This is a genomic window from Pseudomonas sp. 10S5 (genome assembly GCF_035019745.1).
Classification (GTDB): Bacteria; Pseudomonadota; Gammaproteobacteria; order Pseudomonadales; family Pseudomonadaceae; genus Aquipseudomonas.
The window spans coordinates 1-57,671 of the sequence record NZ_JASJVL010000019.1 but is presented as its reverse complement, the minus strand read 5'-3'; the positions used below and the strand labels follow the sequence as shown (position 1 = coordinate 57,671).

The following is a 57,671-nucleotide window of genomic DNA, read 5'->3' as shown; positions in this document are numbered from 1 at the left end:
CCGTACTGCTGGAAACAGCCCCCACCAAGATTGCACGCGCCCTGGTATACGTCCGTCACTTTGGAACGCTCAACCGTTTCGAGGCACCGAAGTGGGTTGGCGACACCTGCCTGAACTCGACCATTCCCGTACTCGAAAATAGCTACGGTTTGATCTTTGAACACATCCCCGAGAAGTCGCCTAACAACTGGGGCGAGCCTTGCGACTGTACCCGTTACCGCCTACTGGAAAGCTCGTACGACCAAGCTGACAAGGTGCTAACGCTGATGTTTGAGCGTGCGGCGAAACGCCAGAAGGTGGCGGCATGACGGCGAAGATCATCAAGCCAATGGACGAAAGTAATGCCGGGAAATCCGACATTACCCTGATCCAATACAAGGGTGAGCCCCGCATAGATAGCCGCTTGCTGGCCGAGCAGTTAGGCAATCAACACAAGAACACTATGGAGCTGATCGAGCGTTACCTTTGCAAGTTCAAAGAGTTTGGACTTGTTCCGTTTCAAACGGAGGCAGTGAAAACGCTGGAGTCTCGCGGCGTTAAGCACATGAAGTTTGCCCTGCTGAACGAGGATCAAGCGTTCTTCCTACTGGCGCTGTCTCGCAACACTGATCGCGTCGTGGAGCTGAAGTCGAGTCTGATAATGGCATTCCGTGAAGCCCGTTACGGGCACGCCTGCCAGACGCTGGAGGCTCGCAAGAAGGAGGCGAGCCAGAGCGGTAGTCGGCTGGCTCATTGGCGCTATGACAAGCCAGGCATGCATCAGCACGTCGCCCACTTGAGGGAGCAACTGAAGCTGCCCCTCGCACTGGAAGAGGGGCGCCCATGAACACCACTCAATCATTCCCGAGTGTTGCCAAGTTCGCACATCGGCGGTATGGTGCGCCTGTCGTCACATTGCTGGCGACCGGGTTTAGTAGCCTGACAAGCAAAAGGCGCAACAGCGCCCCCATTACGATTGCAGGCGCTTTTTTTGTGCCTGCCGTTCAGTGTTATGGCGGCTGTGCGTGGGACGCCTTCGAGCGTGCCGGGTTCCTTTTGCCCCGGTCTACTAACCTGCGTACAGCTGCCACCCATTCGTTTAGTAGCGGACGTGGCAGCTCCTCAGCAAAAGGAGCGTTACCCATGCAGTACTCCCGCACCAGAAATCCGTCTGTCACATCCGGCAAAGCCGCCGCGCATCGCGCTATGGCAATCGCCGCACTTCATGCCGACTCATCCCTGTCTGTTCGCTTGCGTCGCTGGAATCACCACATGACCATCGCTCGCACCCTGGAAACAGTCGGCGGTGCTGTATGACTCGCGCAACCACTACTAGCGCCTGCCTAGGAAATGCTGCCTCGACTATGGAAGCGACCGGCCAGTTTATTTGGGCTGTAGGTAGCCTGTTTCAGCGCTTGCTCGACTCTGGCGATGAGGAGGGAGTTCTCAGTCCGTCTGTGATCGCTGGCGTCGGACATGGCCTGCGATTAGTTGGCGTTCGACTTCAGCAAGATGCAGAGCATTACCTTGAGCGCGTTCAAAGCGATGCCAAACCCGCGACACAAAATGCGGAATCCGAAATCGTGTCGGCAAATGTGGCGGTGTCGGTATGAGTCTGATCACTATTACCCAAACTCCTAAAAACGCTCCGATCCACACCTTTTTCGTCATCCAAGTCTATGACGGTCGGGGCTTCTACGGTTTTGGGGTTGGCCTCACTGACCAAGTTTTAGCCAATGACATGCTCCATGCGTTCGGAAGCGACTTGCTTGGGCGGAAAATTGAACTCATTTCGCTGGCCGCGATGCCTCCTGAAGCCGGAAACGATATCGAACGACACCGCGCCCAAACCCAGGTTATGCAAGCGCTGTGGTCTCGCAGTGCCGGTGAATTGTCACCGAGTCGCGCCTTCCTCGTTGCGTTTGTCCATCAATACAAAAATTCCATGCCGCTGAGCGTTCTCAGTTCTATTTTGGAACACGCGAAGTACGAGCCTGATCACGAACAGTACGCCTACGTCCCAATACATGAGTCGGCCATCGGGAGGGCGTACCCATGAGCCTATCTATCGCAACACCTACCGATAGCTCCCTCGACGACCTGCGCGGCGCGCAAGAGATTCTTGTTCTGCTGGCCATGGCTCTTGCAGTCATTGCGGCGCCAACCACGCAGCCGTTTGTAACGAAGGTTTTGGCGATTGTTGCTCAGCACACCGCAATGGCTTGGGCAGAGCTGCTCGAAGGCGTGATTGAGTCGAATGGGGGGGTGCAATGAGCCGCACAACTATGGATGTGGCGGTATCAGGCATGGATGACCTGTTTGCCGTACAGGATGTATTTACCAACGTACACGCAATCTTCACCGTAATGCTCGAGCACTTCCCGGAAAATCACACGGCGCACGCATTTGCACAGTTAGGTATTGCGGAAGTGAACGACTGGTCAACTAAGACCCTCCAGTGGGCTGAATGCATGAGGCATGAACTAGATGTTCTTTGGCAGGAGGGCGCGCGATGAAAGCTTTGATCTCAAAGTCAAAACGTCCGCTTCCGAGTTCACCTTGGCGCCTGTATCCATGATCAAGCCATCGTTTAAAACCGAAAAAGGCAGCGCTGTCGCGCATCGCCACGACGTACTGACCTTAAGAGGCTAACCATGAAAATTCAAAATGGCGCATCAGCGCCAGCGGGATCGGCTTGCCCTAAGAAAGCCACCGAGTTGTTTTACCTGACTCATCCGAAAGCGCCCAAAGCACTGATGGGGCCTTTTCTAAACGCAGCGGATGCAGAGTGTGGCCGTATCGTAATGCGCAGCGCTGATGCTCTGGTGACGTCTTCGCTGGTCGACTCCATAGACGAAATGACCCACTGGCACGGCGTGAATAACGGCGCCATCGTTCGGGCGTTCGCTGGCGGTTCTGGTGGACATCATGAATGACACCGTGATTCTTTTTCGTGAAGCCATGCAATCGGTATACGGCCCGCTCGACTGGCTGCCCGAACCAGACGGCGATATTCACCGATTTTATGTGCCCGGTGACAAGTCCGGCAGCGTAAACGGTTGGTACGTCCTGTACCTGGACGGCATCGCTTCAGGCGCATTCGGTAGTTGGAAAACCGGTGGCGCTATGAGCTGGTGTAGTCGTGAGCCGGTCGACGCCCGTGAGGCCGAGCAGGTTCGTGAGCGCATTGAGCAGGCGCGGCGCCAACGCGAAGTCGAACGCCAACGGCGCCAGAAGATCGCAGCCGAATGGGCCGGCCGTTGGTGGAGTCATGCCCGTCGCGCCGATCCTGATCATGCGTATTTAGTTGCCAAGCAGGTGCGTGGCCACGGCCTGCGCCAGCGCGGTGACGAACTGCTAATCCCGCTCTATGCCAACGGCCAACTGGTCAACCTGCAACGGATCGGCCCGGACGGCGGTAAGCGCTTCCTCGCTGGGGGCAAGGTCAGCGCGAGCTATTCGACGCTTGGAACCATCACGCCAGACCTTCCACTTTGCATCTGCGAAGGCTGGGCAACCGGCGCCACGCTTCATCAAGACGGCGGCTACACCGTCGCCGCAGCGATGAATGCGGGCAACCTCAAACCGGTGGCGCTGGCGCTCCGGGCCAAGTACCCCAATCAGGAAATTATCATCGCCGGCGATGACGACCGCTTGACGCCAGGCAATCCCGGACGCACCTCCGCCAACGCCGCAGCCGCAATCGCTGGCTGTCTGGTGACCTTCCCTGAATGGCCAGCCGATGCGCCAGACACGCTGACCGACTTCAATGATTTGGCCGTATGGAGCAAAGCCCATGGCATCGCCTGAGACCAACGTCATCAACTTGCGCCCTGAAGCGCCCACGGTCGTGCCTGAGCGCCCATGCTGGGCTGTGTATGAACATTGGGTTATCAACGAGAAAGGTCGCAGGCTGCGACCCGGCGTGTACTGGCACGGTTTCAAACGTAGCGGCGCGGACGATGAAACAGACGACGACAAGACAGACCGCCCTATCACGGATGAGTGGATCGCCAGCCCGGTCACCGTCGTGGCTCGCACCACCAATAGCGATGACGGCAGCGAAGGCCGCTTGCTTCGACTGGTGACCGAGGGCGGTGTTAAGGAATGGATTATTGCCATGGAAGTGTTCGGCGGCAGTGGCGAGGATGCCAGGCGTGCGCTCTTTGGTATGGGCGTGATCATTGCTCTCAAAAAACGCGGCACGTTCATGGAGTTCCTATTAGATCAGCGCCCCGCCGAGGTGTTCGCCACAACCTGCCGCCCGGGCTGGCATGAATCGGGTGCGTTTGTACTGCCCGGCCATACGATCGGTAGCGCCAAAGTGCGCTATCAGGCGAGCAACAAGGCCCAGGTACTGTTCAGCCGGCGCGGCGAGCTGGAGCAATGGCAGACTCAGATAGCCGCCAAATGCGCAGGTAATCCCGTACTGACGTTAGCGATTGGCTGCGCGCTGGCTGGCCCGCTTCTGAGTCTCGTTGGCGTACTGGGCGGCGGTGTTCACCTGGTGGGCGACAGTTCCAGCGGCAAGTCACTGGCGCAACTGATCGGCTCGTCAGTGTGGGGCGACCCTGGCATTTTCGCCGCGTCGTGGGACATGACCAAAGGCGGCTTGGAGATCGAAGCATCCAGCCGCAACGACACTATTCTGCCGCTGGATGAGATCAAGCGCGCCGACCCCAAGCGCGTACAGGAAATGGCCTACTCCCTCGCCAACGGCCAAGGCAAGGGCACCATGACCCGTGAGCGCGAAGGTCGGGCCAAACTGAATTGGCGCCTACTTACCCTTTCCAGTGGCGAGCGGTCGCTTTCAGAGCATGCCGCCATATCCGGTAATGCCGCCCATGCTGGCGCTGAACTACGGATGGTCGACGTGAACGCCGGTACTCGCACCCACCGGGCCTTCGATGACTTGCACGGCCATGAGGGCGCCGACTTCCACCGCCTGCTCACCGTAGCCGTTGGCGCCCATCACGGGCACCTTGGGCCAGCGTTCGTCGAAAAGCTGGTTACCGCCGCCGACAAGCCGGGGCTACTCAAAGACTTTGATGGCATCCGGGCGCAGTTCGTTGAAGACAACGCCCAGGCAGGACGAGTCGCCGACCGTTTCGCCGTGATCGCATTGGCGGGAGAAATGGCTATCGCCTATGGACTGCTCCCTTGGCCAGCCGGTAGCGCGCTCGCCGACTGCCAATTGCTCTATGGGGAATGGCTCTCCCGCGTTGGTGGAGGCAATGCCGAAGACCGGCAGATCCTCGCTGGCATTCTGGATTTCATCGACAAGCACGGCAGTAGCCGGTTCTCCAACGTGGATGATCAGACCGTCGACGCCAAGGTGTTCAACCGCGCCGGGTACTGGGAGACCGTGGGCCAGAAACGCCTCTACCTGTTCAACAAGTCGGCGCTGGTCGAAGCATCTCACGGGTTCGGCCTTACCCGCGTCATCAAAGCGCTTGAGGTGGGTGGCGCCCTCGCCAAGCACGACACCGACCGCGATAGCCGCAAAACAAAGAAGTACCGCATTCCGGCCGGTGGCTCCGCTCGCCTGTACGTGATCGATCCCGAAGTCATGGACGGCGAAGGTGGAAGCGTATGACCCGTATTAGCACCAAACACGAATGCCCGAGTTCACAGGAACCTATAAACGTGGGGAACAGGGGGAACGGGGGAACGGCCTTTAAAACCGTGGCCTGTAGCCGTTCCCCCTTATTAGATGTATGGGGAACAGGGGGAACACAAACATGTTTTTCAATATAAGAGCGCCGGCCTTTCTGAGCATTCGGTTATCACTGTTCCCCACAAAAAAACATGGGGAACAGAAAACCCCGCTGGAAGCCCCGGAAACACTGGGTGTTCCCCCCGTTCCCCCGTTCCCCCATTTATTTTTCACAGTGACATTTGGGCAATGGCGAAATTCAAGGGCGGTGACGCCATGAGTCTGCTTTCTGGACTGCTCGATCACATGCCGCCGACCATCGCTGGTGCCGACAAACCGACGATGGCGAATCGCGCTACGGACCGTCCGCGCCTGATCTCTGTCGAGCGACCCGCTCGCTTACCAGCACGCACTTACACGACCGCCGCCCATGCCACACCTGAATGGCGTCAAGCTCGTGACCGATACCTGGCTCACATACTGGCGTGCCGGTCCTGTTACGCGCCTACAGGCCGCCACTGTCAGGCTGGTGCCGACCTGCGCGCTCTGTATGACGTAACGCCTATGGAGGCACATCGATGACCCGGGCCAAGGCGGAAGACCCTGAAACAAAATGGGCTGTAACAGTCGGCGTAACAGCAAACCTCGCTGTTTCAGATTCCGGCACTCAGGCGAATTCGGTTCTTCGCACCAACTACGAAACAATCCCTACGGAGTGGCATCGATGACGGTGCCAAGCAACGAAACAGGGGGTTTCAATGCGCAAGGTAAGAAACAGGGGGTTTCAGATAGTCAGCGGCAACACGTCATTGATCTGCGCCGTCAGCATTCTTTTCGGGAAGTGGCAAAAATCACCGGCATTCCTCTTGGAACGGTCAAGACAATCGTTAGTCGTTCGGGAGTATTCCGGGACAACGAGGCCCACCGCACGCTGTTCTGCCTGCCACCGATAACAGTCAGTGCCGAGACGCTGCCCAGCGTGCCGGAGCTGCCACCACAGCAACGCGTGACGGGTGACAAGGAAGTCGACGCCGTGTTGTGGCTGCGCTCCGTCATCAAGACCGGCAACGCCGCGCATATCGAGACCGCCCTTGCTGCGGCCAAGCGCATCAAAACCCCGCTCGATGAACTTGAGAAGCGGTATAGCCACCTGCTGTCTGATGCTGACCCCGGTAACTGGACGGTCGCATTCAAGACCATCGGCTTTGCCAATCTTGAAGGGCTAGCGCGTTCTGCCATGGCCGACCACCACGCTCGGGCAGAAGGCCGAGCGCGCTTCGGTGATCGTGCCATGTTCGACACTGACGCCGAGGTGTTTTGTGCTGAAGTCTTGGACGGAGCCAAGATTGGTCAATACGGATCAATCGACGAGGCTGACATAGCTGTCTGTTTCAGAGGGCGCCCGAATCTGATGCCGCGCACATTGGCGGACTGCCTGTACGAGCTTGATTACTGGCACAAGCTGTACCGACTGAGGTGCGCGTTCTGCGACAGCTCCACAGACGCCGAGGGACCGCAGGAAGCCAGCTCCCGTGAACATTTCGTATTTGGATTGCTTGCCGAGATCAGGCCGCGACATAAGGACGAGGCCAAAGCCGTGCTGCGCTATCTGATCGCGGGTGATCGACGCGATATGGCGGACGCTGAGGGCATTCTGGAAAACCTGATCGGGTGAACACCTTGTGCTAAGGGGGGCATCCAGATTGGCAGCCCCCCCCTCAATGGGTCCCTCCCCACCCTTTTGGCATCGAGGGTATTGCGCAGTTTGCTGTCTCTCTAGATTTAAAATTTTGAAATTTGGGTAACGGGTAACACGCGAGCCAATCATCTTCGGCCAAGTCGCACGGAGCGCGGGAAAAGATAGAAAAGCTCTGGAAGCACCGTGATTGGCTGGTTTCAGCTTATTGAGCGAGCGGTGTATAAGCGTCGAATACGCCAATCTGGCGCTATCGAAAAACTGTTACCCAAGCGAAAAAAGCGGCTAGGGTAACAGTTTAGGTAACGAGGGTAACTCGTTACCCTGTGTGTTACCCAACGCGCTTGAAGATAAAATACCTGAGCAAACTGCAACGAGAATCGTCGGTGCCCCAAGGCAAGCATGTCGCTCGACGAGACTCGTCGAGTGAAGAAAAACCACCTCGAGTTGCTTCACTAACTAGACCACGACAAGAAGTCCGGCGAGCTGGTGGAACTGGCTGGCCCAGATCGGGCCATTGATGGCGGCAGACCTTGCGAGGCGGCTTAGCTCAGTCTGTTCTTCGGAATCAGGACAATATCCTGTGCGCTCATCTGTTCGCCTCCGACGGGGTGATGACCGAGAAAGCATAACCAATTGTGCGGAGATTTATTTTAGAGACAGGACACTATCTTACAACTAGACTCCCAGCGGCCTTACGATTAATGCCCTCACATACATTAAACACAAGGATTCGATATATGTATTTCTGGGACTGGGAACAATTGGAATCTTACATTGAGAGCAACTTCCTCCAAATATCCGACCCTGGCCCTCTTGTCGGACCAATACATAGTTTCAAACTAAGCAGAGACAAAGACCTAAACCTGATTTTAGAGACCAAATCACAAAAAATTGTAGGCCCGGAAAAAGATCCATACCCTCCCGGCACCGTCCGAACCAATGAAGATACAGTCAGCCTATCTAGCCCCATGGGAGGAGCAGGGTTAGCGTTTGGCGTCCAACCCCTGGGCACAAGAAGCACAATAGGCCTAAAACAACCCATTCGCGAAACCATTCAAACTTCCTCACTTCATTATTTTGAATATCACACACTACAAACAGGCCCAGTCGCGTACACCTTCGAGTGGATCGCTAACGTTGATCATCGCTCCTATTTGTGGCCGGACGGAGTGAATGACAAGTTAGTGTCGATACCGAGCCGCACGTTTGGCACTGCATCAAACAAAATTAAATTCAGGTCTGGAGCTACTAGCGATGGCGGCAGTAAAAGCTGCATTGATTTAAATGTTTGCGGCTACCGTACGATAATAGGACGTACCAAGACTGATGAAATCGATGCCGCCCTGAAGCCTGGCTACCTGCTATTTTTCGGAGATCCCAACGAAGACACTAGAAAAAAAATACGTGACAGCTTGTCTTTTTTCTTAGGTTTTCCAATAGTCAAGCTAGGGTTTTCCAAGTTCAATACGAAACAAGAGCTAGTCACTTTCAAGGCTATTGATGCCTATAGCATGGACGGCAGAGCATTCAATACTCATGCCCTCCCCCCCGCACCATTGGCCACTCACAACACCAGAAACATTCTTGACAAGGCCGAACTAGAACGAATGGCCAATTTATTCTGCGATAGTTACGACGATTACGGAATCAGCTCTTTAAATTGGAACTATTGGCACGCAGTTACAGCCCCAACACATATGGCCCCTGCGTATTTCGGAGCCATCATCGAGTCATTACAAAAGAAGTATATTGATGCACAGGGTAGTAAATTCAATAACAGGGTGATTAGCCCAGCAGATTACAACTCGATAAAACGTTTAATCCTAGAAGCCACGAAGAATATAGAGCTACCTATTGAAGATAGAAAAACCCTTATAGAAAAACTGCACAGCGCGAATACCGTATCCCAAAAAGTTCGCTCACAACGTTTTTTTGAGTATCTCGACTTAAATATGGGCGAAGCTGAACTTATTGCTTGGCAACGCCGGAATAATGCAGCGCATGGGAATGATATACTTGAAGAAGATTATATTTCTCTTATCAGAGAAACAAAGCTATTAAAGTTAATGCTTCATAGGATAGTTTTAAAAATTACAAATACGAACAGCTCATATATAGATTACTACTCTTTGCATTTTCCAACCCGACCCATTTCCTCAGGCGTGTCCGACTAGATCGCCGAGTCGGATCCTGCTTCATCAGTTCCCAAGACAACGAGATGCACTCAAATCTGAGCGCATCTCTACTAAAAAGTTTTCGTAGTATCAGATCCCATCTCCGGCCAACGGCGAAGAGACGGCGAATCGCAAAATGTGGCGCGACACCTGCCCGACCGAAACGGAAGGGTGGGGCCAGTATTTCACCGGGGGAATGGTCATCATGATTACACCATGACGCCCAGTACCGAGCAGCCTTCTTTGCGTTTTGGGGGGGAATAAAAAGGGGAATGCCATCGTTGCAAAAACGCCACCCATGAATGACGCCTGGCAACCGCTGAATTGCAAAAACATGCCTTAAATGGCGTTCGAACGACGTTGAATGACCGCTCTGTAAAACAAACCCCATGAATGAGCCTGCCAACCGTTCCAATGTCAGGTTTTGTCAGATTCCGGCGTGTTGGAATCGATATACTGTGTAGAGATCGACACAGCGTGCCAGACCGGATTTGAAATCCGAAAGTCTGACGACTCGCAGAACCTGCCCCGTCATTTCAACGGGGTAACGAATCGCTATGCCATAGGGGTGGGTGAAATGCCCACCCTGTAACGCAGGCTGGAACAGACAATAGGACAAGCCAGAACTGGCAAGTCGATGCGCCAGCAAACTACCGGGATCGCGGTAGTTATCAGATAATCGGACACCTGCTCAACGCCTCTTGAGTATGACCGCACCCACCGAGGGCCATCCCATGTCCGTTATCGACTGCGACTACCTGCCAACCAACAAAGTGGTGTTTCCGCCCGAGCTGGCATTGCTGATCGTGAGGAAGGCCGCAGCCATGGCCGACGCTTTCGAGAGTCAGGCGCTCGACCAGCTAACCAAGGACGTCAGGCGTGCGCTTTCGCAGGGTTCGGAGCCGCGACGAATCATCAGGGAAATGCGGCTGTAGATAGCGGCAAACTTTCCGGCATCTATCCCGCGACTGAGGCAGACCATCTGATCCGGATCGGATCAGATGGTCTGATTGGCGGAGTTAACCGGGTTGGTCTCTTCTGGGTATACGTGACACGTTTCCATCTTTCGCAAAACGTGTCGCGCACCACCAGAGCAATACCGGGCATCCGCCCACCACCAGCGCCAGAGGCGCAAGGGCTCGGCGGCTAACGGCTCGGTGGCATTGCTCTATATGATGTGAACCACAGCCCAGCAAATGAAGAAAAAAAGAATGGCGTAAAAAATTACATCGATTGAACTAATAGAGGGTCTCGCCCCGCAGTGAGGGCAAGCCTTCGCACTCAAAGCCACGTTCTGCCTACATTCATAACATTTTTTCAGTGCCATGTTGCTTCCCCGCAAATGATTGACTGTCCCTAGCCGACTGCAATGCCATCTCGCCAAACTCGCTGAGGAGCAACCGAGCTAACGCTCGCATCTTGCAGCCGTGATGAGTGCCCGGACGGCGAACCGTAAACCTCAAATCGCGGCATTGGCACAGCAACTTGATCACTTTCCCCCGCCATAGCAGTTAAGGCCCCGTAACCAATTAGAATGCAGTCATCGCGTAAGCCCGGTTAACACCCTGGTTACAGAGAAATCAACCGCTCCAGGCTGGTAACCAATGAGGTAACCACTTTCGACTGGTTACTTTTGACCCAACTCATTCGTTTGCGAAACAAACCCCATGAATGAGCCGCGTCAATAGCCGATCACCACCCCGAAACAGGGTAGTGGGAATGCCTCAGAGTGGCGTTATTACCACGCCGGCTTCGAGCATTCTCCTGGTCATGGCGCTGAGCTGCTTGACCAGCCGGTCAGCACGATCCTTTTCTTTGTCAGCCTTCAGCAGAGCCATATCCAATGCCTGATCGACCTCAGCTAACTGGTCGGCTCGCTTTTCTAGCGTGATCTCCCGATCCTCGAGCGCCCGCTGAGCCCGCCTGAGTTCGACCGCCTGCCGATCTAGGGCTGTCTGCCGCGCATGTAGTGCCTCGGTCGCTGTGTGCTGAAGCTTGTTCTGAATGGCTGAGGTCTTCGCCCCCAGCAGCAGCGCCTTGTAGCTCGGCGTCTGTATGCCGACGGCAGCAGCGGCTAAGTCTGATCGCTCAATGACAGGCTCAACAGCGGCGAGCGCCTGGTAATACTGCCCGACCTTCTGATGGGTGGCTTTCGATCCCTCGATGCCGCGAGACAGCCCGAAAGGCTTGCCGCACCAATGATGGAAATCGGTCTGCATCTTGCGCAGCTTGGCGGCTCCCCCGAGGAAGTCACGCGCTGATAGTCTCCCGTCTTTTGTCACCGGCACTACGTACGCGACCAGGTGAGGCGTGGTTTCGTCTAGGTGGACTTCAGCGCAAACAATGTTCGCGCCGCCGTGCCGGGCTTTCAGCCAAGCAATGGCCCGATCAAAGTAGCCGCCGGTGTCGGGCATATCCCCGCCATGCCTAACAAAATGCCTCGGGGCTAGCAGTTATTAGGTATTCAATGCATAGCACCGCGCCTTTGCGCCTGCGCTCCGGCAGCCTGGCCAAGACCGCTCCGGCAAGATCTGCAGCATTCGACGCGCCACCGACACGCACATTGGCCGCACCATTTGAGTTCGGCGTGGGTATCTCTCGAAATGTGTGTCGTCCTGATCCCCAGATCCCGGCGACCGACTTCAGCTTTTTTGTTCTTAGTATCGCGTAAGGCATGACGACCTCCCCGTGCTGAGTGTGTACATCTTCAGCGTGCCGGGGGAGCAAAGCAGAGCGCAAGTCGCCCCAAGCCTTCGTCTTGTGTACTCACTACACAAACTGCGCTTGTTGCTCGCTTCCTTAGGAAGAAATGGCATGAAGCCCTAACTACGAAACCTCCGTAATCACGCTTGATCAATAACCAGACCTATCCGGCTCGGCCGGCATGTGACCGGAAAAGGTGATATGCGCTACTTAACAATCAGGAAATTCGCCAGCGAATCGGGCTACACCGAGGCGGCGGTGAGGTCAAAAATACAAGATGGAACTTGGCTCGAAGATCGTGTTTGGAGGCGTGTGCCCGACAGACGCATCCTAATCGACGTAGAGGAATATGAGGCTTGAGTCGAGACTGGGGTGACATCAAAGCCTTCAAGACACGTTCTTTTGAGGCCGGCGTCCCAGAGTGTCGGGCTTCGTCACGGCGGTTCGTCACGAAGCCCCGACCCGCTCATCTGATTCGGCGAAAGCTTCACGCATGGTTGATTATGAGAAGGATCACCTTTAGACGGCCGTTAACTACCTAGTATTTGGGTAGTTTAATTACGGAAAATCCGTCTGTTGGGGATGGGTGGGTATCTCAAACTTTAAAGTCACTTGCCACTTGGCTGAGCTGAGCTGAGCTGAGGAGGATGGGCGTCATCGATGACCGCGGTGCTCTATACAACTTTGACTACAATCCAACAAATTACAAAAAGCAAAAGAGCGTAAAAGATAACATCGGCTGAGCTAATAGAGGGTCGCGCCCCGCAGTGAGGACAAGCCTTCGCATTCGAGGCTACGTTCTGCTTACATTCATAACATCTCTTCAGTGCCATGCTGCTTCCACGCAAATGATTGGCCGTCCTGGCCAGGTGTAGTGCCACCTCGACAAGCTCGCGCTTGCGTCTGACAGCAATGGCCAGTGGCCGGACGGCGAACGGTATACCTGAAACCGTAAAAGAGGCACAGTAATTTCAACCCTTTGCCTTCGGCATAGATTTCTGATCTACAGATGAGATCTCCGGTTTTTACTTTATTACGAAGAATTGCCTCATTTCTTTTACTTCCTACGTAGGAAGAAGCGCTGCGGAAACAGGGCAGCATTTCAAAAAGTGAGTAGATTTGTGAGTAGATTTGTTATTCATCACTCACTAACACCCTATAAACCGAGGCACACAGCCAAAAGTTCGATTCCGTCTCTGGCACCACCTTTCGTTTTCAGGTGGTTCCGATAACACCTGAAAGCAACCAAGAAGCCCGCCTAGTGCGGGCTTTTTGTTGTTTGGAGTTCCAGCATCGGAAATAGGCTGGCAAAGATGCGGCGGTGGCCTATGAGCATAGGATTGCTGCTTGAATTTTTTTGATTGATAACAACCTCCCACCCCGCAAATTACCAGAGCCCTGCTTGAACCTTGCAAAGCTGACGGTCATTCACCTCCGCGATAAATTCCAACCCCACCGCACAGGGCAGTTTTTTTCAATACTCCACACCCCCACCCAACTACGTTCAACACTCATTCATTAAACCGAGTAGAGCAAAATGAGCGTGTTGATTTCAATGGCGGCGTTTGCCTTGGCAGCGTCGATTTCACCAGGTCCGGTAAATGTTGTGGCCCTGAGTTCCGGGGCGCAGTTCGGTCTGTGTTCCAGCCTGAGGCATGTGCTTGGAGCTACGGTGGGGTTTGTCGTGTTGCTGTTGTTTACCGGTTTCGGGCTGCTTGAGATTCTGAAGCAGTGGCCGATTCTGACCGACCTGATTCGCTGGGCGGGCGTCGCATTTTTGCTATGGCTGGGATGGAAGCTGGCAGCGGATGACGGGCAACTGGATATCGGCAGTACGACGCGTCAACCGTCCTTTATGCGCGGCGCTGCGATGCAATGGCTCAACCCCAAAGCGTGGCTTGCAGCCGTCGCGGGAATGGGGGCCTTTGTTGCCAGCGGAGATGCCAAACTGATCTGGTCATTTGCGCTGATTTACTTCGTAATCTGCTACCTGTCGGTGGCCTGCTGGGTCTACGCCGGTGCGTTTCTCGGTAGGTACCTGCACAGTGCGCCCCGGATCCGCTTATTCAACCGATGCATGGCAGCCATGCTGGCGGGGTGTGCGATGTCCCTGCTGTTGTTTTAAGGCTTGTACTGCCTTGGCGTCGCTGCGAGATGCTTCTTGAACACCCGCTGAAAATGCGCCTGATCAGCAAACCCAGCTTCATGCGCGATATCGATGATTGATGCGCCGTAACGTAGCTGCGTCTGCGCGTGCTGAATCCGCCGGTTGATCAAGTAAGCGTGGGGTGTCATGTGATATTGCTGCTCAAAAGCGCGGATCAAATAAGCCTCCGAGAGATTGGCCGCCTTGCACATCGCCTCAAGGCGAACCGCGCCCTTAAAGTGCTCATTGATATATTCGGCAGCACGTACCACCCTCGGATTTATTTTTTTTAGTTCCAACGTCGAATTGCCTAGCGCCCGCTGCATCAACATGAAAAAGGCAACAGCCGCTTCGTGTTTGGGCAAGGCGTCCACAGTCGGATCGATCAACTGCGCGTAAAAATCAATCAGGCCTGCAAACAACTCAGGTGATTGAGTGTGGGTGGCCGCGATCGGTTGAAAACCCATGCCGACGCCATCGTCGTGACTGTGCTGGATACCCGCTAGCCAATCCGCGTCGACGTACAACATCACGTATGACCACGGCTGGTCTTCAATGGGATTGCAGGCGTGGACTTCGCCCGGATTCATCAACACCACCGTTCCGGCACTGATGGTTTGACGGCTCCTTTCATGCAGGTAAGTGCTTTGCCCAGAGGTGACCGCCCCCATAGAAAAAAACTCATGAGAATGCCGGCCATAATGGACCTGACGCCCATCTTCTATTCGGCGCGCCTCTATGAAAGGCAGCTCTGCGTCTCTCCAGAATGTAGGCGTAGTATCAGTGGACATGGTGATTACCTGATCATTTCAGCAATAGTACTGCGACTGGGGTAGCCCCGTTAACCGCGCAAAACCACCCTGGCCAGCATTCCTTATGGCATGAGAATCAGCCTCCGTCTCTAACCGTGTGAAAACCAAACCGCCTCCATCCTAAGTCTCAGCGATATTTTATTGGGCGTCGTTTGGCCCAACCCGCTTGGCTATTCAAAACGTATGCGTTTCAATAGCGCCCATTCGCGGCATCCAGCCTGCACAGGACTCTAAGCCATGGCTTCGCCAGACAAACAGCAGAAACGCGCCAAGCGAGCAAAAACCAAAGCCAAGCAGAACCGTTCGGGTAAACCGGCGCAGAGTCTGTTCCATCCGGTGCTCGCCTCGCCTCTGGTCAACGAGCCGTTCGATGACGTTGATGTTGACCTGTCGACGTTCGATTTCGCGGACCTTCTCGCCAATGGTTTCGACCCTGCCGACTTCGATGACCTGTTTCAGGCGATGAAAGCTGCCGAGTCCATTAGCCAACTGGCGATGTGCGTGGTGTTTTTGCAGTACCCAGTGTTAGAACTGGTAATTTCCGAGGAAGAAGAAGAACACGCTACCAACTTCCTCACAGGCTTGCTCATCGCGTATCGAACGAATTTCTACGACGAAGACGAAGACACTGCCGTTGCATGGATTGGAAGCGACGCTTTCCAGGCGGATTACAACGAGGCCTCTCGCATTCTTGTAGGCAAAAACAACCAGCCGTCTCGCTAAAGATTTTTTACCGGCTCATGCTGTGAGTCACCGTATCCCTCCTGCTTTATTTTCCTGAGGTTCGTAACATGCGTATAACTCTTTCTGCCCTGACCCTTGCCCTCGCATTGCTCGCCACCCAAAACGCAATGGCTGGCAACGAACTTAATGCCGCACTCGGTGGCGGTCTCGGTGGCGCGCTGGGTAACGTCGTTGGCCAGAAAATGGGCGGCGGCAGCACGGGTGCAGCATTGGGCGCGGGTGTCGGCGGCGCGGCAGGCGGCGCATTGACCGCCAAGAAGGGCCACAAAACCAAAGCCGCACTCGGCGGCGGCCTCGGCTCAGCCGGTGGTTCACTGCTTGGTAACAAATTGGGCGGCAGCGGCGGCGGCACTATTGGCGCAGGCCTCGGCGGCGCGGCGGGCAGTGCATTGATGGGTAAGTAGTCCGTAATTACGTTGGCGGCGCTAGCCGTCTGAACGTGAACAAAAAACCCGCCTCGCGGGTTTTTGTTGTCTGGATTGCTAGCCTTATGTTTTTCGACCGCATGTAAAAGAAGTCCAATACGCAGACCCAACGCAGCCGCGCAGCTAACATCGAACAATTGCAATTGGATGGACTCGCCCACGCCGCTTTAGCTTTTGATCACTTTCAAGCGCTTGGGCCGTGGATTGGCGGGTTGGTATTTCTGCTGTTTTTCCTGCCTCGGTGTATGTTGCCGAGTGTCATCGGTGTCCTGGTATTTTTTTTCAGCCCAATGGTTCTTTGGGGGCGTATGAATAGTCTTAAAGGAGAAGGAAGATGACAGTCAGGGTTTTGATTTTACCGGGCTTATTTAACTCAGGTGAAACCCATTGGCAGTCAATATGGGAGCGCCAGTTTTCAGGTCTGCACAGAGTAGAGCAGGAGGATTGGGAAACGCCAAGCGCGACGGATTGGGTGGAACGTTTGAACCAGGAAATCTCTGCTGCTGACGGGGAAGTCGTATTAGTAGCCCATAGCTTGGCTTGTACGTTGGTCACGCGCTGGGCGCAGCAGTACCCTGAAGTGCGCAAGGTTCGCGGCGCATTGCTGGTAGCTCCGAGTGACACCGAAGCGGAAAGCTACCCGCCGGGCACATCGGGTTTTGTACCCATGTCGACGCAACGCCTACCTTTTTCAACGATCATGGTGGCGAGTACTAACGATCCGTACGTGACCCATGATCGGGCCAAGGCCTTTGGCAGGTTATGGGGCAGTGAGCTGGTTTGGGTGGAAAACGCGGGTCATATCAACGGTCAAGCAGGATACGGACCCTGGCCCCAAGGGGTTGAATTGCTATTCAAGCTGACAGCAGATCCGCAGTTTCAGCCTAAGTAGCTCCGGCCTAGGCATTTGGGACAGATACGTTTTCAAAGAACGCAAAAACCTGTCTCAAATAGCTGCCCTTTAACGAACCACGCCCTCCTCAATCAGCAGCTTCAAAATAGCCTCAGCACCGGCCTCGGCGCTAACGCCTTTAAGCAGTTGCCCACCGCCACCGCTGGCTTTGGCTGTTGCAGCTTTCATCCGGTCGGCGCCGCTCTTGCCTTTGATCACTTTCAAGCGTTTGGGCCGTGGCTTGGCGGGTTGCAAGGTGGAGGCTGCGAGTAACTCGTCCGTCACCACTTCAACTTGATCAGCCGCCAGCAAGCCACGCTGTGCCGGGCCGTAGGCGCTTTGCCGGGACGTGGGTGCGGCGTTATCCACAGTCGCCAGGAACGGAAGACGCACTTTCAACCGACGCCGCTGACCGCGTGGTAACGCTTGCAGTACATGAGCTAGACCGTTTGCCAACGATTCAACTTGCGCCAGCCCGACCACCAATGGCCAACCCAGCTTTTCTGCTAGCAGATACGGAAGCAGGCCTGAGCCTTCACCGGTTTCACTTTGGCTGCCGGTGAGCACCACTTGCACGTTGGATTCACGCAAATACTCAGTTAGGGCGGGCAATGCATCGGCGCCTTCGGGTTGCTCCAACACATGCAATTCATCCAGGCCCATGCCGAGATAAGCCCGCAACGCTGGCTCTTCAACGTTGCCTGCGTGCAACACATGCAAGTTATCCCCAGCCAGTTGCAAACCCAGTTCAACAGCACGTGCATCTTGCTCAGCGCGGCGCGAACGGCCAGAAGTAGGGTGAGCGCCGATAGACACCAACGTGATTACATGAATCGAACCGTTATCCATGGGGGCGCTCGAATTGAGCAACGAATTAAGCGGCATCACGTTTCCCCTCATTGCGATAAGCCTCAATGGCCGCAATCAGCGCCTTAAGGATCGCTGCGCTGTCACCGATGACCGACAAATCGGCACGTTTGATCATGTCGCAACCGGGATCAAGGTTGATTGCCACGACCTTGTCGCAAGCGCCAATGCCTTGCAAATGCTGAATCGCGCCGGAAATACCCACGGCGACATACACCCGCGCCGTGACCCACGTACCACTGGCGCCGACTTGGCGATCACGCGCCATGTAGCCGTCGTCGACCGCCACACGGGAAGCGCCTTCGGTGGCGCCCAATGCCGCAGCGGTGCGGTGAAACAATTCCCAATCTTTTACCCCGTTGCCGCCAGAGAAGATAAATTCCGCTTCGGCCATGGGAATCGCCGCCGGATCGACCGCCACTGCGCCGAGGTCTTCGATACGCGACAAGCTTCGCGCCACGGTTGTGGATAACTCTAACGGCAGCGCTTCATGCCGGGTTTCACTAACGGGTTCAGCACATTCAACGGCGGCCAGTATCAAGCGAGCCAGCGGACCAGCTATGTCTTGGCGACCGGCACCGGCGCGGCCGATGCAGTGTTTGTCCGTGACCTGCCATACCCTTGTCGCCGGGCGCTCGCCCAAGCTGGCGGCAAAACGCCGACCCAATTCACCGCCACCGGTACGGCTGTCGGGCAGCAACCAATGGCGCGGGTTTAATTGGTTATCCACAGCCCGCAGCCCTTGGACCCGCTGCTCGGGTGCATAACCGTTGAATTCGCTGCCTTCCAGCGTCAGTAATCTATCGACGCCCGCTGTGGCAAAGTTGGTTTCCTTATGTTCACCGAAAACAACCGCCACTACCGCGCCGTCGGTACCGGCCAAGCTGTGGGCCAAGCCAAGCAAGTCGCGGTCGTGAGCGCTCAAGCGGCCACCGACCATGTCCGGGGCTACACAAATGTAGAACGCCGGTAGCGCGACCTGATGCAGCGGCAGTTGTACTTCAGAAGCGAAAGAACGTTTAACCGCCCCGCCCTGTTGCGCGCCGCTGCGGTCAATACGTTTGACGCCATTGGGACCGATGAACCCGACGTGGTGCACGTCTTTGCGGACGATGCCGTTTGGCCCCATCCAGCTGGTTTGCGCCGGTTGCATGGCCGCATGCAGCGGGTGCAGGCGGTTACGAGCAATCCACTCTGCGCGAGGGTCACGGCGAATAATGTCGCTCATCAGTGTGCCTCCGCGAGTTCAGGTTTGACTGAGCCCTGCTTAATCGGCAGCGGTTTGTCGACGACGGCGCCTTCCAGCAACGCGTCAGCCACCAGTTCCGCGATGTCTTTGATTAATGGCCGAGGTTCGACCACGCCTTCGAGCATCGCTGTGCATTGCGGGCATCCAACCGCTACCAGCTCAGCGCCGGTTTCGCGGATGTCGTCCATGCGCATATCAGGAATACGTTGTTTACCGGGTATGTCGGTGATCGGCGCGCCGCCACCGCCGCCACAGCAGCGGGAACGGAAACCGGAGCGTTGCATTTCCTTGATCTCGATCCCCAGCGCACGCAGTACCGCACGTGGCGCCTCGTATTCGCCGTTATAGCGACCGAGGTAACACGGATCGTGATAGGTCACGCTGGTGCCTTTGTGTTGGCCCAAATTCAAGGTGCCGGCTTCGATCAGCTCAGCCATGTACGTGCTGTGGTGCTGCACTTGATAGTGACCGTCAAATGCACCGTATTCATTTTTTAGCACATGGAAGCTGTGCGGATCGCATGTGACGATGCGTTTGAAGTCGTATTTGCCCAAGGTTTGGATATTGCGTCTGGCGAGCATCTGGAACGTTGCTTCATCGCCCAGACGCCGGGCCACGTCACCACTGTCGCGCTCTTCCAGGCCGAGCACGGCGAAGTCGACGTTGGCCGCTTTGAGCACCTTGACGAATGCGCGCAAGGTGCGTTGATTACGCATGTCGAACGCGCCATCACCCACCCAGAACAGCACCTCGGCGGACTTCCGTTCGCTGAGCAGATTGAGGTTCAAATCCGCCGCCCAGTTCATCCGCCCGCCCGGCGCAAATCCGCCGGGGTTGTCGGTGGCGATCAAGTTATCCAGCACTTCGGCGCCTTTATTTGGCGTCGCGCCCTTTTCCAGAGTCAGAAAGCGGCGCATATCGACGATAGCGTCCACGTGCTCAATCATCATCGGGCACTCTTCAACGCAGGCGCGGCAGGTGGTGCAAGACCACAGCGTGTCGGCATCGACCAAGCCGTTGACGATGGGTTGATGAGCGTTGCCGCCATGTTCGCCGATGGCCCTTCCTGGATACGGGCTGCCGGCAAAGTTGGCATCCGTACCGCCCGCCAGGCCGACGACCATGTCTTGAATCAGTTTTTTCGGGTTCAGCGGTTGGCCAGCGGCAAATGCCGGGCACGCGGCTTCGCATTTACCGCACTGCACGCAGGCGTCAAAACCCAGCAGTTGATTCCAAGTGAAGTCTTCGGGCTTTTCCACACCCAACGGCGCACTGGTATCACTCAGGTCCAGCGGCTTTAAACCAGTAGATCGACCACCACCAAAGCGTTCGGCGCGGCGGTGCCAGGCCAAGTGAAAGGCGCCGGCGAAAGCGTGCTTCATCGGCCCGCCCCAGGTCATGCCGAAGAACATTTCCGACACGCCCCAGGCCACGCCCAAGCTCAGAAGTGCAACGAGAACCCAGCCGCCGAAGTCTTCAGGCAAGATGCCGGCAACCGGCAGGGTGACTAAAAAGAAGCTGACTGAGAATGCCATCAAGCTTTTCGGCAAGCGCATCCAGGGGCCTTTGGACAAGCGTGCAGGCGGGTTGCGCCGTCGCAGGGCCATGAAAATCGCGCCGACGAACATGATCGCCGAAGCCAGTAGCAAGGCGTAGCCGAGGATGCGGTTATGCCAGCCAAAACCGTGGACCAAGATCGCTAACAGCGCGGCCAGCACAAAACCACCCGCCGTCGCGACGTGGGTGTTGGCGATGTATTTATCCCGTGCGACGACGTGGTGCAAATCCACCATGTAGCGCTTGGGCATTGCCAGCAAGCCACCAAGCAGGTCGACCTTGGACGCCCGGCCCTGGCGCCACAGCATCATCCGCCGCACCGCGCCCAATACGGCCAGAGCCAGGGCGACGAAGAGCAGGATGGGAAGAAGGGTGTTCAACATGTGGAGCTCCCATCAAAACCGGGTGGGTCTGAATTCTTATCGCGTTTACAAAACCGGACTCGGTCATCTGTAGGAGCGCGCTTACCAGCGATGGGCGCGGAGCGGTCACAAAATCGTCTAACCGCTGACATTTTGAAGGCCGTTCCGACCTTATCGCGGGCAAGCGTGCTCCTACAGGGCTCCCTTAAAAATCCTTACACAACCGCAATGCGTCATAGATGGCCGCATGGATGTTGCGTTGGGCGACGCAGTCGCCGATGCGGAACAGCAGATAGCCGTCACCCGGTTGGCTCAGGCACGGTTGCGGCTGGATCGCGAACAACGCTTCGATGTCGATTTGGCCTTTATTGCGCGAGGCCTCTTTCAACTCGTAATACATCCATTCATCGGCACGCACGCCGTTCTCGATCACCACTTGGTCAACCACCCGCTCTTCCTTGGCACCGGTGTATTCGTTTTCCAGAACCGCGACCAGTTTGTCGCCTTCGCGGTAGACCTTTTCCAGCATCAGGTCGCCGGTCATGATCACTTCTTTGGGGTACATGCTGCGGTAGTACGTCGGGAACGATGTACCACCGATAGCTACGCCTGGTTTGATGTCGTCGGTGACGATTTCGACCTGACTGCCTTTGTCAGCAATGAAGTCGGCAACCGACATCCCGGTGAACTCACAAATGGTGTCGTAGACCAGCACGTTTTTACCCGGCGCCACGGTGCCGTCCAGCACGTCCCAACTGCTGACAACCAAGCCTTCTGCCGCGCCCCAATGTTCGTTCTGCTCAAGGAACGGATGGCCACCGTTGGCCAGCACCACCACGTCAGGACGCAGGTCGAGAATGGCCGCTGGATCAGCCGCGGTGCCCAAACGAACGTCCACTTTAAGACGCGCCAATTCCAGCTGGAACCAGCGCGTGATGCCCGCGATTTGATCGCGTTGTGGCGCTTTCGATGCCGTAGTGATCTGCCCGCCGAGGGTGTCTTTCTTCTCGAACAAGGTCACGTCATGGCCTCGTTCAGCGCATACCCGTGCAGCTTCCAAACCTGCAGGACCGGCACCAACGACCACCACTTTGCGTTTCACGCCGGTGGTTTTTTCAATGATGTGCGGCACGCCCATGTATTCACGGGAGGTCGCGGCGTTCTGGATGCACAACACATCCAGACCCTGGTACTGGCGGTCGATGCAGTAGTTGGCGCCCACGCATTGTTTGATCTGGTCGATCTGGCCCATTTTGATCTTGGCGATCAGGTGCGGGTCAGCGATGTGCGCACGGGTCATGCCGACCATGTCGACGTAGCCGCCTTCCAGAATCCGTGTGGCCTGGTTCGGGTCTTTGATGTTCTGGGCATGTAGCACCGGAACCTTGACCACTTCCTTGATGCCGGCCGCCAAATGCAGAAATGGCTCAGGCGGATAGCTCATGTTCGGAATAACGTTGGCCAAAGTGTTGTGGGTGTCGCAACCCGAACCGACGACGCCGAGGAAGTCGATCAAACCGGTGGCATCGTAATACTTGGCGATTTCTTTCATGTCCTCATGGCTCAAGCCATCAGGGTGAAATTCGTCGCCGCAAATACGCAGGCCAACGCAGAAGTCAGGACCGACTTCTTTGCGCACCGCTTTGATGACTTCCATGCCGAAGCGCATGCGGTTTTCGAAACTGCCGCCCCATTCATCGGTGCGCTTGTTGACCCGCGGGCTCCAGAACTGGTCGATCATGTGTTGGTGTACGGCAGACAGCTCGACGCCGTCGAGGCCGCCGGCTTTCGCCCGTCCAGCGGCGCTGGCGTAGTTGCCGATTACCCGCCAGATTTCTTCCGGCTCAATGGTTTTGCAAGTAGCGCGGTGGACCGGTTCACGAATGCCCGACGGCGACAGCAGCGTCGGCCAATGGTCCCCATCCCAACGTGAGCGACGGCCCATGTGAGTAATCTGAATCATGATCTTGGCGCCATGCTTGTGCATAGCATCGGCCAGGTTTTGGAAATGCGGAATGATTTTGTCGGTCGCCAAGTTGACCGATTTCCACCAGCCTTGCGGGCTGTCAATGGCCACGCTGGAAGACCCGCCACAAATGGCCAGGCCGATACCACCTTTGGCTTTTTCTTCGTAATACTTCACATACCGATCTGTGGTCATGCCGCCATCGGTGGCATACACCTCGGCGTGTGCAGTACTAAGCACGCGGTTACGGATAGTCAGTTTGCCGATTTGAATCGGCTGGAACATTGCTTCGAAAGCCATAACGAAAACCTCGAGTTACAACGGCTTGACGGTGAACAAGCCGTCATCGTGGCCTTCTTCGGAGCCACCGTAGACTTGCACAGCAACTGTACGAACCGAGCTGCCCGCAGCTTCAAGAATCTGGTCCATGGCGCCCGCGAACCAGCCGGTGAACATGTAATCGACCTTGCGGCCTACCTTGCCGTACACGTAGACAAAGCAAGAGTGCTCCAGCTTGATGCTGGCGGTACCTTTTTCCAGATCAATGTCCTGGATCTTGAACAGACCCCAGCCACGTTGCGACAAACGCTTCATGTAATGCTCAAACACAGCGATGCCAGACAAACCGTGGCATTCAGCTTCTTTTTCGCACCAGTGCCAAGCCGATTTGTAGCCCGCTTTGTACAGAATCTCAGCGTAGGCGTCAGCGCCCAGGACTTCTTCGATGCCCATGTGGTTGTTGACGAAAAAATGACGCGGTACGTACAGCATTGGCAATGCGTCGGAGGTCCAGACGCCGGTTTCGCTGTCGACTTCGATAGGCAGCTGCGGGGCAATTTTAGCCATGGGGTAAAACTCCAGAAATTCGGGTGACGCCCTCTGCGCAAAGGGGCAGAGGGGTGTTTAAGCAGATAGGTATCGGAGGAATTACTCGCCCCAAACGTCTTTCAAAACATTGACCCAGTTTTCGCCCATGATTTTGCGAACAACGCGCTCAGGATGGCCGCGTTTGAGCAAAGTCTCAGTCAGATTCGGGAATTCGCCCACGGTGCGGATACCCAGTGGGTTGATAATTTTGCCGAAGCTGGTCAGGCGACGGGCGTAGCCCTTGTCGTGGGTCAGGTATTCGAAGAAGTCCTGACCGTGACCCTGGGTGAAGTCAGTACCGATACCAATGGAGTCTTCACCGACGAGGTTCATCACGTATTCAATGGCTTCGGCGTAGTCGTCGATGGTGGACTCAATGCCTTTGGCCAGAAACGGCGCGAACATCGTCACGCCCACAAAACCACCGTGGTCAGCAATGAACTTCAGCTCTGCATCAGACTTGTTGCGTGGGTGTTCTTTCAAACCGGACGGCAGGCAATGGGAGTAGCAGACCGGTTTTTTCGATTCGAGAATGACTTCTTCGGAGGTTTTCGAACCCACATGGGACAGGTCGCACATAACGCCGACGCGGTTCATTTCGGCAACGATCTCGCGTCCGAAGCCCGACAGGCCGCCATCACGTTCGTAGCAGCCAGTGCCCACCAGGTTTTGCGTGTTGTAGCACATCTGCACGATGCCAACGCCGAGCTGCTTGAAGATTTCGACGTAGCCGATCTGATCCTCATACGCGTGGGCATTCTGAAATCCAAAGAGAATCCCGGTTTTGCCTTGTTCCTTAGCCTTGCGGATATCGGCAGTGGTGCGTACCGGAATCACCAGGTCACTGTTTTCACGCATCAGCTTCTGGCTGGTGCAAATGCTATTGATGGTCGCCTGAAAACCTTCCCACACCGACACGGTGCAGTTGGCCATGGTCAGGCCGCCTTTGCGCATGTCTTCGAACAGCTCGCGGTTCCACTTGGCAATGATCAGCCCGTCAATAACGATACTGTCGGCGTGTAATTCGGCTGGGCTCATCAGGCGGTCCCCTTTGGTGATTCATGCACCGAATCGTGTGCCGGCGCTTTGGGGCCAGCATATGCCTGAGGGTTGAGCGAGCCGGGTGCAAAAACGACAAGGGGTTTGCCGAAAGCGTCAAGAAGCGACAAAGGGTCAGTGCCACTGACCCGGATAGACCAACTGGCCTCTGTTCTTTACTCACCCAGTGGGCCAAAATCGACAGCGTATGAAGTACATAACGAACGAGGGTGTCGCAAAATGAGGTCAATGTTATTGGTTTTGGCAGTGCTGGCTACCAGCGCACAGGCTGAAGACGGCACGCCATGCGACAAGGTGGAAACCACCCAGCAAAGCTTCGAATGCTCCACGTTCAACAGAACCACCGCTGATCGTGAAATGAACACCGCCTACAAAGACCTGATTGATCGCATCAGTTCTCAATACGCCGCTCACCCGCCGCAACTCAATGAGTATTTAGCCAAAATCAAGACTGCCCAAGATATATGGGTAAAACTGCGCGACGCCGATTGCTCGGTGCAAACGTTCCTCAATGAAAAAGGCAGCCAAGCATTCCAGATCGCTCAAAACGATTGTTTTGCGCAGAACAGCGATGAGCGGTCGGAGTATTTGCAGTCGATTGGGATTGAATAATAGGGCTGGAAAATAGCGTCACCGACCTGTGTAGATAACCCACTTACTGGCGGAGCGATCTGCGCCTCACACATTCGACCGTTGCCGATCCTCTCTCGGGCACCTTACGAATCGTCCCTTATAGCTACGGGTAAAGTACGACGGGGATTCGAAGCCGCAGGCGATGCTGATTTCCAGCACGCTCATGTTGGTCTGGCGCAGCAACTGCCGTGCTTTGTCCAGGCGCAGGCCCAGATAGAAATTGCTTGGGGTATCGTTCAAATGCAGCCGGAACAGCCGCTCCAGTTGCCGGCGAGTTACTTGAATCCCTTCGGCCAATTGCAAGGTACTGAGCGGCGGTTCGGTGTGTAGCTCCATTTCGCCGATCACTTGCACCAGCTTCTTGTTATTGATGCCGAAGCGCGTCGCGATTTGCATGCGTTGATGGTCTTTGCGCGGACGAATGCGGCCAAGCACGAATTGCTCGGATACTTTGATCGCTAGTTCCGGCCCGTGAGCCTGGCCAATAAGATCAAGCATCATGTCGATGGACGCCGTGCCACCCGCCGACGTAATGCGGCGCCGGTCGATTTCAAACAACTCCTGAGTCACCACAGAGTGTGGGTACAACTCCTTGAAGGCGTCCAGCGCCTCCCAATGCAGGGTCAGGCGATAGCCATTAAGCAGCCCCGCTTGGGCCAGGACAAAACTGCCGGTATCGATGGCGCCCAAGGTCACACCCTCGTGGTCCAGTCGGCGCAGCCAGTGCTCAAGCCCTGGCGTGCAGAACTGCAACGGCTCAAAACCTGCGACCACCCACAGCGTTGTGCCCTTCTTCAGCGACTCCAGTGCCGCATCGGCGTTCACCGACATTCCGTTGCTGGCAATCACTGCTCCGCCATCCAGGCTCAACACATGCCAGCGGTACAGCTCGCCACCAAAACGATTCGCCACGCGCAGCGGTTCGACGGCTGAGACAAAGCCCATGATCGAAAATCCGGGCATCAGCAAAAAATAGTAATCCTGAGACATCGAGGCGCACTCATCGGGGGTAGCGTAAACACCACATACGCTCCTTGGATCAGCACGGCAAGAGGACAGGTCGCTGCTGTGCAAGAGCCTGTCGCCGCTGTGCGTTTTTGCCGGGCTGCGGCTGCGTAACGTGGCATCACTGCGCGCAAAGACGCCGGGCCCGATCGCCATCCCCATAAAAAGAATCTGCCGAGGAAACCACCATGAAACGACTGATTTGCACCTGCTTGCTGGCACTCACCAGCAGCACCCTCATTGCCGGCAGTGCACTCGCAGCGGATGCGGCTGAATGCCAAAACGTGCGTCTGGGCGTGGTCAATTGGACCGACGTTATGGCCACCAGCGCCATGACCCAAGTGTTGCTCGACGGTCTGGGCTACAAAACCAAGCAGACCAGCGCATCGCAACAAATCATTTTTGCCGGCATCCGCGATCAGCGCCTGGACATGTTCCTGGGCTACTGGGATCCCCTGATGACCCAAACCATCAGCCCGTTCGTAAAAGCCAACCAACTTCGCGTACTACCTGAGCCGAGCCTTAAAGACGCCCGCGCTACCTTGGCCGTTCCGACTTATCTGGCCGACAAGGGTCTGAAAACCTTCGCCGATATTGCTAAATTCAAGAAAGAACTGGGCGGCAAAATCTACGGCATCGAACCGGGTTCAGGCGCCAACACTCAGATCAAGGAAATGATCGCCAAGAACCAGTTTGGTCTTGGCGACTTCCAACTGGTTGAGTCCGGCGAAGCCGGGATGCTGTCGGCAGTAACCCGAGCAGTGAACCGCAACGAAGCTATTGTGTTCTTCGGCTGGGCGCCACACCCGATGAACGTCAATCAGAAAATGACCTACCTCACCGGCAGCGACAATGCGTTGGGGCCGAACGAAGGCGAGGCCAAAGTCTGGACCGTCACCGCGCCGGATTACGCTCAGCGATGCCCGAACGTCGAAAAGTTGCTGACCAACTTGACGTTCACCGCTGAAGAAGAGAGCCGGATGATGCAGCCGCTGCTGGACCATAAAGACGCTATAGCGTCGGCCAAACAATGGCTCAAAGATCACCCGCAAGACCTGCAACGTTGGCTTGCCGGGGTGAAAACTTTTGATGGCAAAGACGCTGCCACCAACCTGCAACTGACCAGCAATCCTTGATCTGATCGTGCATACCGATCCGCAGTCGCTTTCTCGGCTGCGGACGGGGCAACAACATCCCAAACTATTTAAAACCCGCCTGTAAGGAATTCTGAAATGAACCATGACGTCATCATCACCTGCGCACTCACCGGTGCTGGCGACACGACCGGGAGAAGCCACCTTGTCCCGATCACTCCGAAACAAATCGCTGCTGCTGCGGTTGAAGCTGCCAAAGCTGGCGCGACCGTGGTTCATTGCCATGTGCGCGATCCGGAAACCGGCAAATTCAGCCGCGACGTAGCGCTATACCGCGAAGTGATGGAGCGCATTCGCGAAGCCGACATCGACATCATCGTCAACCTCACGGCAGGCATGGGCGGTGACCTGGAGATCGGCGCGGGTGAAAACCCGATGGAGTTTGGCCCGAACACCGATTTAATTGGTCCACTGGCGCGCCTGGCCCACGTTGAAGCGTTGTTGCCGGAAATCTGCACCCTCGATTGCGGCACCCTTAACTTCGGCGATGGCGATACGATTTACGTCTCTACCCCAGCCCAATTGCGCGCTGGGGCCAAACGTATTCAAGAGCTGGGCGTGAAAGCCGAGCTGGAAATTTTCGACACCGGTCATTTGTGGTTCGCCAAGCAGATGATCAAAGAAGGTTTGCTGGATAACCCACTGTTTCAGCTGTGCCTGGGTATTCCATGGGGCGCACCGGCAGATACCACCACCATGAAAGCCATGGTCGATAACTTGCCGGAAAATGCGGTGTGGGCAGGTTTTGGAATTGGCCGCATGCAGATGCCGATGGCGGCCCAAGCGGTATTGCTTGGCGGCAACGTGCGGGTCGGCCTGGAAGACAACATCTGGCTGGATCGCGGCGTACTGGCCAGCAATGGCGCACTGGTTGAACGCGCCTCTGAAATCCTCAGCCGCCTGGGCGCTCGGGTCATGACCCCGGCTGAAGGCCGCATCAAAATGGGCCTGACCAAGCGCGGCTGATGCAATTCCCTGTACCGATGACATACAGCATTCAGGAACACACAATGACTTTTATTACCGACATCAAAACCTTCGCCGCCCTCGGCAGTGGCGTTATCGGCAGCGGCTGGGTTTCTCGCGCGCTGGCCCACGGCCTGGACGTTGTGGCTTGGGACCCGGCACCAGGCGCAGAAGCTGCTCTGCGTACACGCGTGGCCAATGCTTGGCCAGCGCTGGAGAAGAATGGCTTGGCCCAAGGCGCTTCGCAAGATCGCCTGCGCTTTGTCACGACTATCGAAGAATGTGTGTGCGATGCCGACTTCATTCAAGAAAGCGCGCCTGAGCGTCTGGACCTGAAACTTGAGCTGCACGCCAAAATCAGTGCCGCCGCCAAGCCCAACGCCCTGATCGGCTCCAGCACTTCAGGTCTGCTGCCGAGTGATTTCTACGAAGGCGCTACCCATCCTGAGCGCTGCGTGGTCGGTCACCCATTCAACCCGGTTTACTTGCTGCCACTGGTTGAAGTAGTCGGCGGCAAACATACCTCGCCTGAAGCTGTGCAAGCCGCTATCAGTATTTATAAATCATTAGGAATGCGTCCGTTGCACGTACGCAAGGAAGTCCCCGGCTTCATTGCCGACCGTTTACTGGAAGCGCTGTGGCGTGAAGCCTTGCACTTGGTCAATGACGGCGTTGCGACAACTGGCGAAATTGACGATGCGATCCGCTTCGGTGCTGGACTGCGCTGGTCCTTCATGGGTACGTTCCTGACTTACACACTCGCTGGCGGTGACGCTGGCATGCGCCACTTCATGGCCCAATTCGGTCCGGCGTTGAAACTACCGTGGACCTATTTGCCCGCACCAGAACTGACCGACAAGCTGATTGATGATGTGGTTGATGGCACCACCGAACAGCTCGGCGAACACAGCATCGCGGCTCTTGAACGCTATCGCGATGACTGCCTGATGGCCGTGCTGGAGGCAGTGAAGACGACCAAGGCCAAGCATGGAATGGCATTCAGCGACTGATGCAGACTGGATAATCTTCCGACATTGCACTAAACCTGTGGGGGTCGGCTTGCCGAGGAAGGCGGTGGACCAGGCGTCACTGAGTCAATCCATTCGCAGGCAAGCCTGCTCCTATAGGTTTTTGCTTTATTTAAGACTGATGGAATTTCCACCATGCCAGCACTTACCACCTACAAAACCCCGATCCTGGCCGACTGGGTCGATTACAACGGACATCTGCGTGATGCGTTTTATCTGTTGATTTTCAGCTACGCGACCGATGCCTTTATGGAGCACCTGGGTTTGGACAGCGATAACCGAGAAACCAGCGGCCATTCGTTGTTCACACTGGAATGTCACCTGAACTACCTGCACGAAGTGAAACTGGGCGAAGAGGTAGAAGTGCGCACGCAAATCGTCGGTCATGACCGTAAACGCGTGCACCTCTACCACAGCCTGCACAAACCCGGCAGCGACGATGCACTGGCTGCCAATGAGCAAATGTTATTGCACGTCAACCTAGCAGGGCCACGCTCGGCGCCTTTCAGCGAATCAGCGCTGAGCACCTTGCACGCCATGACCAATGAACAACAAGACTTACCGACACCTATCTGGATTGGCCGCGTAATAGCCCTGCCCGCCTGACAAACGCCATAAAAAAACCCGCATCGCTGCGGGTTTTTTCAATCAACCGGAACTCAGTTGACCTTGGCTTTCAGCTCGCCAGCTGCGTAACGCTGGTACATTTTTTCCAGCGAAATTGGCTTGATTTTCGAGGCGTTGCCGGCGGTGCCGAACGCTTCATAACGAGCGATGCAGATGTCGCGCATGGCAATGATAGTCGCGCCAAAGAATTTACGCGGGTCAAATTCGCTCGGGTTGGTTGCCATCAAACGACGGATAGCGCCAGTAGAGGCCAAACGTAAGTCGGTGTCGATGTTGACCTTACGCACGCCGTACTTGATGCCTTCGACGATTTCTTCAACTGGTACGCCGTAGGTCTCTTTGATATCGCCGCCGTATTCGTTAATGATTTTTAGCCATTCCTGCGGCACTGAAGATGAACCGTGCATGACCAGGTGAGTGTTGGGAATACGCGCGTGAATCGCTTTGATCCGATCAATCGCCAAGGTGTCGCCGGTGGGCGGCTTGGTGAACTTGTACGCGCCGTGGCTGGTGCCGATAGCAATGGCCAGAGCATCGACCTGAGTCTTCTTCACGAAGTCAGCAGCTTCTTCCGGGTCGGTCAACAGTTGGCTGTGATCAAGCACGCCTTCTGCGCCTACACCGTCTTCTTCGCCAGCCATACCGGTTTCCAGAGAACCCAGGCAACCCAACTCGCCTTCAACCGAAACACCACAGGCGTGAGCCATGGCCACGGTTTGCTGTGTCACGCGTACGTTGTACTCGTAGTCAGTCGGGGTCTTGCCATCTTCGGCCAGGGAACCGTCCATCATCACTGAGCTGAAGCCCAGTTGAATGGAGCGCTGGCAGATGTCAGGGCTGGTACCGTGATCCTGGTGCATGACCACCGGGATATGCGGGAACTCTTCGATTGCCGCGAGAATCAAGTGACGCAGGAACGGAGCACCTGCATATTTACGTGCGCCGGCCGAAGCCTGAACGATCACCGGGGAATTGGTCTTGTCAGCCGCTTCCATAATGGCGCGCATCTGTTCCAGGTTGTTGACGTTGAAGGCGGGGACTCCGTAGCCGAATTCGGCTGCGTGGTCCAACATCTGGCGCATGCTGATAAGTGCCATATTAGATCTCTCTCCCGGTAGGGTCGTTAATTCGTGCGAGCCTGCCTGATCGGTGGCTGCGATTCAATTTTTTTGCGCATGTTACACGTAAGTGCGCTTACTCGGTCCTCAAGCAACAAGCCCGTTTTAAAGCGCCTTGCAACCGCGGCCAATCAAATCATTGGTGGCAACCCAGTAAACCAGGCCTTCATCACCTTTTATGTGAAACGCTAAAACTCCATCGCTGTAAAGCTCACCGGAAGAACCCGGCTCGGGCTTTAAACGATAGACCTTGTCGCTACCCAGTAGGCGAAGATCAATCTCAGTTTTTGCGCTGTCGGCATAACGCCATAGCAGCGCGGCCTTGCTATCACACACCCAATTGGTCCAAGTGTCCGATTCCGGCACTGTCGGGCTCATGCTGGCGCAACCGCCAAGCACTGCAAGTGTTACGAGGGCGAATAGGCCTTTCATACCGTCTCCTGGTCGCCCCATGAAGCCTGACAAGTGCCAGTCACTTCGGTCGATCAGGGGCAATTCTGTTCTTTATTGCGATCATCAGTGGGCTCACCCGTGGCTTGCGCCTCAACCCGCTGATCATTTTGAGTCGTTGGCACGTCAACCTTCGCCGGGACGAGTACCTCGCAGGCCCGGGAATGCGTGCCGGAACTCATACAACCGGCCAATAACATACAACTGAACAACGTGATGAAAGCAACTTTCATGGCGAAACTCCTTCTTCTAAAAAGTAATCACTCCTACAAAGACCACTGCCAATCACCAACGTTGCCAAACCCACCGTCAAACGTCCCAAAACAGGCGTTTAACGACATCCTGAAGCTGCCCCTTTAGACGCAACGTCGTATTTTTCCAAGGCCTCCTGCCCGCCACGCTTATAGATAATCGGAACGGTCTCCGCTTGCCAGCCCGACTGATAACAACTCATGTACAACACTTGAGGCGCGACGGACACCTCATCGGCTTCCGGTGCGCCGGCACAGCCGGCCATCAGGCCGGTAATGATAAACAGCGGTAACCCTTTGACCATGTCACTGCCCTCTACCAAGCCTTTTTTTCAGCCCTTGGCACGTTGCTCCAACACTTCAACGGCGGGCAACACTTTACCTTCAACAAACTCAAGGAACGCACCGCCGCCCGTAGAAATGTAGGAGATTTGATCTGCTATGCCGTATTTATCGATGGCTGCCAGCGTGTCGCCGCCGCCCGCGATGGAGAATGCCGAACTCTCGGCAATCGCCTTGGCCAAAGTTTTGGTGCCTTCACCAAATTGATCGAATTCGAACACGCCCACTGGGCCGTTCCACAAAATGGTTTTGGAGGTTTTCAACAATTGAGCAAAGTGCGCGGCGGTTTGCGGGCCGATGTCGAGAATCATGTCGTCATCGGCCACATCTGCGACCAGCTTCACCGTCGCTACCGCGCTTTCAGCAAACTGCTTGGCGACTACTACGTCGGTCGGCAGGGGCACGCTGACCTTGGCAGCAATGGCACGCGCCGTGTCCAGCAAGTCTGGCTCATAGAGCGATTTACCCACGTTGTGCCCAGCCGCTGCGAGGAAGGTGTTGGCGATGCCACCACCGACGATCAATTGATTGCATATCGAGCTAAGGCTGTTGAGTACATCAAGCTTGGTGGAAACTTTGGAGCCAGCAACGATGGCAGCCATCGGCTGAGCTGGCGCGCTCAGGGCTTTGCCCAACGCATCCAGTTCGGCAGCCAACAACGGCCCGGCCACTGCCACTTTGGCAAACTTGGCGACGCCGTGGGTCGAACCTTCGGCGCGATGCGCGGTGCCGAAAGCGTCCATCACGAACACATCGCACAGAGCAGCGTATTTGTGCGCCAGCTCGTCGGTGTTTTTCTTCTCGCCCTTGTTGAAGCGCACGTTTTCGAACAGCACGATGTCGCCGGCCTTGATCTCGAAACCGTCCAGATAGTCGGCCACCAACGGCACTTCACGGCCCAAAGCTTTGCTCAGGTAGTCGGCAACCGGCTTGAGGCTGTTTTCCGCCGAGAACTCACCTTCGGTTGGACGGCCCAGATGCGAACAAACCATGACAGCCGCGCCTTTTTCCAGCGCCAACTTAATGGTCGGCAAAGAAGCCACGATTCGCGCGTCACTGGTTACCACGCCGTCTTTCAACGGGACATTGAGGTCTTCGCGGATCAATACACGCTTACCTTGCAGGTCGAGGTCGGTCATTTTCAACACGGTCATGAGGCAATCCCTGTTTTATTGTGGGTGATGCACGGCGTTCAGATAGTGATCGGCAACGTCGAGCATTCGATTGGCAAAACCCCACTCGTTATCGAACCAAGCCAGCAAGTTCACCAGCCGTGGGCCGGAAACGCGGGTCTGACTGGCATCGACAATGGCCGAGTGGGGGTCATGGTTGAAATCACAACTGGCATGCGGCAATTCGGTGTACGCCACCAGCCCTTTCAACGGGCCGCTGGTGGCGGCCTCACGCAGGATCCGGTTGATCTCGGCAGCATCGGTATCGCGCGCAACTTGCATCGTGATGTCGAGGCACGAGACGTTGACCGTCGGGACACGCACAGCTTTGGCCTGAATTCGCCCGGCAAGTTCCGGCAACAGCCGTTCAATGCCGCGTGCTAGACCAGTGGACACCGGAATAATCGACTGAAACGCCGAACGGGTGCGTCGCAGGTCTTCATGGTGATACGCATCAATGACCGGCTGATCATTCATCGCCGAGTGAATCGTAGTGATCGTGATGTATTCCAACCCAAGGGCCTGGTCCAGCAAGCGCAGCAATGGCACGCTGCAATTGGTGGTGCAGGACGCCGCGGATACCAGCAATTCACTGCCGGTCAGCTTTTGCTGATTGATGCCATAGACGATGGTGGCGTCGACATCCGCTTCGCTGGCCATCGGTTGCGAGAACAGCACGCGGGGCGCACCGGCATCGAGAAAACGCTGGCCATCGGTGCGCGTGTGAAACGCGCCCGAGCATTCAAGTACCAGATCAACGCCCAACCCGGCCCAGTCGATGCCTTCCGGAATCGCGCTGCGCAGGACTTTGATACGGTGATCATTAATGTGCAGGTAGTCGCCTTCGACCCGCACGTCGCCGGGGAAGCGACCGTGGGTGGAATCGAAGCGCGTGAGGTATTCCACACTGGCCATGTCCGCCAGATCGTTGATCGCAACCACTTGAAAACCGGCTTTCGCCCCTCGCTCACACAGCGCACGCAAGACACAACGACCGATGCGGCCGTAGCCGTTTAAAGCAACTTTGTAGAGGCGTGGTTGTGGCTGAGGCATGGGGTTCTCACAGGCGGGTATTGGACCTGTGGGAGCAGGCTTGCCGGCGAATCAGACGACGCGGTAGATCTGGGTGACCCGCATCAAGCTATCGCAAACAAGCCTGCTCCCACAGGAGTGTGGCAGTGTCGTAAGACCGTAATTAGTCTTCCAACAGTTCTTCAGCCGTACTCAGGATGTTTTCCAGGGTGAAGCCGAACTCTTCAAACAAGAGGTTCGCAGGCGCCGACTCGCCGAAGGTAGTCATGCCGATGACACGACCTTCCAGGCCTACATATTTGTACCAGTAGTCTGCGTGAGCAGCTTCGATGGCAATACGCGCGCTGACTTGCAGCGGCAGCACGGTTTGCTTGTACATAGCGTCCTGAGCTTCGAAGACGCTGGTGCACGGCATGGACACCACGCGCACGTTGCGACCTTGTGCCGACAATTGATCATAAGCCAGTACCGCCAGACCCACCTCAGAACCGGTAGCAATCAGGATCAGCTCCGGCTCGCCGACGCAATCACGCAGCACGTAACCACCACGGGCGATGTCGGCCAGCTGGGTAGCGTTGCGCGATTGGTGCGTCAGGTTCTGGCGCGAGAAGATCATCGCCGACGGCCCATCGTTACGTTCGATAGCGTACTTCCAGGCCACTGCTGTTTCAACGGCATCGGCTGGGCGCCAAGTATCGAGGTTCGGCGTGGTGCGCAGGCTGGTCAACTGCTCGATTGGCTGGTGTGTCGGGCCGTCTTCGCCTAGACCGATAGAGTCGTGAGTAAACACATAGATCACGCGCTTCTTCATCAACGAAGACATACGCACCGCATTACGGGCATATTCCATGAAGATCAGAAAGGTTGCGCCATACGGAACAAAACCACCGTGTAACGCGATGCCATTCATCATGGCGCCCATGCCGAACTCGCGTACACCGTAATGCAGGTAATTGCCGTTGGCGTCTTCGCCAGTGATGCTCTTGCAGCCTTTCCAGATCGTCAGGTTGGAACCGGCCAGGTCAGCCGAACCGCCGAGGAACTCAGGCAGTAACGGGCCCATCGCGTTCAGTGCATTCTGGCTGGCTTTGCGGCTGGCGATGGTCTCGCCCTTGGCGTTGACTTCAGCGATATACGCAGCCGACTTCGAGGCAAAATCAGCCGGCAACTCACCGCTCATGCGGCGAATCAGTTCGTTGGCTAATTCAGGAAACTCACCCGCGTAGGCAGCGAACCGCTGGTCCCAGTCAGCCTCCACCGCCAAACCGGATTCTTTGGCACTCCATTCGGCATAGATGTCAGCCGGGATTTCGAAAGGACCGTAGTTCCATTTCAACGCGGCACGGGTCAAGGCGATTTCGTCGGCACCCAGTGGAGCACCGTGACAATCTTCCTTACCTTGCTTGTTCGGCGAACCAAAACCGATAGTGGTCTTGCAGCAGATCAGCGTTGGTTGGGCGCTTTTACGAGCGGTTTCGATAGCAACCTTGATTTCATCAGCATCGTGACCGTCGACATTTCGGATCACTTGCCAGTTGTAAGCCTCAAAACGTTTTGGGGTGTCGTCAGTGAACCAGCCTTCAACTTCGCCATCAATCGAAATGCCGTTGTCATCGTAGAACGCGATCAGCTTGCCCAAACCCAAGGTGCCAGCTAACGAGCTGACTTCATGGGAAATGCCTTCCATCATGCAGCCATCGCCTAGAAACACGTAGGTGTGGTGATCAACAATGTCATGGCCTGGGCGGTTGAACTGCTCGGCCAGCACTTTTTCGGCGAGGGCAAAACCGACGGCGTTAGCCAGCCCCTGGCCCAGTGGACCGGTGGTGGTTTCGACGCCTGGGGTGTAGCCATATTCGGGGTGGCCCGGCGTGCGACTGTGCAGTTGACGAAAATTCTTCAGGTCGTCAATCGACAAGTCATAACCGGTCAGGTGCAACAGCGAGTAAACCAGCATCGAACCGTGGCCGTTGGACATGATGAAGCGGTCACGGTCGGCGAACGACGGATTGCTCGGGTTGTGCTTGAGGAAGTCACGCCACAGCACCTCGGCGATATCCGCCATGCCCATAGGGGCACCGGGATGGCCGCTGTTGGCTTTTTGCACGGCATCCATGCTTAGGGCACGAATGGCATTGGCACGCTCACGACGGCTGGGCATCGCTGATCTCCTGGGGCTGAAAAGAATGGGATCTGAAAAAGGGGAGCATTTTCCCTCACGCACTGCTTGGGGGCAATCACAGAACGTGTTTTTCCTGCAATTCAAGCCTGCGGACTTGCTAACGGGCGCTCTTAAAAAGGGCGTGGCGCCGACGCCAGTCGTAAAACGCCACTTATCGACCAATATCAAAACTTTTTGATATTGCACTTGCGAGTCGACCAGTCGCTCTCTAGACTGCCGCCCTATGAACTTACGCGTGCCTGCCATTCGCCATGAATACAGTGACGACTTGGCCGCCTTGTGCAAAGCCGGGGGCGATCCGCTGCGACTCAATGTGCTGCGCGCCTTGGCCAACGATTCATTTGGCGTTTTAGAGTTGGCGCAAATTTTTGCCATCGGCCAATCCGGCATGAGCCACCATTTAAAGGTGCTGTCTCAAGCGGAACTGGTGGCGACGCGCCGCGAAGGCAATGCGATTTTTTACCGTCGCGCCCTGCCCCACGTAGGACTACCGGGCGGCCGGTTACATGCGGCGCTGCTCGACGAAGCCGATGATTTGACCTTGCCGGGCGACGTCCAGGCGCGTATCAGCCTGGTGCATCGGCAGCGAGCAGCCGCCAGCCAGGATTTTTTTGCCCGAATTGCGGAAAAGTTTCGCGCCCAGCAAGACTTGATCGCCGGTTTACCGCAATACCGCGAGAGCCTATTGTCGCTGCTGGACAAACTCAGCTTCGGCCACGACGCAACGGCGGTGGAAGTGGGTCCCGGCGACGGTGGATTCTTGCCCGAGCTGGCACGGCGTTTTCGTCACGTCACTGCACTGGATAACAGTCCGGCAATGCTGGAGCTGGCCCGTCAGGTGTGCAAACGCGAAGCGCTGGGTAATGTCGAGTTGCAACTGGCCGACGCCTTGAGCGACGCCGATGTACGCGCCGATTGCGTGGTGCTGAATATGGTGCTGCACCATTTCGCCGCGCCAGCCGAAGCATTGAAACAGCTTGGTCGTTTGCTGCAACCAGGCGGTAGCTTATTAGTGACAGAGTTGTGTAGCCACAACCAGAGTTGGGCCAAGGAGGCCTGCGGCGATCTTTGGTTGGGTTTTGAACAGGATGATCTGGCCCGTTGGGCCATCGCTGCGGGACTTGTTCCCGGGGAAAGCCTCTATGTAGGCCTACGTAATGGTTTCCAGATTCAGGTTCGCCACTTTCAGCGACCCACTGGCGACACTCACAATCGGTACAATTCAGGAAACCCGTCCAGATGAGCGAATACTCCCTTTTCACCTCCGAATCCGTGTCTGAAGGGCATCCGGACAAAATTGCCGACCAGATTTCCGATGCGGTTCTGGACGCCATTATTGCCGAAGACAAGTTTGCCCGCGTGGCCTGCGAGACACTGGTGAAAACCGGCGTAGCAATCATCGCCGGTGAAGTGACCACATCTGCCTGGGTCGACCTCGAAGACATCGTGCGTAACGTAATCATCGATATTGGCTACAACAGTTCCGACGTCGGCTTTGACGGCGCGACCTGCGCGGTGATGAACATCATTGGCAAGCAATCGGTAGACATCGCCCAAGGCGTTGACCGCAGCAAGCCGGAAGATCAAGGCGCTGGAGATCAGGGCTTAATGTTTGGCTATGCCAGCAACGAGACCGACGTCTTGATGCCTGCGCCGATCACCTTCTCCCACGCGCTGGTCAAGCGTCAGGCCGAAGCCCGCAAATCCGGCCTGTTGCCATGGTTGCGTCCGGATGCCAAATCCCAGGTCACGTGCCGCTATGAGAACGGCAAGGTCGTGGGCATCGATGCCATCGTATTGTCGACCCAGCACAACCCTGAAGTGAGTTACAAAGACCTGCGTGAAGGCGTGATGGAACTGATCGTCAAACATGCGCTGCCCGCTCATTTGTTGCACAAAGACACCCAGTTCCACATCAACCCGACTGGCAACTTCATCATCGGTGGCCCGGTGGGCGACTGCGGCCTGACCGGTCGCAAGATCATCGTCGACACCTACGGCGGCATGGCCCGTCACGGCGGCGGCGCGTTCTCCGGCAAAGATCCATCGAAGGTTGACCGTTCCGCCGCCTACGCCGGTCGTTACGTGGCAAAAAACATCGTCGCCGCAGGCCTGGCTGAGCGCTGCGAAATTCAGGTGTCCTACGCCATCGGCGTCGCACAACCCACTTCAATCTCGTTGAACACTTTCGGAACCGGGAAGCTCTCCGATGACCTGATCATCAAGCTGGTTCGCGAGCACTTCGACCTGCGTCCTTACGCGATCACCACCATGCTTGACCTGCTGCACCCGATGTACCAAGCCACTGCTGCCTACGGTCACTTCGGCCGCACCCCGGTAGAAATGACTGTCGGTGATGACACTTTCACCGCTTTCACTTGGGAAAAAACCGACCGCGCCGACGGCCTGCGCGCTGCTGCTGGTTTGTAATACGCGTTAGCTTCAAATCGCCCAGTCGATGCAGGTCGGCTGGGGCTTTTTTGTTGCCACAGTTCGATCTCATGGTTTGACTGCTGCTACCCCCGCCGCGCCACCAGCAGAAACGACGCCGCACTGGCCAATAAACCCGCGCGCACCCGGTTGAACAATCGCTTGCCACTCGGCTTGGCCAACAGCCGCCCCAGCCCACCACTGCATGCCCGCGCAAAGCCAACGCGAGGCGTTGCTGATCGACAACAGGTTGTTAGCGCCCGGGGCCATGTCAGGGCGAAGCAGGCCGGTATAAATACCAGCAACGTGGAAAGATTCATCGCAAGCCTCCCGCAAGCATTGAAGAAGGCCGATTGTCTGGTTGGCTGCCGGACTGTTCAAGGTACAGCTGCGGAGCAAATCTGTAGTGCTTGCCCGGGTCGAAAGTGGTTGAGCGTTCTAGCCCCGGCGACAGGGTTGTTATCTGTTCGGCGTAGCATTTACGATAAAACCCTAAATAGCATTAAAATCGCCCACAGGACGCTTTATATAGCCATTCAACATTTAACTTACCCAGTTATTCGCAATCACGCCTATTACCAATCCGAATATAAATACGCAACGTATTGAAATAAATAAAAATAGCCAAACTTTAATCCAGCACCTGCACAGTTGCCGCTTATGTATCACCCTCCTACACTTACCCTGCAGCCACACGTTAACACTGTCCCTTAAGATCTATTACAGGACGTTATATCATGGACGACAATATTGCATCTGCGACCTATGGAAAACTATTCCCTGAACAAGTTGCCGACAAATGCTCAGCCGACGCATTCGAATCCAATAACGGGCCGCTGGCCTACCTTTACGCCCTCTACCAGCAGGCACTGAGTTTTGAAGCAAAGGGTGATGCCGGGACCCAGATCACGCTCGCCACCCGACGTCCGGATATCGGCGAGCTGGTTCTGGACCAGGCGAGCCTCGATAACCAGATGCCTGCGCTGACGCTGGTGATCGAGGCGATGAGCCGACAGGCCCGTTTTCAAGCGGGCGAGAAGAAAAAGCTGGCTCAGGAGATTGCCGAAGCTCAACACCCGGTCCAGTTGCCGTTTCATTATCCGCTTGAACAGATCAAAGCCACGCTGGGTTACAAGAAAAGCTCGCTGTTCAATCTGCTTCAGCAGTCTGGCTACAACTATCCAAATTTCACCAACGGTAACTTGCGCAACGCCGAAATGATAAAGGTCATGCGCACCGCCACGGGTTTTAGTTCAGCGCTGCAATCGTTGCTGCTCGATAAAAGCGACAGCACGGGCGCTGACTTTCTACAGACGCGGTACGGCGTAACGGGCAGCACTGCGCAAGCCATTGAACAGCTGACCAGCGTCGAATTTCTTTGCCTCAAGACTGCCCTGAAACCGGAGGCTATCCTGGATCTACTAGCCACTTCCGGCATTCCTGATGATGGCAAGGAAGCACTTACAACGGTCAAGCAATCCAGTGCCTACGCACCTGTCGGCGAAGGCAGCCCGGTGCCGATCGCGGGCCACGTCCATGGTGCGGTGTTCATCAACAACGCAACTGCTCCCGCCTTGTCATTGGAAGATACCCAAAGTGGACCCGGCATCAGCCTTCGCATCAAAGGCGCCACCGCCGATCATTTTGGCCGCATGCACAAGATCATCCACCTGCAACACGCCCTGCAACTGCCGTTTGCCGACGTCGATCTGCTGGTGATGTCAGCCCTACGGGCCGAAGGCCAGACCCAAGATTTTTACATCAGCGAAAAAACGCTGCGAGCACTGGGCGTTTTCTGCCATCTGCGTAGCGAATATGACGTGACTGCCGAACAGTTCGCGGCGTTGATCTACGGCATAACACCTTATGCCGTGGGTGACACAATCCCGTTCCTCAACCGGGTTCTTGATGGCCCAGGCCCGGGACAACTGGCAGTCGTTGAGGGCGCACTACTGCTCGACGGCAGGGAGTTCGACATCAGTGGGGGCGTCAACAGCAATGGCCAAAGCGCTTTGCAGTCGCCTATCGGAGATATCTGCCGTGCTTTCGCGCTGAAAGAATGGCAGGCAAGCGCATACCTGGCCCAGGTAACACAAGCTTTAGGGCTGAAGAAACCTGCGCTGTCGCTGCCGGTGTTTTCCTCGCTTTACCGGCTGACCCGACTGCCTCGCCTGTTACGAACCCCCATGACCGACGGCATGAGCCTTATTTCACTGTTGGCGACAGATAATCCCGATGTATTTCAGATGCTGGCCGGCACGCCCCGGATTGGCGGCGACCAGAAGCAGGCCGACATCCTTGATGTGCTGATCGCAGCGGCGAACCTCGCTAAGTGGCTGAAGCAGAAAAACATTTGCGCGCAAGCTCTATTACGCTGGGTCACACCACAGCCCGACCTCAGCTCAGTCAAATCCGGGTCTTTGTACAGCCTGGATGAGAGCATTACGCAAACGCTGAGAGATGCATTTCCCCGCCTCAGAAACTCGCTATTGAGCGACGCGCGGATCACGCAGCAGATCGGTACGGACATCGTGCCTGATTCGAACTCATGGCTAAGCACCCTGGCGACCTGGGTGGATGCTCAGGGGCTGGTGAAAACAATTGAACCGTCCTCAACCGAGGCCCTTGCAGACAAGCTGGCAGCAGAGCTGCAAGGCAAGCTGAAAAATGCCAACCCTATGCATCAGGCTCAAATAGACCTTGATGAGGTGGCTGCCAAGCTGAAACAGCTGATTGACAATGCGCTGGTCGCTCAAGAGGACATCCTCAAACACGTCATTAGCACGGCATTCGGTAAAGCCCATGATGGCTCTGCGCTAACAGCCGCACATGCTCTGCCGCTGCTACGCTGGATCAATGAGACCGGCTTCAACCTGCTGGCGGATATGATGGCAGCTGCCAAGGACTCCGCCGCAAATCCAAAGGCGCCATTAAAAGGGCTCAGTATTGAATTATGGAGCGAACTTTCCAGACATGCGCAGGCTGTCATCCAGCTGCACCTTAGCAGTACGGGGCTTACGGCGCTGCTCGACCATCCTGCCTGGTTCAATCTGGAGGATGAAGACGTCGACCGGAACAATCAAAACCCACCAACCGCCCCGTCACTGGACCTTGATCTGTGCTACCAGGTTAGCCGTTACCGTTACTGGATTGAGAAGTGCCAGGCCATTGGATTTGAGGAAGCCGACGCCCTCGATTTTTTTGTGAAATACCCAGCCAGCAACGAGCCGGGGGCAGTCAAAGCGGCGGCGCAACGACTGGGAGAACTGATCGGATGGAACGCCAACGAAACGATGCTGGCGATGCCCTATGTAACAGTCATCAAGGAAGCCACCGTCCTCACAGATTCCCCGAAAACATTCGACAACTTCCTCAGCACCCTGACCAGTTCCGAGTTGGGTTATTACAACTTTTGTGAGAGGTCTGTCGGACTGACCGGGCTGGGCGTTCTTCTCTATAAGCATGTGAAAAACCGGAGTGCCTACCCCAATGCAAATGCGGTGTTTGCAAAATTTGAACAGTTCCTTGCCAATAATCCAGGCCCGCTTAAAGTCACCCAGGAACACTATCTTTCCGACACCTGGAAGGACATCAACAAAAACGCAGAAAAATCAAAAATTGTGACGCTTGAAGTCTACGTTCCCGACAAGAAAATAAATGCCATTGAATATGAAGCGCGACCTTGCGTCCCGAATACCATCAGCGATATTGATTGGGTACTTCGCCTCCGGTCCCTGGGTGAAACAACCGGCCTGAGCTGCCAGTCACTGATGGAACTGTCCCGGCTCGATGAACAGCCGCCCTATGAAAACGTCCATACCGCTGCGCAGTTTTTGTTAGGTGCATGCAACGATGAGGGACTTGCCATAATAGAGCCCGCTTTGCAGGAGAATTGGCGGGACGCACTGGCAGCTTATCTACTGGGTTACTGCGCGCCGTCGAATACTGCGCTTCAGCCGCTCCTGTCGAGTATCGATGATCTTTCCAGCTACTTTCTGACGGACATCCTGGTCAGTTCAGCCGTAAAAACCCATAAAGTCATTCAGGCGACCGCCAGCTTGCAGCACTATTTACACAGGCTGTTTGCGCGCCTTGAACCAGGCTATTCAAGCACCCTCATCGCGCGGGACGAGTCGAACTTCTGGCAGCGTTATCTGAGTGAGTATGGGTCCTGGAAAATATGGCGGACGCAGCTTAACCATCCTGAAAACCTGATTTATTACGCCAACCGCCCTAACAAGAGCAGTGCGTTCCAATCACTGGAAGTGGAGCTCAACCAAGGGAAGCTGGACACTGAGCTGCTGCAAACGGCAATCACCAGTTACCTGACCAAATTCGAGCAAACCAGCAATCTGCAAGTGGTCAGTGGCTATCTGGATGGCGTCGACCCCAAGAACGACACTTATCACTTTATCGGCAAAACCAATGCCTCCCCCGCGGAGTATTACTGGCGGTCAATGGACATGGGGTTGCGTGACGACAAGGAGCGCCTGAGTCCGCTTGCGTGGACCGAGTGGGAAAAGATCGCCGTTTCAATGAGCGGCCAGACAGTCCAGAGTTGCTATACCGACCCGGCCACGCAATCGCAATACAAGTGCGATGCCATTCGCCCTGTCATCATTGAAGGCCGTCCTTATGTTTTCTGGGTCGAACGCGGTACCGTCGGCCTGCCCAGTGCGGATGAAAAAAACCAGACGCCCACCAAATTCAAGAAACTCAGCGTGCAGTACATCTACAAGCAGAGCGATGGTTTCTGGGCACCCCCCAATGAACTCATCTGCCTTGATGGCACACGTGACGGCACCCGGTTGCCTGATAAAGATAACCCCTACCTGAAAGACGACACCTATCAACCTGGCTTGATTGCTCTGGTCGATATCGAAGGGGAGCGTGCCAGGGATCCATGGCTGACGGTAATGCTGTACAACTGCGCTTACGCACCCGCTACCTCGAAAGCGAATCAAGATAAGGAGGAATCTAAAACATACGGCAATCTCGACACGGATTACTTTGTCGAAGCACGTGATTTGCTGCTGATCGATAAAAAACAGTTCCAGAACACTGATGAGACAAAGAAATTCAGCAAAATAGCCTTTAACTCGTATCAGGATGTCAGAAAAATTCAGCATCCCTATACAGGGGATGGGGTCGATATTACGTTTAAAAAATCATCATTCGGAGAGACCGGTTTTGCGCTGGAAAACTACAAGACAGATATCCTAAGCACGCCAGAGCTGCGTGACCATGGTGAAATATTTTATACAACGTATATCGAGACAAAGACCGCATCAAACGCATCAGGTTTTGTCCAAGACATCATTAAAAACCATCCATTAATAAAACAATTACCTTTCCTCTCGGAGAGAGAAGGAGACCGGGTGGGTGTTGAGCCCTTTGTAAAGGTCCTAAATAAAGCAGGTATACCAGTAAAGAGCCAAACTATCGGTCAACTTTCCCAGTTGCAATACTCATTAATTTTTTCAAGAAACGCGTCGGAAAGCTCAATAACCGCAATGCTTACACCTGAAAAGTCAGTCACCCTTACGGCGCACTACCCTAAAATAGTTATAGATCCATCCATCACCCCAACACTCAATTCCACGAGCATCAATACCACGTTCATGGCAGACGGTACTTCTTACACCATCACACATACACAAACCAATCTCTCACTGTCACCCCGAACACCTCCGACACTTTCAATTGAAATTGCGAGCGCTGGAACGTCCCCCCTTGGCATCGGCTACTCGGTCACTTGTGACAACCAGCTAATTTCCGAGAAAGCAGAGCGAGCCTACAGAACGACCGATTCAGCTCCGTGGACATACACCCTTCAGCTACAACAGCCCGAGCACTTGCTTGAAGACAGTTTCAGGGTCGAGTTTTACATCCAGGGCAAACTGGTGGCATCGGTGCCTATGGACATCATCATCAACCCGAAAGCCTGCCAACCTATAGAGCTCAGGCTCTATGCCAAGGGGCCTAAAGAGACATCTTTCCGCAAACTGACCGAAGAAAGTGTGGTGGCTAACGGGCAGGCAACTCTTACTCAGGTTTATCCATGGACAGACATGGGCTCCTACACATTCGCGCTGTGCGAAGCCGGGGATCCTCTACAAAACGTGTTCACCACATTCGACATCCGGTTATTGGGCCTGGATGAGAAATGGGACATCTCTATCAAACGAAACGACCAGCAAGCCCAGTATCTGGACCTGAGTGCAGTTGCCGATCAGGCACCGATATTTCCCTCCAACGCGATTCGCCTCAATACGTTGTTTGGCAAAAAGCTGGTGTCCCGTGCGGCGCGCAGTGTTGAACGAGCCCTGGAGTGGGAGGCTCAATTCATTGAAGAACCCACCATCGACCCGAACGCCCCCACACCCTCTGTCGACTTCCATGGCGCCAATGGCGCTTACTTCCGGGAATTGTTCCTGTATTTGCCAGACCTGGTGGCCACCCGCCTGAGCGAACAACAACAGTTCGACGAGGCCGAGCGTTGGTACACGCAGTATCTGTTTGATCCCTACCGGACACAAAAAGACGAAAAGAAACGTCCTCCACTTTGGAATACCCGACCACTGGCGGAAGCAGGGTCTGGCAACTCAGAGCCTCGAAAGGCTATAGATCCCACAGCGCGAGCTTTCATGCTTTCACGGTATTACCGGCAGGCCGTGTTCCTTTCGCTGCTGGATAACTGGCAACACCAGGGGGATCACTTTTATCGGCAACTCACTCCCGGCAGCCTCAACCATGCCTGGCTGTGCTATCAGAAAGCGCTGAAGCTCATCGGGCCGCTGCCAGAGCGCACCTCAGTCTCTCGCTGGATTCCGGTGACGCTGAATGCCGTGAGCAACTGGATCTTTCGCGCACCTATCAACGAACGCGTCACCAGCGCCCGGAAAACCCTGGAGCGTCGTCTTTTCAATCTCCGGCACGGACTGACTCTGGATGGCAAAATTTTGCCTGTCATGGACTGGAGCAAAGAAGGCACAGACGCGTTCGGCTTCGGCCAGCGAGGTGTCGGTCAGCTCGTCAGCAGCTACAACAGCGACCGGGCTCAAATACCCGGGTATCGCTTCCGTCAGTTGATACCCATGGCACGCGCGGCAGTGCAACAACTGCAGGACATGGGCCGCCATTACATGAAGCTTATGGAGGATGAGTTCAACACCACACTCTCGGTGCTGCTCAAACAGCAGGAAATCCGGATTTCCGACTTCACCTTGAAACTCAAGCAGGAGTCGATCAACTCTTTCAAAGCCAAGAAAGAAACCTTGCAGTTGAGCAGACAGGTAGCCGTGTCGAGAAAAGACTTCTACGCAAACCTGATTCAGATCGGCCGATCACCGATGGAAGAAGCCGCCACCGGACTCATCTGGACTTCAGCCGTCATGAAAAGCATGTCGATCCCTTTCCAGATTGCGGCAGGCATCACCGAAGGCGTAGTCCCCACCATTTACGGATTGGCGTTCGGTGGCAACAAGCCCTATGCACCCATGGCGAAAACTGCGCTGGCGCTGGAGATATCGGGCGAAGCCAGCAAATTCGTCTCGGAACAGTTGCTGGTCGAAGCAGGCTACGAACGCAGGGCCATTGAATGGGAGTTCGAGCTGAAACAAGCCGAACTGGACATCCAGTCCGTTGACCAGCAGCTCAAAGAAGCCAACATTGAGCTCAATGCAGCGACCCTTAGCCTGGACGAGGCTCACGCCGAACGCGCAAACCTGGAAGAAGCCCATGTCGCCATGACTACCGGCTTCACGATCATCCCTGTCTATAACTGGCTGGTCGCTCGTCAGGAGCTGCTGTACGGTCCAGCCTACGACGCCGTGCTGTCTTTGTGTCTGGGTGTGGAAGCCGCCTGGCGCTACGAGATTGGCGACTACAGCAGCCCAGCCTTCATCAAGACCAGCGCCTGGGCTGACGCCTATAAGGGGATGTTGGCGGGAGAGTCCCTGCTGGTCGACTTGCAGGAGATGGAAAACGCTTATACGCAACGCAACGAACGGCGCCTGAGCATCCGGAAAACCATTGATGTGAAGGGCATACAAACGGCCGCCGAGTGGCTTTCGACCATTAAGGCACTTACCGCTACTCCTATCAGCTTCGAATTAAAATCCGTCGATTTCGACAAAAACTACCCAGGCCATTACCTGCGGCAACTCAAACACGTATCGGTTTCGTTCGTCATGAACTCGGACGCTGGTGCAAGCCTGGGAAACGTCAGCGCAATCCTCACTCAAACAGACAGCACCACGCTGGTTGAGCCCGACCTTGAGGGCGCAGCGTATTTATATGCCCCCGTGGCCAAGGCCCCTACCTGCATAAAACGGAACTTGCGTGCTCAGCAACAGATAGCCCTGTCTTCTGCGGTAGCGGATGATGGCCTGGGCCTTGGCAAAGCTGACTGGGCCTATGAGCTGCTTTTCCACGACGGCCGATACCTTCCCTTCGAAGGCACTGGCGCCGTCTCACGCTGGCAGCTGGCTTTTCCAGATGCCGATTTTGTGAAAGGGCTTCTGGCTGCCGACGGAAAAACAACGCTGGTCAACACCATCCAGATTCACCTCGTCTACACCGCGTTGGATGGAGGCAAGGAGTTTACCGACAAGGTGAAAACACTCCTGCAAACCAGCCAATAGCCTGGTCCGTCGTATCCACCGCAGGTTGCACAGCCATGCGTAACCTGCGGCACACGATGGTCCGCAGATAACACCCGGTAACCAACCCCCAATCGCAGACTGTTTTCAAGCCGCGTAGGCTTTCTTGCCTCACCCAAGCAAGGACGCTTCCATGCCACTTTCCCTTCGTCTTCTCACCTTCACCTCCCTGTCCTTTCTCTCCATCACTGCCATCGCCCAAACCTGCCCCGACTGGTCTTCCGCAAAAGCCCGAAATGAAATCGCCCTGCAGCAGGCGCAGATCGAGCAGTGGGATGACAGCTATCATCGCCAAGGTGTCTCGCTGGTCGCCGACGAACTGTACGACCAGTCGCGTCAACGACTTGGTTATCTAAGCAGCTGCTTTGCGAGCCCGCCAGCCGCCGACAATCCGCTGAAAACGGCGGGTGGGCCAATACAGCACCCGACCCCTCACACTGGCCTGAACAAACTGCTCAGTGAGCGCGCCGTGCAAAGCTGGCTCAAGGATCGCCAGGATGTGTGGATTCAACCAAAGGTTGATGGCGTGGCCGTGACGCTGGTCTATGAAAAGGGCCGTTTCAAGCAGGCGATCAGTCGTGGTGATGGGCTCAGGGGGCAGGACTGGACGCACCACGCGCGATTGATTCCGGCGATCCCACAGCAGCTGCCGGTTGCGGAGGACGTGCTGCTCCAGGGGGAATTGTACTGGCGGTTGCAAAATCATATTCAAGCCGACGCTGGCAGCCTGAATGCGCGCAGCAAAGTCGCCGGACTTTTAGCCCGGAAAACCATTAGGCCGGATGAAGCCGCCAGCATCGGGTTATTTGTCTGGGATTGGCCTTCCGGCCCCGAGCGCCTGAACGAACGCCTTGCTGGCCTCAGCGCCATGGGTTTCAGCGACAGCGAACTGTATAGCAAGCCACTGCAAAGCTTTGAGCAGGCGCGAACACTACGTGAGCATTGGTATCGCAGCGGCTTACCGTTCGCCAGCGACGGCGTGGTCATGCGCCAAAGTCAGCGACCTCCCGCCGAGCGTTGGCAGGCCAAGGCGCCGTATTGGGTGGTCGCCTGGAAATATCCATACGCCCAAGCGCTGGCACAGGTGCGCAAGGTCAATTTCAACATCGGGCGCAGCGGTAAAATCACCCCGGTCCTGGACATCGAACCAGTTCAACTGGACGACCGGCAGATCAAACGGATCAGCGTTGGTTCGCTACAACGTTGGCAGCAGTTGGACATCCGGCCGGGCGATCAAGTGGCCATCAGCCTGGCGGGTTTAACTATTCCAAGGCTGGACAGCGTGGTTTCACGCAGTGTCGAGCGCGCTGAACTGAAGGTTCCAGTGGCGAGCAATTATCACTTTTTGTCGTGCTGGCAGCCTAGCGCCGGATGCGAAAGCCAGTTTCAGGCGCGCTTGACGTGGCTAAGTGGCAAGAACGGTTTGGCGCTGAGCGGCGTGGGCCCCGGTACTTGGGACAGGTTACTCAAGGCCGGAAGCGTTAACGGCCTGCTCGACTGGATGAGCCTCGACGCAGCGGATATCGCGAACATTTCCGGCTTTGGTGAACGCAGCAGCGTTAGACTGTCGGGCAGTTTTCAAAGCGCTCGACAACAACCGTTTCAGCGCTGGGTAAAAGCATTGGGCTTGCCACCAACTTCCGGTATCGAGCTAAGCAACCAATGGCGAGATTTGGCGTCAAAGAGCGTCGAGCAGTGGCAAGCCGAACCGGGAATTGGGCCGGGACGCGCTGTGAAGCTCAGCGCTTTTTTCAATGACCCCCAGGTTCAGGCGCTGAGTGAGCATTTGCGAATGCAAGGTATTGAAGGTTTTTAATCAGGAAGCTCATATGAAATTTTTGCCGCCGATGGTTCTGCTCGCCGCTTGCAGCGCGCTGGCCATGGCGCTATTCGCCGCAGAATACCCCCCGCAGCCCCCACCACTGACGGGCTGCACCGCCAAGCGTCAGGACATCATCATCCAGCTCGACCAAGCCAAAACAAGTGGCAACAAAGAACAACAGTCCGAGTTGGAGAATGCCTTGAGCAAGGCAACAACCAACTGCACCGATGCGTCGTTGCTTAAACAACTGGAGCAGAAAGTGCTGGACGCCAAGCACGAAGTCAGCCGCCGTCAGTCGGACTTGAACAAGGCCATGAGCAAGGGCGACGCCGACAAAATCAACAAGCGAAAAGACAAACTGGCGGAGTCGCGCAAGGAGTTGCAGAACGCGCAGTTAGAGCTGGAAAGGATTGAGCCGAGTGATGATTGAAGGCTATTCGTAGCGGACTGCACTCAGAGTGCAGGGCGCACCCGCGAACCTTCGCAACAATCGCGCCTGCAATCAGGCATTTCAGTCTGTTGTTTTAGTGATCGCGAAACTCTTTATGGCAGGCCTCGCATGCGTCCTGCACCTTCTGCACCGCAGGTTTGAGATTGCTCGCGCTGAAAGGCCTGGCATTGGTGGCAACCACCAATTCACCGGTCGCGGATTCAAGCGAGCGAGCCAGTTGTTGAAAGCGAGCCTGTTTCTGCCAGACATCATCCTTGGCGCTGCTGTGGGACTCTTCTTTGACGGAAGGAAAATGCTTCCATGGCTCATGGGACAGGCTGTCGAGTTTGATCGCGTCGTCGGTGAACAGCTGACCATCAAACGCAACGCGCCCTTTCAGCATGCCGCTCAAGTCTTCACTGGTCTTGAGCATCTGCTTGAAGATTGCCTTTCGCTGACCCAGTGGCGAGTTCGGATCAACGCCACCGCAAGCACTCAAGGTCAGGCACGCCAGCAATACTAAGGTAATTCTTTTCAAGGTCATGATGACTTCAGGCTGTGGAAACGGTCGCCAGTATCCTCGGCTGATCACCAAAGGCCAAGCGCACCGTTGCCGCAGTCATACCGTCCAGTTATGCGGAAACAAAGAACAGCGCAGCAATAACCCCCATGCCTATCGCCCAGAATAACGAACGCAAGGGCGCCCAGTCCGCCAGATAACAAATGATGTACAGCAGGCGACTGGTGATGAACAACACGGCCAGCACATTGATGGTCACCATCTGCGCGTTGCCGACGTACTGCGCGATGATCACCGCAGCCGCAAAGGCCGGCGTGACCTCAAAGCCGTTGCGTTGCGCAGCGTCAGCACGCTTGGCGAAGCCTTGTAAATTGTCGAGAAACGCGCGCGGGTCGTGGTTCTGCCGAGCGCCAAATTGGCCGCCGCTGAATTTGGCGACACCTGTGCATAAGTACGGCAGGAATATCGCGATAAATACGCACCAGAAAGCAACGGTCATAAATACATCCTTATAGTTTTAATTTCATTAGGAGCATTCCACACAACACAAACCCACACGCTATGAGTCGGGGCCGTCCAAAAGGTTCTTTTAGTCCAGCGGGTAGACGTCGAGTTTAAGGGCCTGACCGTCGATCCAGAACACACCTGTCAGCCCGACGACCTGCAGCATCGACCATAGCGGCTGTCCGGCATTGCCGCTACAGGCCATGCTGGCCTTTTCCGGCATGACCGCTTTGACCAATAACTTCGGCATCGTCCAAACGCTGTCCGACACGGGCAATGGGCGCTCGATCATCGCTTTAATTCGATGAAATGTCCGCAGGAGAAACCTTACCCTCGCGCAAGACGCTTCCCACACCATCTGTTGGTTCCGCCCGATAGGCGTCGCCGATTCAGTCCTGCAAAGTTGCCGCATCTTTTCGACACGAAGAAATGCGTATGTCCCAGGCCACCGCTCCAACCTTCACCCTAAGCATCAAAGGTCTTGAAGATCCTCGCTTGCAGGTGCTTGCGTTCGAGGGCGCCGAGGCCGTCAGCACGCCCTACGCCGTTACCGTCGAACTGGTCAGCCGGGCGGGGGATATTGAGCTTTCGGACCTGCTGCACAAGGCGGCTTTTCTCAGTTTCGGCCCGGACGGCGAAGGTCTGCATGGGCACATCCACTCGATCCATAAAAGCAACTCCGGCGCGCGGCTGACGCACTACGTCGCGGTGTTGAAACCCTATCTGGCGTATTTGGAACACAGCAGCCACCGCCGCTCGTTCCAGCAGATGAGCGTGCCGAACATCATTCTTGAAGTGCTCAAGGAACACGGCCTGTTTAGCGGCCTGGATGTGCAGTTCCACGGGGACGTGAGCCGCGCCACGCTGCGTGAGTATTGCGTTCAGTACGACGAAAGCGACCTGCACTTCGTGAATAGGCTGTGCGAAGAAGACGGCTGGTTTTATCGCTTTGAGCATTCGGCTGACGGCCATCGGTTGATTTTCGCCGATGACGAAGGGATGTTTCCCCATAAAGCAAAGGTGGCGCTGCCGTTCAAACCGCTTAGCGGCATGGTGCCCGAAACGTATTCGATCCATGAGTTTGGCGTGCGCTTGGCGGCGCGCACCAGCCATGTGGTGCATCGGGATTACGATTTCCAGAAAGCCGGTTCTCTACTGGAAATCTCGAGAAAACCCTGGCCGACCCAAGCCCAAGCGCAAAGGGGTGAAGCCCTGCATGTCGAGCCGAAACTTGAGCATTACGTCTATCCCGGGCGCTTTCTGGAGGACGATCACGGCAAAAAACTATCCACCCACGACCTGCAACGCCACCGCACTGATTTTCAACTGGCTGATGGCACCAGCGATCAACCGCTGTTGCGCAGCGGGACGGTGATCCAGCTAGAAAAGCATCCGCAGTTCAAATGGAATAACCCGTGGGTGCTGATTTCGATCCGACACGAAGGACGTCAGCCGCAGGTGTTGGAGGAATTGGGCGCGGATGTTCCGGTCGCCGCCGGAAAAATCACTCAGGGGTATCGGAATTCCTTTACCGCCATCCCGGAAACGATCCAGTTTCGTCCCGCCCTGCGCCATCCCAAACCGCTGATCCACAGCACCCAAACCGCCAAGGTCACGGGTCCTGAAGGCGAAGAAATTCACTGCGATAAATTCGGCCGGGTGAAGGTCAAGTTTCACTGGGATCGTCTTGAGCCGGATGACGAAACCAGCAGTTGCTGGGTGCGGGTGGCATCCAGCTGGGCAGGCAATAGTCATGGCGCGGTGACCTTGCCTCGGGTCGGCATGGAAGTGTTGATTTCCTACCTGGAAGGCGACGCCGACCGGCCGGTTGTCATGGGCTGCTTGCCGAACAGCCGAAATCCCGTGCCTTACGAGTTACCGGCGAACAAAACCAAAAGCGTGTTCCGTAGCCGCAGCTCCAAGGCCAGTCAGGGCTTTAACGAAGTCTCTTTTGAAGATCGCGATGGCGCTGAGTTGGTCTACCTGCGTGCCCAACGCGACATGGAGCAACTGGTTCAGAACGACAGCCGCTTGGAAGTGCGTGGCCAGCGCTTGGAAACGATCAAGGGCAACAGCACCACCTTCATCAACGCCGAGCAGAACCTCACGGTCACCGGCGCGCGCAAAGTGCAGTTGTCAGCGGCGGATCATTTGCAAGTGGCCGGCTCCAGCCACACTCGCGTCGGTGGCGCGCTGGTCATAGACGCGGCGCAAGAAGTACACCTTTCTGGCGAGAACATTGTTATCGACGGCGGCATCACCCTGACTCTTTCAATCAATGGTCAGCATCTGGTGCTCAATCCGGCTGGAATATTTAGCAGCTCGCCGATTATATGCGGTGGAACACCTGTTCCGGGAACGCCGGCTGTGCCGTTGTCGCCGGACAACAGCGTGCCGCTAAGTACGGATGAACTGGACCGAACACACATTTATACCGGGCAAATATCGAGCGCGGATCTCGACGTGGTCCCGATAAGGCGTCCAGCAGCGTTATCCCAGCGGTCCTCTACAACCCCTAATGCCATTCCTTTCTCCAATTGATTCGCTTGGTAACTGAACCATGTCTGATTTCCAATTCCCGATTCGCAAAGCCGACGGCAGCCGTTATAAAGACGCTGACCACGTTCATCGCCTGCTCGGAAACGAACAGTCAGGCTTCTACTTGTTAGGTCAAAATCGTTATTGGCACGGAGGCATACATATCAGCGACCGTAGTGCGCCGCAGTGCGTATTCAACCAACCGGTTCGCTGTATAGCCGATGGTGAAGTAGTTGCCTACCGCTTGAACAAAGACTATTTAATTTCTCAGCTAGAACCTGAGTCAGACGCTCAGAAATTTCGGTATTCCACCTCGTTTTGCCTGGTTCGCCACACGCACAAATCGCCGTCTAATCCCGAAGACGGTCCGAACCACGGGAAGCAAAACAGCCTGGTTTTCTTCAGCCTGTACATGCACCTGTTGCCATATGACTGCTATCGGAGCGATGACCCGACTTACAAGAAAAGGGTAGAAGTTGTCATCGGCGGTTGGTCTGCGCGCAATGTGCCATTGGGTGAGCCGGGCAGTATGAAGTTGGGCGTTATTTCACCCGGAACACAGTTCGATATCGTCGAAGAGAGTGCACCGTCCAATGGCTACCGTTTCGTAAAAGGCGTCATCGTTCGGGGTCAGGTAGGGCGGCTTAAAAAAGGCGATGAAGTCTGGTTCGCGGATCAGCGCGATGGGCAAGCGATTCGTGGGGAGCATGGCCAGTTACAGTTGAAACCGGTGGCGGCACCTGCGCGGACCAAACCCAACTACTGGCAAGGTCGGGTAACCGCGAGGGTCATCAACGAAAGTGGGATGCAAATGTACTGCCCGCGCGCGAACGGCGAATTTGGCATACCGATTTCGTCAAACTGCCGTTTACCCCATGGGTACGGCTTCAGCTTCGACAGCGAAAGCACTCATCCAGTGCGGATGCAGGATGGCAGTGTTCTACCCACCGCTGAGTGCATTCCCTATAACGCCGTCATCCGCGGAGAAACGATGCCGCAGAGTTATTGGGGGTTTGTAGACGACCAGAGCATCGAACGCCTGAGTGTGGAGCCGTCTCGGCTGGACAGCGTTATCGTGCCCGGCACGCCTATTCCGATCAAAGCCGGCGATCCGATCGGTTACCTCGGTCTGTATGAAATGCCAGACGGTGCGAGTAAGAAAACCCAGCATCAAATGCACTTTGAAATATTCACCTGTGATCCGGGCCTGGACGCTTTTCTGAACAATGACGCCAAGCTTAAGCACGGCAAGCAGTACCTCGAAGTCCTAAAGTTACAACCGACTATCGTTGGACGAGACACCGAAACCGATAACCCAACGTACTTGTTTAAAGACCATATATTTGCCCTGAACTCCCTACCCATCGTTAAAGACGAGAACCGCAATGACGCCTACCAAATCACTGTCGAAGAGCGGGCCCGAACCAAAGGCAAACCCCTTCGGAGCCTCACTGCATTAATCAAAAAAGACAGCGTCAATCAAGAAGGCTCCGGTGTCAGGATCATCAGCCAATACGACTTGAACGCCATTGGTTTCAAAATCGTCGAGCAGCATGCTCAAAACAGTTTCAATCCGTTGACCCCCGAACGAATCGACAGCTTCTACGCCCATCTCCATGCCCTTGCTGACCGAAACAGCGACGGCGACGTGACCGCCGAAGAACTTCAGGAAACCCTGAAAAACCCGGAATTCAGATCCCGTTGGTCAAAACTCATCGCCTATCATCACACCGAATGGCAAACCAAATCCGATGGCGACAGATGGCAAGCATACCGAGAGCAGCTCAAAGACAATCCCACCTACCTGCGGCATGAAAGCGAACGTATCGACAACCTGGTGTTCTGGGATGACGTAGCGAAGGCAGTTGGGCTACCAGAAGATGGGCGCGTTTGGCATTTTCATCCGGTAGAGTTTGTGGCTGCACTAAGCGACAACCTCATTGACGACGACAGTTTAGATTGGTTGACGGTACCCCATGGGCAATTGACGTTTGATGTCGAAGGTAATGACGTTGCCGATCCCGCTAACGGACTTCATCGCTACTTCAGCAGAAAAGTCCACTGGCCTGGAGGCGCCTCCGGAATAACGATTGGGCGCGGCTATGATTTGGGCCATCGTCCGAATCCTGAAATTGATCTGGTGTCTGCAGGTATTGCTGAGCCACTGTTGGGTTGGTTGCTGGGGGCGAAAGGACTTAGCGGACAAGCTGCTCAAGCTTATCTAGGCGGTGCAACTGCTGGGATTAAAAATTCTGTGATATCGCGGAAACAGCAATATGAATTGTTTTTGCCGGTTTATGAATATATGAAGGCTGAGGTAGTTAGGCTTTCATCAAAATCCGATGTCGTAGGGGAATATGGGGTGGTTGATTGGGAGGAAACGCATCCTGCAATTTTGGAAATATTAGTCGATCTAAAATATCGAGGCGACTATGGATCCGGCGCTAGGATCCTAGTTCAAAGGTACGTGGTTGATAATGACTTCATAAGTTTCAAGCAGGTTTTGTCTAATAAGAAGAGCTGGAGCAATGTACCTTCAGATCGATTTAACAAACGTGTGCATTATCTGAGTGCTATATGAAAGGCGTTTGCATATTTATAATGTCGGTTTTTTTTGTTGCGAATGTGAGTTCGGCCGATTTTAAGTACGAACATGTCTTCAGGGCTGAGTCAAGCCGAATAGGCGATGTCGTTGTGAGGTACATAAAAACTTTGTCAGGAGCTTGTTTATATATAGAGGCCTTGCAATATTCAACATGGGAAGTCGTGTCAGAAAAAGCATTATGTTCCTTTGAAGGTAAGGATTTTATGAATGAGGTTTCAGATGCCTCCTTTGAGGATATTCACTTTTCGCGAGATGGCGTTCATATGGTCCTAGCTATCACGCCATTATTTACCGGCGAAGTCAGGCGGAAATGTATATTTCCTGTCATTAAAGGGAATATTGAAGACCTAGTATGCGGCACTCCAATAGTGCCGTGATTGAAGTTCGGAGCAAATAAGTTCGGCGTCTTTCCAGTATTTGAGTAATATGAAAAATACTATTATTTCTGCGTTATTATTTTTCAGTGCGACTAACGTGCTAGCAGATATTATAAAGTATGAAGATGTTTCGACAGCGGGAGCTCGTCGATTTGGCGATATTGTTGTACGGCATGTCAGGACTCTGGGGTCACCATGCTTGGACATCCAAGCTCTGAGCTGGGATTCAGAGTGGAAGGTGGTGTCAGCACGGAATTTTTGTTCGTTCGAAGGAAAATCATTCGAGACCGATGTGACGGATGCATCATTTGAAAATATTTACTTTGCTAGGGATGGCATTCAGATGGATCTAAGTCTTACGCCTTTGGCACCTACTGGCGAAACTATTAGAACCTGCTTTGTTCCGGTAAAAGACGGCCGCATTGGCGATATCGTATGTTCAGCGCCGAGACGTCCCGAATAGATGTTGACCCTCCGGGTCGTCTTTGAACCGAACTACTCCGTGTCTAAGGCATGCGAGCAAGCCGGCGTGGGACGCGGCTTGTCGGCCACACCGCTGAGCTTCGCCAATAAGTTGGCTCCTACAGTATGAACTGCGCCCCAAATGTTGGACAGTGATTGAATAAGCTACGCGGCCTGAGTTCTGTATGCCACTGGACTCAAGC

Annotated in this window: 50 protein-coding genes and 2 pseudogenes (1 of these 52 running past the window's edge); 32 read left to right on the top strand and 20 right to left on the bottom strand. The window is 55.4% G+C overall.

Annotated elements, in window-relative coordinates:
- The 14 genes from QN378_RS19070 to QN378_RS19005 all read left to right on the top strand — a co-directional run.
- Window positions 1-308: the 3' portion of a hypothetical protein gene (locus tag QN378_RS19070; protein WP_322167129.1), read on the top strand. Its footprint begins 73 nt before the window's first position; 308 of the gene's 381 nt are visible here — the last part of the coding sequence; its start codon lies off the left edge, out of view; the stop codon is at window positions 306-308.
- Window positions 305-826, top strand: a complete 522-nt coding sequence (locus QN378_RS19065) for a Rha family transcriptional regulator (protein ID WP_322167128.1) — start codon at window positions 305-307, stop codon at window positions 824-826. The genes QN378_RS19070 and QN378_RS19065 overlap by 4 nt, the downstream gene beginning before the upstream one ends.
- A 296-nt stretch (window positions 827-1,122) precedes the next feature.
- Window positions 1,123-1,296, top strand: coding sequence for a hypothetical protein (locus QN378_RS19060; RefSeq protein ID WP_323551009.1), 174 nt, complete (start codon window positions 1,123-1,125; stop codon window positions 1,294-1,296).
- A complete protein-coding gene (locus QN378_RS19055) occupies window positions 1,293-1,592 on the top strand; it encodes a hypothetical protein (protein WP_323551008.1) in 300 nt (99 codons plus the stop codon). The genes QN378_RS19060 and QN378_RS19055 overlap by 4 nt, the downstream gene beginning before the upstream one ends.
- Entirely contained in the window at window positions 1,589-2,038 is a 450-nt protein-coding gene (locus tag QN378_RS19050) for a hypothetical protein (protein WP_322167126.1), read from the top strand. Before QN378_RS19055 ends, QN378_RS19050 begins: the two co-directional genes overlap by 4 nt.
- On the top strand, window positions 2,035-2,253 hold the full coding sequence (locus QN378_RS19045; RefSeq protein WP_322167125.1) for a hypothetical protein: 219 nt from the start codon (window positions 2,035-2,037) through the stop codon (window positions 2,251-2,253). The genes QN378_RS19050 and QN378_RS19045 overlap by 4 nt, the downstream gene beginning before the upstream one ends.
- Window positions 2,250-2,495 (top strand): hypothetical protein, encoded by a 246-nt coding sequence (locus tag QN378_RS19040; RefSeq protein ID WP_322167124.1) that lies wholly within the window; start codon window positions 2,250-2,252, stop codon window positions 2,493-2,495. The genes QN378_RS19045 and QN378_RS19040 overlap by 4 nt, the downstream gene beginning before the upstream one ends.
- Before the next feature lie 138 nt (window positions 2,496-2,633).
- The gene (locus QN378_RS19035) at window positions 2,634-2,915 is read left to right on the top strand and encodes a hypothetical protein (RefSeq protein WP_323551007.1); all 282 of its coding nucleotides are present in this window, start codon (window positions 2,634-2,636) and stop codon (window positions 2,913-2,915) included.
- Window positions 2,908-3,789, top strand: coding sequence for a toprim domain-containing protein (locus QN378_RS19030; protein ID WP_323551006.1), 882 nt, complete (start codon window positions 2,908-2,910; stop codon window positions 3,787-3,789). Before QN378_RS19035 ends, QN378_RS19030 begins: the two co-directional genes overlap by 8 nt.
- The gene (locus QN378_RS19025; RefSeq protein ID WP_323551005.1) at window positions 3,776-5,575 is read left to right on the top strand and encodes a DUF927 domain-containing protein; all 1,800 of its coding nucleotides are present in this window, start codon (window positions 3,776-3,778) and stop codon (window positions 5,573-5,575) included. Before QN378_RS19030 ends, QN378_RS19025 begins: the two co-directional genes overlap by 14 nt.
- A gap of 336 nt (window positions 5,576-5,911) precedes the next feature.
- Complete coding sequence (locus tag QN378_RS19020) at window positions 5,912-6,217, top strand: hypothetical protein (protein ID WP_323551004.1); 306 nt, start codon at window positions 5,912-5,914, stop codon at window positions 6,215-6,217.
- A gap of 142 nt (window positions 6,218-6,359) precedes the next feature.
- Complete coding sequence (locus QN378_RS19015) at window positions 6,360-7,310, top strand: hypothetical protein (RefSeq protein ID WP_323551003.1); 951 nt, start codon at window positions 6,360-6,362, stop codon at window positions 7,308-7,310.
- Window positions 7,311-8,071: 761 nt separating this feature from the next.
- Window positions 8,072-9,508: a hypothetical protein gene (locus QN378_RS19010; protein WP_323550689.1), complete on the top strand. Its 1,437-nt coding sequence runs from the start codon at window positions 8,072-8,074 to the stop codon at window positions 9,506-9,508.
- A 734-nt stretch (window positions 9,509-10,242) separates the two neighbouring features.
- Entirely contained in the window at window positions 10,243-10,443 is a 201-nt protein-coding gene (locus QN378_RS19005) for a hypothetical protein (RefSeq protein WP_323550688.1), read from the top strand.
- Between the two features lie 789 nt (window positions 10,444-11,232).
- Here QN378_RS19005 and QN378_RS19000 read toward each other — a convergent pair.
- Window positions 11,233-11,922 (bottom strand): plasmid recombination protein, encoded by a 690-nt coding sequence (locus QN378_RS19000; protein WP_323550687.1) that lies wholly within the window; start codon window positions 11,920-11,922, stop codon window positions 11,233-11,235.
- A gap of 1,826 nt (window positions 11,923-13,748) precedes the next feature.
- Between QN378_RS19000 and QN378_RS18995 the strand changes: the two genes are divergently transcribed.
- Window positions 13,749-14,336: a LysE family translocator gene (locus QN378_RS18995; RefSeq protein WP_322206308.1), complete on the top strand. Its 588-nt coding sequence runs from the start codon at window positions 13,749-13,751 to the stop codon at window positions 14,334-14,336.
- On the opposite strand, the gene QN378_RS18990 is transcribed toward QN378_RS18995, so the two are convergent.
- A complete protein-coding gene (locus QN378_RS18990) occupies window positions 14,333-15,148 on the bottom strand; it encodes an AraC family transcriptional regulator (protein WP_322206307.1) in 816 nt (271 codons plus the stop codon). The genes QN378_RS18995 and QN378_RS18990 overlap by 4 nt on opposite strands.
- Before the next feature lie 258 nt (window positions 15,149-15,406).
- On the opposite strand from QN378_RS18990, the gene QN378_RS18985 reads away from it, so the two are divergent.
- From QN378_RS18985 to QN378_RS18975, 3 genes are all read left to right on the top strand, one after another.
- Window positions 15,407-15,892, top strand: a complete 486-nt coding sequence (locus tag QN378_RS18985) for a hypothetical protein (RefSeq protein WP_323550686.1) — start codon at window positions 15,407-15,409, stop codon at window positions 15,890-15,892.
- Between the two features lie 68 nt (window positions 15,893-15,960).
- On the top strand, window positions 15,961-16,317 hold the full coding sequence (locus QN378_RS18980) for a bacteriocin (RefSeq protein ID WP_322206305.1): 357 nt from the start codon (window positions 15,961-15,963) through the stop codon (window positions 16,315-16,317).
- 355 nt (window positions 16,318-16,672) lie between these two features.
- Complete coding sequence (locus QN378_RS18975; protein WP_322206304.1) at window positions 16,673-17,230, top strand: RBBP9/YdeN family alpha/beta hydrolase; 558 nt, start codon at window positions 16,673-16,675, stop codon at window positions 17,228-17,230.
- Between the two features lie 69 nt (window positions 17,231-17,299).
- Here QN378_RS18975 and QN378_RS18970 read toward each other — a convergent pair whose 3' ends face one another.
- The 6 genes from QN378_RS18970 to QN378_RS18945 form a co-directional block, all read right to left on the bottom strand.
- Window positions 17,300-18,079: an electron transfer flavoprotein subunit beta gene (locus tag QN378_RS18970; RefSeq protein ID WP_322206982.1), complete on the bottom strand. Its 780-nt coding sequence runs from the start codon at window positions 18,077-18,079 to the stop codon at window positions 17,300-17,302.
- 25 nt (window positions 18,080-18,104) lie between these two features.
- Window positions 18,105-19,325, bottom strand: coding sequence for an electron transfer flavoprotein subunit alpha/FixB family protein (locus tag QN378_RS18965; protein WP_323550685.1), 1,221 nt, complete (start codon window positions 19,323-19,325; stop codon window positions 18,105-18,107).
- Window positions 19,325-21,286, bottom strand: a complete 1,962-nt coding sequence (gene dgcB / locus QN378_RS18960) for a dimethylglycine demethylation protein DgcB (RefSeq protein ID WP_323550684.1) — start codon at window positions 21,284-21,286, stop codon at window positions 19,325-19,327. The genes QN378_RS18965 and dgcB overlap by 1 nt, the downstream gene beginning before the upstream one ends.
- Before the next feature lie 184 nt (window positions 21,287-21,470).
- Window positions 21,471-23,531: a dimethylglycine demethylation protein DgcA gene (dgcA, locus tag QN378_RS18955; protein ID WP_322206300.1), complete on the bottom strand. Its 2,061-nt coding sequence runs from the start codon at window positions 23,529-23,531 to the stop codon at window positions 21,471-21,473.
- Window positions 23,532-23,546: 15 nt separating this feature from the next.
- Window positions 23,547-24,077, bottom strand: a complete 531-nt coding sequence (locus QN378_RS18950; protein WP_322206299.1) for a DUF5943 domain-containing protein — start codon at window positions 24,075-24,077, stop codon at window positions 23,547-23,549.
- Between the two features lie 81 nt (window positions 24,078-24,158).
- Window positions 24,159-25,136 carry a dipeptidase gene (locus QN378_RS18945; RefSeq protein WP_322206298.1) on the bottom strand — a complete coding sequence of 326 codons (978 nt, stop codon included), beginning with the start codon at window positions 25,134-25,136 and terminating at the stop codon, window positions 24,159-24,161.
- Between the two features lie 240 nt (window positions 25,137-25,376).
- Here QN378_RS18945 and QN378_RS18940 point away from each other — a divergent pair, with 240 nt between their 5' ends.
- The gene (locus QN378_RS18940; RefSeq protein ID WP_322206297.1) at window positions 25,377-25,769 is read left to right on the top strand and encodes a lysozyme inhibitor LprI family protein; all 393 of its coding nucleotides are present in this window, start codon (window positions 25,377-25,379) and stop codon (window positions 25,767-25,769) included.
- A 66-nt stretch (window positions 25,770-25,835) separates the two neighbouring features.
- Here QN378_RS18940 and QN378_RS18935 read toward each other — a convergent pair whose 3' ends face one another.
- Complete coding sequence (locus QN378_RS18935) at window positions 25,836-26,780, bottom strand: GlxA family transcriptional regulator (protein ID WP_322206296.1); 945 nt, start codon at window positions 26,778-26,780, stop codon at window positions 25,836-25,838.
- Window positions 26,781-26,983: 203 nt separating this feature from the next.
- Between QN378_RS18935 and choX the strand changes: the two genes are divergently transcribed.
- From choX to QN378_RS18915, 4 genes are all read left to right on the top strand, one after another.
- Window positions 26,984-27,931, top strand: coding sequence for a choline ABC transporter substrate-binding protein (choX, locus tag QN378_RS18930; protein WP_323550683.1), 948 nt, complete (start codon window positions 26,984-26,986; stop codon window positions 27,929-27,931).
- 96 nt (window positions 27,932-28,027) lie between these two features.
- Window positions 28,028-28,915 (top strand): 3-keto-5-aminohexanoate cleavage protein, encoded by an 888-nt coding sequence (locus tag QN378_RS18925; protein ID WP_322206294.1) that lies wholly within the window; start codon window positions 28,028-28,030, stop codon window positions 28,913-28,915.
- Window positions 28,916-28,959: 44 nt separating this feature from the next.
- Entirely contained in the window at window positions 28,960-29,925 is a 966-nt protein-coding gene (locus QN378_RS18920) for an L-carnitine dehydrogenase (protein ID WP_322206293.1), read from the top strand.
- Window positions 29,926-30,078: 153 nt separating this feature from the next.
- Window positions 30,079-30,549: a thioesterase family protein gene (locus QN378_RS18915; RefSeq protein ID WP_323550682.1), complete on the top strand. Its 471-nt coding sequence runs from the start codon at window positions 30,079-30,081 to the stop codon at window positions 30,547-30,549.
- A gap of 53 nt (window positions 30,550-30,602) precedes the next feature.
- On the opposite strand, the gene fba is transcribed toward QN378_RS18915, so the two are convergent.
- The 7 genes from fba to tkt form a co-directional block, all read right to left on the bottom strand.
- Entirely contained in the window at window positions 30,603-31,667 is a 1,065-nt protein-coding gene (gene fba, locus QN378_RS18910) for a class II fructose-bisphosphate aldolase (protein WP_299828244.1), read from the bottom strand.
- A 126-nt stretch (window positions 31,668-31,793) separates the two neighbouring features.
- On the bottom strand, window positions 31,794-32,120 hold the full coding sequence (locus QN378_RS18905) for an MliC family protein (RefSeq protein WP_322206291.1): 327 nt from the start codon (window positions 32,118-32,120) through the stop codon (window positions 31,794-31,796).
- 53 nt (window positions 32,121-32,173) lie between these two features.
- Complete coding sequence (locus QN378_RS18900; protein ID WP_322206290.1) at window positions 32,174-32,371, bottom strand: hypothetical protein; 198 nt, start codon at window positions 32,369-32,371, stop codon at window positions 32,174-32,176.
- 98 nt (window positions 32,372-32,469) lie between these two features.
- Window positions 32,470-32,694, bottom strand: coding sequence for a hypothetical protein (locus tag QN378_RS18895; RefSeq protein WP_323550681.1), 225 nt, complete (start codon window positions 32,692-32,694; stop codon window positions 32,470-32,472).
- Between the two features lie 27 nt (window positions 32,695-32,721).
- A complete protein-coding gene (locus tag QN378_RS18890) occupies window positions 32,722-33,885 on the bottom strand; it encodes a phosphoglycerate kinase (protein ID WP_322206288.1) in 1,164 nt (387 codons plus the stop codon).
- Window positions 33,886-33,900: 15 nt separating this feature from the next.
- Entirely contained in the window at window positions 33,901-34,956 is a 1,056-nt protein-coding gene (gene epd, locus QN378_RS18885; RefSeq protein ID WP_322206287.1) for an erythrose-4-phosphate dehydrogenase, read from the bottom strand.
- Window positions 34,957-35,098: 142 nt separating this feature from the next.
- Entirely contained in the window at window positions 35,099-37,096 is a 1,998-nt protein-coding gene (gene tkt / locus QN378_RS18880; RefSeq protein WP_322206286.1) for a transketolase, read from the bottom strand.
- 244 nt (window positions 37,097-37,340) lie between these two features.
- On the opposite strand from tkt, the gene QN378_RS18875 reads away from it, so the two are divergent.
- Window positions 37,341-38,360 carry a metalloregulator ArsR/SmtB family transcription factor gene (locus tag QN378_RS18875; RefSeq protein WP_323550680.1) on the top strand — a complete coding sequence of 340 codons (1,020 nt, stop codon included), beginning with the start codon at window positions 37,341-37,343 and terminating at the stop codon, window positions 38,358-38,360.
- Window positions 38,357-39,547 carry a methionine adenosyltransferase gene (metK, locus tag QN378_RS18870; protein ID WP_322206284.1) on the top strand — a complete coding sequence of 397 codons (1,191 nt, stop codon included), beginning with the start codon at window positions 38,357-38,359 and terminating at the stop codon, window positions 39,545-39,547. Before QN378_RS18875 ends, metK begins: the two co-directional genes overlap by 4 nt.
- 176 nt (window positions 39,548-39,723) lie before the next feature.
- Here metK and QN378_RS18865 read toward each other — a convergent pair.
- A pseudogene (locus QN378_RS18865) lies at window positions 39,724-39,867 on the bottom strand (LysE family translocator); the annotation flags it as partial.
- Between the two features lie 417 nt (window positions 39,868-40,284).
- Here QN378_RS18865 and QN378_RS23670 point away from each other — a divergent pair.
- The 4 genes and pseudogenes from QN378_RS23670 to QN378_RS18845 form a co-directional block, all read left to right on the top strand.
- Window positions 40,285-40,857: pseudogene (locus tag QN378_RS23670) on the top strand (Tc toxin subunit A); the annotation flags it as partial.
- A 510-nt stretch (window positions 40,858-41,367) separates the two neighbouring features.
- Window positions 41,368-48,192, top strand: coding sequence for a neuraminidase-like domain-containing protein (locus tag QN378_RS18855; RefSeq protein ID WP_323550678.1), 6,825 nt, complete (start codon window positions 41,368-41,370; stop codon window positions 48,190-48,192).
- Between the two features lie 151 nt (window positions 48,193-48,343).
- The gene (gene ligB / locus QN378_RS18850; protein ID WP_322206281.1) at window positions 48,344-50,026 is read left to right on the top strand and encodes an NAD-dependent DNA ligase LigB; all 1,683 of its coding nucleotides are present in this window, start codon (window positions 48,344-48,346) and stop codon (window positions 50,024-50,026) included.
- Window positions 50,027-50,039: 13 nt separating this feature from the next.
- Window positions 50,040-50,462 carry a DUF1090 domain-containing protein gene (locus tag QN378_RS18845; RefSeq protein WP_322206279.1) on the top strand — a complete coding sequence of 141 codons (423 nt, stop codon included), beginning with the start codon at window positions 50,040-50,042 and terminating at the stop codon, window positions 50,460-50,462.
- Between the two features lie 94 nt (window positions 50,463-50,556).
- Here the strand turns inward: QN378_RS18845 and QN378_RS18840 are convergent, their stop codons facing one another.
- The 3 genes from QN378_RS18840 to QN378_RS18825 all read right to left on the bottom strand — a co-directional run bounded on the left by QN378_RS18840 (window position 50,557) and on the right by QN378_RS18825 (window position 51,778).
- Entirely contained in the window at window positions 50,557-51,006 is a 450-nt protein-coding gene (locus QN378_RS18840; RefSeq protein ID WP_323550677.1) for a cytochrome c, read from the bottom strand.
- 88 nt (window positions 51,007-51,094) lie between these two features.
- A complete protein-coding gene (locus QN378_RS18835; protein WP_323550676.1) occupies window positions 51,095-51,481 on the bottom strand; it encodes an MAPEG family protein in 387 nt (128 codons plus the stop codon).
- Between the two features lie 90 nt (window positions 51,482-51,571).
- On the bottom strand, window positions 51,572-51,778 hold the full coding sequence (locus QN378_RS18825) for a hypothetical protein (RefSeq protein WP_322206277.1): 207 nt from the start codon (window positions 51,776-51,778) through the stop codon (window positions 51,572-51,574).
- A 143-nt stretch (window positions 51,779-51,921) separates the two neighbouring features.
- Between QN378_RS18825 and tssI the strand changes: the two genes are divergently transcribed.
- From tssI to QN378_RS18810, 3 genes are all read left to right on the top strand, one after another.
- Window positions 51,922-54,027, top strand: coding sequence for a type VI secretion system tip protein TssI/VgrG (tssI, locus tag QN378_RS18820; protein ID WP_323570710.1), 2,106 nt, complete (start codon window positions 51,922-51,924; stop codon window positions 54,025-54,027).
- Window positions 54,028-54,553: 526 nt separating this feature from the next.
- Window positions 54,554-56,605, top strand: a complete 2,052-nt coding sequence (locus QN378_RS18815; RefSeq protein WP_322206392.1) for a hypothetical protein — start codon at window positions 54,554-54,556, stop codon at window positions 56,603-56,605.
- Between the two features lie 450 nt (window positions 56,606-57,055).
- Complete coding sequence (locus QN378_RS18810) at window positions 57,056-57,469, top strand: hypothetical protein (RefSeq protein ID WP_322206393.1); 414 nt, start codon at window positions 57,056-57,058, stop codon at window positions 57,467-57,469.
- Window positions 57,470-57,671 lie beyond the last annotated feature (202 nt).

Excerpts from the sequence above, each read along its gene's own strand:
- QN378_RS19060 (WP_323551009.1), top strand. The coding sequence starts at position 1,123 with ATGCAGTACTCCCGCACCAGAAATCCGTCTGTCACATCCGGCAAAGCC.
- QN378_RS19035 (WP_323551007.1), top strand. The coding sequence starts at position 2,634 with ATGAAAATTCAAAATGGCGCATCAGCGCCAGCGGGATCGGCTTGCCCT.
- QN378_RS18835 (WP_323550676.1), bottom strand. The coding sequence starts at position 51,481 with ATGACCGTTGCTTTCTGGTGCGTATTTATCGCGATATTCCTGCCGTAC.
- QN378_RS18965 (WP_323550685.1), bottom strand. The coding sequence starts at position 19,325 with ATGAGCGACATTATTCGCCGTGACCCTCGCGCAGAGTGGATTGCTCGT.
- QN378_RS18905 (WP_322206291.1), bottom strand. The coding sequence starts at position 32,120 with ATGAAAGGCCTATTCGCCCTCGTAACACTTGCAGTGCTTGGCGGTTGC.
- QN378_RS19030 (WP_323551006.1), top strand. The coding sequence starts at position 2,908 with ATGAATGACACCGTGATTCTTTTTCGTGAAGCCATGCAATCGGTATAC.
- tssI (WP_323570710.1), top strand. The coding sequence starts at position 51,922 with ATGTCCCAGGCCACCGCTCCAACCTTCACCCTAAGCATCAAAGGTCTT.
- QN378_RS18995 (WP_322206308.1), top strand. The coding sequence starts at position 13,749 with ATGAGCGTGTTGATTTCAATGGCGGCGTTTGCCTTGGCAGCGTCGATT.
- QN378_RS18825 (WP_322206277.1), bottom strand. The coding sequence starts at position 51,778 with ATGATCGAGCGCCCATTGCCCGTGTCGGACAGCGTTTGGACGATGCCG.
- QN378_RS18920 (WP_322206293.1), top strand. The coding sequence starts at position 28,960 with ATGACTTTTATTACCGACATCAAAACCTTCGCCGCCCTCGGCAGTGGC.
- QN378_RS18945 (WP_322206298.1), bottom strand. The coding sequence starts at position 25,136 with ATGAGCCCAGCCGAATTACACGCCGACAGTATCGTTATTGACGGGCTG.
- QN378_RS18975 (WP_322206304.1), top strand. The coding sequence starts at position 16,673 with ATGACAGTCAGGGTTTTGATTTTACCGGGCTTATTTAACTCAGGTGAA.
- QN378_RS18895 (WP_323550681.1), bottom strand. The coding sequence starts at position 32,694 with ATGGTCAAAGGGTTACCGCTGTTTATCATTACCGGCCTGATGGCCGGC.
- choX (WP_323550683.1), top strand. The coding sequence starts at position 26,984 with ATGAAACGACTGATTTGCACCTGCTTGCTGGCACTCACCAGCAGCACC.
- QN378_RS19055 (WP_323551008.1), top strand. The coding sequence starts at position 1,293 with ATGACTCGCGCAACCACTACTAGCGCCTGCCTAGGAAATGCTGCCTCG.
- QN378_RS18815 (WP_322206392.1), top strand. The coding sequence starts at position 54,554 with ATGAAGTTGGGCGTTATTTCACCCGGAACACAGTTCGATATCGTCGAA.
- ligB (WP_322206281.1), top strand. The coding sequence starts at position 48,344 with ATGCCACTTTCCCTTCGTCTTCTCACCTTCACCTCCCTGTCCTTTCTC.
- dgcA (WP_322206300.1), bottom strand. The coding sequence starts at position 23,531 with ATGGCTTTCGAAGCAATGTTCCAGCCGATTCAAATCGGCAAACTGACT.
- QN378_RS19000 (WP_323550687.1), bottom strand. The coding sequence starts at position 11,922 with ATGCCCGACACCGGCGGCTACTTTGATCGGGCCATTGCTTGGCTGAAA.
- QN378_RS18990 (WP_322206307.1), bottom strand. The coding sequence starts at position 15,148 with ATGTCCACTGATACTACGCCTACATTCTGGAGAGACGCAGAGCTGCCT.
- QN378_RS18980 (WP_322206305.1), top strand. The coding sequence starts at position 15,961 with ATGCGTATAACTCTTTCTGCCCTGACCCTTGCCCTCGCATTGCTCGCC.
- fba (WP_299828244.1), bottom strand. The coding sequence starts at position 31,667 with ATGGCACTTATCAGCATGCGCCAGATGTTGGACCACGCAGCCGAATTC.
- QN378_RS18900 (WP_322206290.1), bottom strand. The coding sequence starts at position 32,371 with ATGAAAGTTGCTTTCATCACGTTGTTCAGTTGTATGTTATTGGCCGGT.
- QN378_RS19050 (WP_322167126.1), top strand. The coding sequence starts at position 1,589 with ATGAGTCTGATCACTATTACCCAAACTCCTAAAAACGCTCCGATCCAC.
- QN378_RS18840 (WP_323550677.1), bottom strand. The coding sequence starts at position 51,006 with ATGACCTTGAAAAGAATTACCTTAGTATTGCTGGCGTGCCTGACCTTG.
- QN378_RS19040 (WP_322167124.1), top strand. The coding sequence starts at position 2,250 with ATGAGCCGCACAACTATGGATGTGGCGGTATCAGGCATGGATGACCTG.
- QN378_RS18925 (WP_322206294.1), top strand. The coding sequence starts at position 28,028 with ATGAACCATGACGTCATCATCACCTGCGCACTCACCGGTGCTGGCGAC.
- QN378_RS19010 (WP_323550689.1), top strand. The coding sequence starts at position 8,072 with ATGTATTTCTGGGACTGGGAACAATTGGAATCTTACATTGAGAGCAAC.
- QN378_RS19005 (WP_323550688.1), top strand. The coding sequence starts at position 10,243 with ATGTCCGTTATCGACTGCGACTACCTGCCAACCAACAAAGTGGTGTTT.
- QN378_RS18970 (WP_322206982.1), bottom strand. The coding sequence starts at position 18,079 with ATGGATAACGGTTCGATTCATGTAATCACGTTGGTGTCTATCGGCGCT.
- metK (WP_322206284.1), top strand. The coding sequence starts at position 38,357 with ATGAGCGAATACTCCCTTTTCACCTCCGAATCCGTGTCTGAAGGGCAT.
- QN378_RS19045 (WP_322167125.1), top strand. The coding sequence starts at position 2,035 with ATGAGCCTATCTATCGCAACACCTACCGATAGCTCCCTCGACGACCTG.
- QN378_RS19065 (WP_322167128.1), top strand. The coding sequence starts at position 305 with ATGACGGCGAAGATCATCAAGCCAATGGACGAAAGTAATGCCGGGAAA.
- QN378_RS18875 (WP_323550680.1), top strand. The coding sequence starts at position 37,341 with ATGAACTTACGCGTGCCTGCCATTCGCCATGAATACAGTGACGACTTG.
- QN378_RS19020 (WP_323551004.1), top strand. The coding sequence starts at position 5,912 with ATGAGTCTGCTTTCTGGACTGCTCGATCACATGCCGCCGACCATCGCT.
- QN378_RS18845 (WP_322206279.1), top strand. The coding sequence starts at position 50,040 with ATGAAATTTTTGCCGCCGATGGTTCTGCTCGCCGCTTGCAGCGCGCTG.
- QN378_RS18935 (WP_322206296.1), bottom strand. The coding sequence starts at position 26,780 with ATGTCTCAGGATTACTATTTTTTGCTGATGCCCGGATTTTCGATCATG.
- QN378_RS19025 (WP_323551005.1), top strand. The coding sequence starts at position 3,776 with ATGGCATCGCCTGAGACCAACGTCATCAACTTGCGCCCTGAAGCGCCC.
- QN378_RS19015 (WP_323551003.1), top strand. The coding sequence starts at position 6,360 with ATGACGGTGCCAAGCAACGAAACAGGGGGTTTCAATGCGCAAGGTAAG.
- QN378_RS18890 (WP_322206288.1), bottom strand. The coding sequence starts at position 33,885 with ATGACCGTGTTGAAAATGACCGACCTCGACCTGCAAGGTAAGCGTGTA.
- dgcB (WP_323550684.1), bottom strand. The coding sequence starts at position 21,286 with ATGTTGAACACCCTTCTTCCCATCCTGCTCTTCGTCGCCCTGGCTCTG.
- epd (WP_322206287.1), bottom strand. The coding sequence starts at position 34,956 with ATGCCTCAGCCACAACCACGCCTCTACAAAGTTGCTTTAAACGGCTAC.
- QN378_RS18915 (WP_323550682.1), top strand. The coding sequence starts at position 30,079 with ATGCCAGCACTTACCACCTACAAAACCCCGATCCTGGCCGACTGGGTC.
- QN378_RS18810 (WP_322206393.1), top strand. The coding sequence starts at position 57,056 with ATGAAAAATACTATTATTTCTGCGTTATTATTTTTCAGTGCGACTAAC.
- QN378_RS18940 (WP_322206297.1), top strand. The coding sequence starts at position 25,377 with ATGAGGTCAATGTTATTGGTTTTGGCAGTGCTGGCTACCAGCGCACAG.
- QN378_RS18950 (WP_322206299.1), bottom strand. The coding sequence starts at position 24,077 with ATGGCTAAAATTGCCCCGCAGCTGCCTATCGAAGTCGACAGCGAAACC.
- QN378_RS18985 (WP_323550686.1), top strand. The coding sequence starts at position 15,407 with ATGGCTTCGCCAGACAAACAGCAGAAACGCGCCAAGCGAGCAAAAACC.
- tkt (WP_322206286.1), bottom strand. The coding sequence starts at position 37,096 with ATGCCCAGCCGTCGTGAGCGTGCCAATGCCATTCGTGCCCTAAGCATG.